At 36.0% G+C, this 57,671-nt stretch carries 61 protein-coding genes and 2 tRNA genes (1 of these 63 running past the window's edge); 33 read left to right on the top strand and 30 right to left on the bottom strand.

Features of this window, described 5'->3' with window-relative positions; all coding sequences use genetic code 11:
* The 9 genes in view from hisIE to HMPREF3031_RS02720 are tightly spaced (at most 12 nt apart) and all read right to left on the bottom strand, a layout consistent with a single transcriptional unit that may run on beyond the window.
* A protein-coding gene (gene hisIE, locus HMPREF3031_RS02760; RefSeq protein WP_002480423.1) for a bifunctional phosphoribosyl-AMP cyclohydrolase/phosphoribosyl-ATP diphosphatase HisIE crosses the window boundary here: on the bottom strand, window positions 1-289 show its start. The gene continues 341 nt to the left of window position 1, outside the view; 289 of the gene's 630 nt are visible here — the first part of the coding sequence; it begins with the start codon at window positions 287-289; its stop codon lies off the left edge, out of view.
* Window positions 280-1,044 carry an imidazole glycerol phosphate synthase subunit HisF gene (gene hisF / locus HMPREF3031_RS02755; RefSeq protein WP_002480424.1) on the bottom strand — a complete coding sequence of 255 codons (765 nt, stop codon included), beginning with the start codon at window positions 1,042-1,044 and terminating at the stop codon, window positions 280-282. The genes hisIE and hisF overlap by 10 nt, the downstream gene beginning before the upstream one ends.
* Window positions 1,041-1,745 carry a 1-(5-phosphoribosyl)-5-((5-phosphoribosylamino)methylideneamino)imidazole-4-carboxamide isomerase gene (gene hisA / locus HMPREF3031_RS02750; protein WP_002480425.1) on the bottom strand — a complete coding sequence of 235 codons (705 nt, stop codon included), beginning with the start codon at window positions 1,743-1,745 and terminating at the stop codon, window positions 1,041-1,043. Before hisA ends, hisF begins: the two co-directional genes overlap by 4 nt.
* On the bottom strand, window positions 1,738-2,319 hold the full coding sequence (hisH, locus tag HMPREF3031_RS02745; protein WP_002480426.1) for an imidazole glycerol phosphate synthase subunit HisH: 582 nt from the start codon (window positions 2,317-2,319) through the stop codon (window positions 1,738-1,740). The genes hisA and hisH overlap by 8 nt, the downstream gene beginning before the upstream one ends.
* A complete protein-coding gene (gene hisB / locus HMPREF3031_RS02740) occupies window positions 2,316-2,897 on the bottom strand; it encodes an imidazoleglycerol-phosphate dehydratase HisB (protein ID WP_002480427.1) in 582 nt (193 codons plus the stop codon). The genes hisH and hisB overlap by 4 nt, the downstream gene beginning before the upstream one ends.
* Entirely contained in the window at window positions 2,884-3,879 is a 996-nt protein-coding gene (locus tag HMPREF3031_RS02735) for a pyridoxal phosphate-dependent aminotransferase (RefSeq protein WP_002480428.1), read from the bottom strand. The genes hisB and HMPREF3031_RS02735 overlap by 14 nt, the downstream gene beginning before the upstream one ends.
* Window positions 3,880-5,133, bottom strand: coding sequence for a histidinol dehydrogenase (gene hisD / locus HMPREF3031_RS02730; RefSeq protein ID WP_023015828.1), 1,254 nt, complete (start codon window positions 5,131-5,133; stop codon window positions 3,880-3,882).
* Window positions 5,126-5,740, bottom strand: coding sequence for an ATP phosphoribosyltransferase (gene hisG, locus HMPREF3031_RS02725; protein WP_002480430.1), 615 nt, complete (start codon window positions 5,738-5,740; stop codon window positions 5,126-5,128). The genes hisD and hisG overlap by 8 nt, the downstream gene beginning before the upstream one ends.
* Before the next feature lie 12 nt (window positions 5,741-5,752).
* A complete protein-coding gene (locus tag HMPREF3031_RS02720; protein ID WP_002480431.1) occupies window positions 5,753-6,583 on the bottom strand; it encodes an ATP phosphoribosyltransferase regulatory subunit in 831 nt (276 codons plus the stop codon).
* 235 nt (window positions 6,584-6,818) lie between these two features.
* Here HMPREF3031_RS02720 and HMPREF3031_RS02715 point away from each other — a divergent pair, with 235 nt between their 5' ends.
* From HMPREF3031_RS02715 to HMPREF3031_RS02660, 13 genes are all read left to right on the top strand, one after another.
* The gene (locus HMPREF3031_RS02715) at window positions 6,819-7,103 is read left to right on the top strand and encodes a lactococcin 972 family bacteriocin (RefSeq protein WP_023015830.1); all 285 of its coding nucleotides are present in this window, start codon (window positions 6,819-6,821) and stop codon (window positions 7,101-7,103) included.
* A 430-nt stretch (window positions 7,104-7,533) separates the two neighbouring features.
* The gene (locus HMPREF3031_RS02710) at window positions 7,534-8,121 is read left to right on the top strand and encodes an MptD family putative ECF transporter S component (RefSeq protein ID WP_002480433.1); all 588 of its coding nucleotides are present in this window, start codon (window positions 7,534-7,536) and stop codon (window positions 8,119-8,121) included.
* Complete coding sequence (locus HMPREF3031_RS02705; RefSeq protein ID WP_070724584.1) at window positions 8,118-8,813, top strand: energy-coupling factor transporter transmembrane component T; 696 nt, start codon at window positions 8,118-8,120, stop codon at window positions 8,811-8,813. Before HMPREF3031_RS02710 ends, HMPREF3031_RS02705 begins: the two co-directional genes overlap by 4 nt.
* A gap of 13 nt (window positions 8,814-8,826) precedes the next feature.
* Window positions 8,827-10,287, top strand: coding sequence for an ABC transporter ATP-binding protein (locus HMPREF3031_RS02700; protein ID WP_002480435.1), 1,461 nt, complete (start codon window positions 8,827-8,829; stop codon window positions 10,285-10,287).
* A gap of 167 nt (window positions 10,288-10,454) precedes the next feature.
* The gene (locus HMPREF3031_RS12945) at window positions 10,455-10,592 is read left to right on the top strand and encodes a YSIRK-type signal peptide-containing protein (protein ID WP_002480436.1); all 138 of its coding nucleotides are present in this window, start codon (window positions 10,455-10,457) and stop codon (window positions 10,590-10,592) included.
* A 285-nt stretch (window positions 10,593-10,877) separates the two neighbouring features.
* A complete protein-coding gene (locus HMPREF3031_RS02695; protein WP_349017252.1) occupies window positions 10,878-12,896 on the top strand; it encodes an NEAT domain-containing protein in 2,019 nt (672 codons plus the stop codon).
* Window positions 12,897-12,973: 77 nt separating this feature from the next.
* A complete protein-coding gene (gene isdC / locus HMPREF3031_RS02690) occupies window positions 12,974-13,639 on the top strand; it encodes a heme uptake protein IsdC (protein WP_002480439.1) in 666 nt (221 codons plus the stop codon).
* Window position 13,640: 1 nt separating this feature from the next.
* The gene (locus HMPREF3031_RS02685) at window positions 13,641-15,098 is read left to right on the top strand and encodes an NEAT domain-containing protein (protein ID WP_002480440.1); all 1,458 of its coding nucleotides are present in this window, start codon (window positions 13,641-13,643) and stop codon (window positions 15,096-15,098) included.
* Complete coding sequence (isdE, locus tag HMPREF3031_RS02680; protein ID WP_002480441.1) at window positions 15,082-15,963, top strand: heme ABC transporter substrate-binding protein IsdE; 882 nt, start codon at window positions 15,082-15,084, stop codon at window positions 15,961-15,963. The genes HMPREF3031_RS02685 and isdE overlap by 17 nt, the downstream gene beginning before the upstream one ends.
* Window positions 15,964-15,971: 8 nt before the next feature.
* Window positions 15,972-16,946, top strand: coding sequence for a FecCD family ABC transporter permease (locus tag HMPREF3031_RS02675; RefSeq protein WP_002480442.1), 975 nt, complete (start codon window positions 15,972-15,974; stop codon window positions 16,944-16,946).
* Window positions 16,927-17,697, top strand: coding sequence for an ABC transporter ATP-binding protein (locus tag HMPREF3031_RS13410; RefSeq protein WP_002480443.1), 771 nt, complete (start codon window positions 16,927-16,929; stop codon window positions 17,695-17,697). The genes HMPREF3031_RS02675 and HMPREF3031_RS13410 overlap by 20 nt, the downstream gene beginning before the upstream one ends.
* Window positions 17,698-17,699: 2 nt before the next feature.
* A complete protein-coding gene (gene srtB / locus HMPREF3031_RS13405; RefSeq protein WP_037556319.1) occupies window positions 17,700-18,410 on the top strand; it encodes a class B sortase in 711 nt (236 codons plus the stop codon).
* Between the two features lie 15 nt (window positions 18,411-18,425).
* Window positions 18,426-18,761, top strand: coding sequence for an antibiotic biosynthesis monooxygenase (locus HMPREF3031_RS02660; protein ID WP_002480445.1), 336 nt, complete (start codon window positions 18,426-18,428; stop codon window positions 18,759-18,761).
* Window positions 18,762-18,878: 117 nt separating this feature from the next.
* Here HMPREF3031_RS02660 and HMPREF3031_RS02655 read toward each other — a convergent pair whose 3' ends face one another.
* Window positions 18,879-19,097, bottom strand: coding sequence for an IDEAL domain-containing protein (locus HMPREF3031_RS02655; protein WP_002480446.1), 219 nt, complete (start codon window positions 19,095-19,097; stop codon window positions 18,879-18,881).
* A 210-nt stretch (window positions 19,098-19,307) separates the two neighbouring features.
* Here HMPREF3031_RS02655 and HMPREF3031_RS02650 point away from each other — a divergent pair, with 210 nt between their 5' ends.
* The 3 genes from HMPREF3031_RS02650 to HMPREF3031_RS02640 all read left to right on the top strand — a co-directional run bounded on the left by HMPREF3031_RS02650 (window position 19,308) and on the right by HMPREF3031_RS02640 (window position 20,197).
* A complete protein-coding gene (locus HMPREF3031_RS02650; protein WP_002480447.1) occupies window positions 19,308-19,880 on the top strand; it encodes a competence protein ComK in 573 nt (190 codons plus the stop codon).
* Window positions 19,881-20,030: 150 nt separating this feature from the next.
* Window positions 20,031-20,105: transfer RNA gene (locus HMPREF3031_RS02645), tRNA-Asn, on the top strand.
* Window positions 20,106-20,108: 3 nt separating this feature from the next.
* Window positions 20,109-20,197, top strand: a tRNA-Ser gene (locus HMPREF3031_RS02640).
* Between the two features lie 127 nt (window positions 20,198-20,324).
* Here HMPREF3031_RS02640 and HMPREF3031_RS02635 read toward each other — a convergent pair.
* The gene (locus HMPREF3031_RS02635; protein ID WP_002480448.1) at window positions 20,325-21,311 is read right to left on the bottom strand and encodes a lipoate--protein ligase; all 987 of its coding nucleotides are present in this window, start codon (window positions 21,309-21,311) and stop codon (window positions 20,325-20,327) included.
* A gap of 203 nt (window positions 21,312-21,514) precedes the next feature.
* Between HMPREF3031_RS02635 and HMPREF3031_RS02630 the strand changes: the two genes are divergently transcribed.
* Entirely contained in the window at window positions 21,515-21,700 is a 186-nt protein-coding gene (locus HMPREF3031_RS02630) for a YkvS family protein (RefSeq protein ID WP_002480449.1), read from the top strand.
* A 6-nt stretch (window positions 21,701-21,706) separates the two neighbouring features.
* Window positions 21,707-22,309, top strand: coding sequence for a CPBP family glutamic-type intramembrane protease (locus HMPREF3031_RS02625; protein ID WP_002480450.1), 603 nt, complete (start codon window positions 21,707-21,709; stop codon window positions 22,307-22,309).
* 69 nt (window positions 22,310-22,378) lie between these two features.
* Here the strand turns inward: HMPREF3031_RS02625 and HMPREF3031_RS02620 are convergent, their stop codons facing one another.
* Together HMPREF3031_RS02620 and HMPREF3031_RS02615 are read right to left on the bottom strand one after the other, a co-directional pair.
* Entirely contained in the window at window positions 22,379-22,585 is a 207-nt protein-coding gene (locus HMPREF3031_RS02620) for a hypothetical protein (protein ID WP_002480451.1), read from the bottom strand.
* A gap of 20 nt (window positions 22,586-22,605) precedes the next feature.
* Entirely contained in the window at window positions 22,606-22,812 is a 207-nt protein-coding gene (locus tag HMPREF3031_RS02615) for a TM2 domain-containing protein (RefSeq protein ID WP_002480452.1), read from the bottom strand.
* 162 nt (window positions 22,813-22,974) lie between these two features.
* Between HMPREF3031_RS02615 and HMPREF3031_RS02610 the strand changes: the two genes are divergently transcribed.
* On the top strand, window positions 22,975-23,538 hold the full coding sequence (locus tag HMPREF3031_RS02610) for a GNAT family N-acetyltransferase (protein WP_002480453.1): 564 nt from the start codon (window positions 22,975-22,977) through the stop codon (window positions 23,536-23,538).
* 42 nt (window positions 23,539-23,580) lie between these two features.
* Here the strand turns inward: HMPREF3031_RS02610 and HMPREF3031_RS02605 are convergent, their stop codons facing one another.
* Window positions 23,581-24,519 carry a 1,4-dihydroxy-2-naphthoate polyprenyltransferase gene (locus HMPREF3031_RS02605; protein ID WP_002480454.1) on the bottom strand — a complete coding sequence of 313 codons (939 nt, stop codon included), beginning with the start codon at window positions 24,517-24,519 and terminating at the stop codon, window positions 23,581-23,583.
* Between the two features lie 240 nt (window positions 24,520-24,759).
* On the opposite strand from HMPREF3031_RS02605, the gene HMPREF3031_RS02600 reads away from it, so the two are divergent.
* From HMPREF3031_RS02600 to HMPREF3031_RS02580, 5 genes are all read left to right on the top strand, one after another.
* Complete coding sequence (locus HMPREF3031_RS02600; RefSeq protein ID WP_002480455.1) at window positions 24,760-26,112, top strand: isochorismate synthase; 1,353 nt, start codon at window positions 24,760-24,762, stop codon at window positions 26,110-26,112.
* Entirely contained in the window at window positions 26,105-27,784 is a 1,680-nt protein-coding gene (gene menD, locus HMPREF3031_RS02595) for a 2-succinyl-5-enolpyruvyl-6-hydroxy-3-cyclohexene-1-carboxylic-acid synthase (RefSeq protein ID WP_002480456.1), read from the top strand. Before HMPREF3031_RS02600 ends, menD begins: the two co-directional genes overlap by 8 nt.
* A complete protein-coding gene (gene menH, locus HMPREF3031_RS02590) occupies window positions 27,771-28,583 on the top strand; it encodes a 2-succinyl-6-hydroxy-2,4-cyclohexadiene-1-carboxylate synthase (protein WP_002480457.1) in 813 nt (270 codons plus the stop codon). Before menD ends, menH begins: the two co-directional genes overlap by 14 nt.
* The gene (gene menB / locus HMPREF3031_RS02585) at window positions 28,576-29,394 is read left to right on the top strand and encodes a 1,4-dihydroxy-2-naphthoyl-CoA synthase (protein ID WP_002480458.1); all 819 of its coding nucleotides are present in this window, start codon (window positions 28,576-28,578) and stop codon (window positions 29,392-29,394) included. Before menH ends, menB begins: the two co-directional genes overlap by 8 nt.
* A gap of 328 nt (window positions 29,395-29,722) precedes the next feature.
* Window positions 29,723-30,169 (top strand): MarR family winged helix-turn-helix transcriptional regulator, encoded by a 447-nt coding sequence (locus HMPREF3031_RS02580; RefSeq protein ID WP_002480459.1) that lies wholly within the window; start codon window positions 29,723-29,725, stop codon window positions 30,167-30,169.
* Between the two features lie 163 nt (window positions 30,170-30,332).
* On the opposite strand, the gene HMPREF3031_RS02575 is transcribed toward HMPREF3031_RS02580, so the two are convergent.
* Both HMPREF3031_RS02575 and HMPREF3031_RS02570 read right to left on the bottom strand, forming a co-directional pair.
* Entirely contained in the window at window positions 30,333-31,496 is a 1,164-nt protein-coding gene (locus HMPREF3031_RS02575; protein WP_002480460.1) for an aminotransferase class I/II-fold pyridoxal phosphate-dependent enzyme, read from the bottom strand.
* A 156-nt stretch (window positions 31,497-31,652) separates the two neighbouring features.
* The gene (locus HMPREF3031_RS02570; protein WP_002480461.1) at window positions 31,653-32,663 is read right to left on the bottom strand and encodes an acyltransferase family protein; all 1,011 of its coding nucleotides are present in this window, start codon (window positions 32,661-32,663) and stop codon (window positions 31,653-31,655) included.
* 149 nt (window positions 32,664-32,812) lie between these two features.
* On the opposite strand from HMPREF3031_RS02570, the gene HMPREF3031_RS02565 reads away from it, so the two are divergent.
* A complete protein-coding gene (locus HMPREF3031_RS02565; RefSeq protein ID WP_002480462.1) occupies window positions 32,813-33,232 on the top strand; it encodes a MarR family transcriptional regulator in 420 nt (139 codons plus the stop codon).
* Between the two features lie 109 nt (window positions 33,233-33,341).
* Here HMPREF3031_RS02565 and HMPREF3031_RS02560 read toward each other — a convergent pair whose 3' ends face one another.
* From HMPREF3031_RS02560 to HMPREF3031_RS02540, 5 genes are all read right to left on the bottom strand, one after another.
* Window positions 33,342-37,187, bottom strand: a complete 3,846-nt coding sequence (locus HMPREF3031_RS02560; protein WP_070724580.1) for a glucosaminidase domain-containing protein — start codon at window positions 37,185-37,187, stop codon at window positions 33,342-33,344.
* Between the two features lie 444 nt (window positions 37,188-37,631).
* Window positions 37,632-38,054 carry a GNAT family N-acetyltransferase gene (locus HMPREF3031_RS02555; RefSeq protein WP_002480464.1) on the bottom strand — a complete coding sequence of 141 codons (423 nt, stop codon included), beginning with the start codon at window positions 38,052-38,054 and terminating at the stop codon, window positions 37,632-37,634.
* 95 nt (window positions 38,055-38,149) lie between these two features.
* On the bottom strand, window positions 38,150-38,620 hold the full coding sequence (locus HMPREF3031_RS02550; protein ID WP_002480465.1) for a DUF2538 family protein: 471 nt from the start codon (window positions 38,618-38,620) through the stop codon (window positions 38,150-38,152).
* Between the two features lie 18 nt (window positions 38,621-38,638).
* Window positions 38,639-39,901, bottom strand: coding sequence for an LCP family protein (locus HMPREF3031_RS02545; protein WP_002480466.1), 1,263 nt, complete (start codon window positions 39,899-39,901; stop codon window positions 38,639-38,641).
* 208 nt (window positions 39,902-40,109) lie between these two features.
* On the bottom strand, window positions 40,110-41,027 hold the full coding sequence (locus tag HMPREF3031_RS02540; RefSeq protein WP_002480467.1) for a DMT family transporter: 918 nt from the start codon (window positions 41,025-41,027) through the stop codon (window positions 40,110-40,112).
* 128 nt (window positions 41,028-41,155) lie between these two features.
* Between HMPREF3031_RS02540 and HMPREF3031_RS02535 the strand changes: the two genes are divergently transcribed.
* The 8 genes from HMPREF3031_RS02535 to lacG all read left to right on the top strand — a co-directional run bounded on the left by HMPREF3031_RS02535 (window position 41,156) and on the right by lacG (window position 50,569).
* Window positions 41,156-41,629 carry an RrF2 family transcriptional regulator gene (locus HMPREF3031_RS02535; RefSeq protein WP_002480468.1) on the top strand — a complete coding sequence of 158 codons (474 nt, stop codon included), beginning with the start codon at window positions 41,156-41,158 and terminating at the stop codon, window positions 41,627-41,629.
* A 128-nt stretch (window positions 41,630-41,757) separates the two neighbouring features.
* Window positions 41,758-43,410: a phospho-sugar mutase gene (locus HMPREF3031_RS02530; RefSeq protein ID WP_002480469.1), complete on the top strand. Its 1,653-nt coding sequence runs from the start codon at window positions 41,758-41,760 to the stop codon at window positions 43,408-43,410.
* Between the two features lie 51 nt (window positions 43,411-43,461).
* Window positions 43,462-44,613: a serine hydrolase domain-containing protein gene (locus HMPREF3031_RS02525; RefSeq protein ID WP_002480470.1), complete on the top strand. Its 1,152-nt coding sequence runs from the start codon at window positions 43,462-43,464 to the stop codon at window positions 44,611-44,613.
* Window positions 44,614-44,703: 90 nt separating this feature from the next.
* Complete coding sequence (locus HMPREF3031_RS02520) at window positions 44,704-45,858, top strand: serine hydrolase domain-containing protein (protein WP_002480471.1); 1,155 nt, start codon at window positions 44,704-44,706, stop codon at window positions 45,856-45,858.
* A 189-nt stretch (window positions 45,859-46,047) separates the two neighbouring features.
* On the top strand, window positions 46,048-46,662 hold the full coding sequence (locus HMPREF3031_RS02515; protein WP_002480472.1) for a PepSY domain-containing protein: 615 nt from the start codon (window positions 46,048-46,050) through the stop codon (window positions 46,660-46,662).
* Between the two features lie 325 nt (window positions 46,663-46,987).
* Window positions 46,988-47,317, top strand: coding sequence for a PTS lactose/cellobiose transporter subunit IIA (locus tag HMPREF3031_RS02510; protein ID WP_002480473.1), 330 nt, complete (start codon window positions 46,988-46,990; stop codon window positions 47,315-47,317).
* A gap of 15 nt (window positions 47,318-47,332) precedes the next feature.
* Window positions 47,333-49,012 (top strand): PTS lactose transporter subunit IIBC, encoded by a 1,680-nt coding sequence (locus HMPREF3031_RS02505; protein WP_002480474.1) that lies wholly within the window; start codon window positions 47,333-47,335, stop codon window positions 49,010-49,012.
* Window positions 49,013-49,162: 150 nt separating this feature from the next.
* Window positions 49,163-50,569 carry a 6-phospho-beta-galactosidase gene (lacG, locus tag HMPREF3031_RS02500; protein WP_002480475.1) on the top strand — a complete coding sequence of 469 codons (1,407 nt, stop codon included), beginning with the start codon at window positions 49,163-49,165 and terminating at the stop codon, window positions 50,567-50,569.
* 76 nt (window positions 50,570-50,645) lie between these two features.
* Here the strand turns inward: lacG and arsC are convergent, their stop codons facing one another.
* The 9 genes from arsC to rihC all read right to left on the bottom strand — a co-directional run bounded on the left by arsC (window position 50,646) and on the right by rihC (window position 57,568).
* The gene (gene arsC / locus HMPREF3031_RS02495) at window positions 50,646-51,047 is read right to left on the bottom strand and encodes an arsenate reductase (thioredoxin) (RefSeq protein ID WP_002480476.1); all 402 of its coding nucleotides are present in this window, start codon (window positions 51,045-51,047) and stop codon (window positions 50,646-50,648) included.
* Window positions 51,048-51,062: 15 nt separating this feature from the next.
* Entirely contained in the window at window positions 51,063-52,352 is a 1,290-nt protein-coding gene (gene arsB, locus HMPREF3031_RS02490; RefSeq protein WP_002480477.1) for an arsenite efflux transporter membrane subunit ArsB, read from the bottom strand.
* Entirely contained in the window at window positions 52,349-52,669 is a 321-nt protein-coding gene (locus tag HMPREF3031_RS02485; RefSeq protein WP_002480478.1) for an ArsR/SmtB family transcription factor, read from the bottom strand. Before HMPREF3031_RS02485 ends, arsB begins: the two co-directional genes overlap by 4 nt.
* Window positions 52,670-52,780: 111 nt before the next feature.
* The gene (gene lacD / locus HMPREF3031_RS02480; protein WP_002480479.1) at window positions 52,781-53,716 is read right to left on the bottom strand and encodes a tagatose-bisphosphate aldolase; all 936 of its coding nucleotides are present in this window, start codon (window positions 53,714-53,716) and stop codon (window positions 52,781-52,783) included.
* On the bottom strand, window positions 53,713-54,660 hold the full coding sequence (locus HMPREF3031_RS02475) for a 1-phosphofructokinase family hexose kinase (RefSeq protein WP_002480480.1): 948 nt from the start codon (window positions 54,658-54,660) through the stop codon (window positions 53,713-53,715). The genes lacD and HMPREF3031_RS02475 overlap by 4 nt, the downstream gene beginning before the upstream one ends.
* Complete coding sequence (gene lacB, locus HMPREF3031_RS02470; RefSeq protein WP_002480481.1) at window positions 54,660-55,175, bottom strand: galactose-6-phosphate isomerase subunit LacB; 516 nt, start codon at window positions 55,173-55,175, stop codon at window positions 54,660-54,662. The genes HMPREF3031_RS02475 and lacB overlap by 1 nt, the downstream gene beginning before the upstream one ends.
* A gap of 17 nt (window positions 55,176-55,192) precedes the next feature.
* Window positions 55,193-55,624: an RpiB/LacA/LacB family sugar-phosphate isomerase gene (locus HMPREF3031_RS02465; RefSeq protein WP_002480482.1), complete on the bottom strand. Its 432-nt coding sequence runs from the start codon at window positions 55,622-55,624 to the stop codon at window positions 55,193-55,195.
* A 204-nt stretch (window positions 55,625-55,828) separates the two neighbouring features.
* Window positions 55,829-56,578 (bottom strand): DeoR/GlpR family DNA-binding transcription regulator, encoded by a 750-nt coding sequence (locus HMPREF3031_RS02460; protein ID WP_002480483.1) that lies wholly within the window; start codon window positions 56,576-56,578, stop codon window positions 55,829-55,831.
* An 81-nt stretch (window positions 56,579-56,659) separates the two neighbouring features.
* Complete coding sequence (gene rihC / locus HMPREF3031_RS02455; RefSeq protein WP_002480484.1) at window positions 56,660-57,568, bottom strand: ribonucleoside hydrolase RihC; 909 nt, start codon at window positions 57,566-57,568, stop codon at window positions 56,660-56,662.
* Window positions 57,569-57,671: the final 103 nt, after the last annotated feature.

Here is a 57,671-nt window from a genome sequence, read left to right as displayed (position 1 = left end):
AACTCGTTGAACCTGTATGACAAGTTGGACCATCTGGATTGACGAAGACTAATATTGTATCTTGATCACAATCTAATTTAAGATCAACGACATGTTGGTAGTTGTGAGAAGACTCGCCTTTTTTCCATAGGCGTTCTTTGCTTCGAGAATAAAACCAACACACTTTATCTTCTAAAGTCTTTTGATACGCTTCTTCATTCATATATCCCAGCATTAACACTTGTTTAGTTTGATAGTGTTGTAAGATTGCGGGTACTAATCCTTTTGAAAAGTCTGGTGTTATTGCCATCTGACTTCAACTCCTTCTTCTTTTAGAAATGCTTTCACAGCGCCGACGGTTGTTTCTTTATCATGGAAAATGCTGGCAGCGAGGCCGGCTGAAACATCAGTTTCCTTAAATAAATCCGCAAAGTGTTGCGCATTGCCGCCACCGCCTGAAGCGATAATCGGAATAGATACACGGTCATTGATTAATGATAATAAGCGGTGATCAAATCCTTGTTTGACACCATCGTAATCCATACTAGTCACAAGCAATTCACCAGCACCTAATGCTTCGACTTCTTGAACCCAGTCTAAAGTGCGTTTATCTGTGCGTTGCTTACCGCCATGTGTATAACAGAACCAATCTTGTTTATCTTCTTCCCATTTCGCATCAATTGCGACGCAAATACATTGCGTACCGAATTTCTGACTTGCCTCCGCAATTAATTCTGGATTTCTTAATGCGCTAGAGTTTAATGAAACTTTATCTGCACCATGTTTTAACAAGATAGAGATATCTTCAACAGAATTGATACCGCCGCCGATGGTTAATGGGATAAACAGTTTTGAAGCAGTCTCTTCGATAATATCTAACATCATTTGATGACCACTTTCAGTACGTGAAATATCTAAGAAAACAAGTTCGTCTGCTAGTTCTTGGTTATAGTACGCTGCCATTTCCACAGGGTCGCCGATATCACGCAATCCTTTAAACTTCACACCTTTGACGACACGACCGTCTTTGACATCAAGACAAGGGATGATACGCTTTTTTATCATTCTAATCCCTCCCAAAAGGCTTCAGTATTCGCAGCTTTGCCGACGATGGCCGCATGTACACCATCCGCTTCTAAACGCTTCAAATCATCAGAACTGCGGATTCCGCCAGATGCGACGACGGGTAGGGCAGTCGCTTGCGCAAGTTGTTTCGTTAATTCGAAGTTCGGTCCTTCTAATTTACCGTCTTTCGAAATATCTGTATAAATCAAGCCACCAAGCGGTAAGTGTTCAATGGTCTTAACGAATTCAAATAAGTTCAATCCTGTTTCTTCTAACCATCCGTTAACTTTGATTTCGTCAACATAAGCGTCTACAGATAGGTAAATACGATTTGGAAACTGTTCAGCAGCTGTTTTAAGCCATGCGGTATCTTGAATACCTTTCGTTCCGACAATTACATAAGCGACACCTTTATTGAAATAATCTTCAATCGTTTCAGTAGAACGGATACCGCCGCCAACTTCAATCGGCAAATCTGTTAAACCAACAAGTTGTTCAATATAATCCGCTTCAACAGGTTGTTTAGTTTTCGCAGCGATTAAATCGATAACATGGATACGTTTCACACATTTATAACGACTATAGAATTGAACGGCTTCTTCTGCAGTTCTCGCCATCGCTTCTTTCGTTTCATAGTCACCTTCAGTTAAACGCACACTTTGTGAATCGATTAAATCAATTGCTGGCCATACTTCAATCATGAATAAAACCGCCTTTCAATGCTTGGTCTAAAATAGCTAATCCGAAATCACCGCTTTTTTCTGGATGAAATTGGATACCGATTTTATTATCTTTTTGGACAATGGCGGTAATCGGCAGACCATATTCCGCTGTCGCAATAATCGGTGCAGGTGTTTGAACGTAATAAGAGTGAATAAAGTAAACGTCTTTATCTAAAAGAGGGTGTTTACTTTCTAAATTATTCCAACCTAAGTGCGGTACAGGGTATGGTGTATCAATCGGCACGACACGACCAGGAATCATACCTAAACCCTCTACATCGCCTTCATCACTGTGTTCAAACATCAGCTGCATACCTAAACAAATGCCGATCATCGGTTTCTTGTCTTGAAGCTCAATCAGTAACTTATCTAGGCCGGAAGCTTTGAGTGCTGTCATCGCATCTTTAAAATGACCGACACCTGGTAAGATAATATGCGAGCTTTCTTTAATTGTGTCAAAATCGCTTGTCAGTTGTGCATCGTAGCCTAAGTGATTGACCGCGCGTTCAACATTTTTGATATTTCCGACACCATAGTCTACAATCGCGATCATTCAATCACTCCTTTAGAGGAAGGCACACCTTGTGTATCGCTTTCTGAAAGTGCGATTTTTAAACTGCGCGCAAAGGCTTTAAAAATCGCTTCAATTTCATGATGCGTATTACCGCCGCGGATTAAATCAATGTGTGTTGTCAAACGGGCATTAATCACAAGCGCTCTAAAGAATTCTTCGACAAGTTCTGTATCGAACGTACCGACTTTCTCTTTAGAGAATTCGGCATTAAATGATAAGAAAGGACGTCCACTGATATCTGTAACGACACGTGCTAACGTTTCATCCATTGGAATATAGAAAGTACCGTATCGTGTGAAAGATGTTTTTTCACGAACAGCTTCTAATAATAATTGACCTAACACAATTCCGATATCTTCTGTTGTGTGATGATCATCAACATAGGTATCACCCTCAACTTTTAACTGAAGGGCAATACCGCTATGGAAGCTGAACAAAGTCAACATATGGTCTAAGAAGCCAACCCCTGTTGAAATCGATGTTTCTGATTGATTGGTAAAATCTAGCGTTGCTTCTATAGAGGTCTCTTTAGTTGCGCGTGTTTTATGATAAGTCATTTTGTTCACTCCATTCCTTGATGATTTGTGAGAGTTGATCGAGTTCTTGATCTGTCGCAATAGAATAACGGACAGCTTCATTTAATTCAGGTTCATCATAAATACGTGGTTTAAAACCATGTTCCATCACGTATTCACCTAAACTGCGTGCTTTTGGTCCATATGTGAAGACAAAGTTTGCTTTAGATGGAATCACTTTTAAATCATTGCTGTGATACGGTTTGAAAATATCATTGAGTTTACGACATAAGTAACGTTGTTCTGCGATCAGATTCATAACGCGTTTAGTATCTTTAAATAATGTTTCCGCTAGTGTTAAAGATAAAGTGCTCATCGGATATGGGTGTGCGAAACGATTTAATAATTGAATCGTTTTTGGTGTTGAAATCACGACACCGATACGTAAGCCAGCTAACGCGAAGGCTTTACTTAATGTTTTCATGACGATGATATGATCTTCTAACGCTACTTCAATCGGTTCGCCAAATTCAATATAAGCTTCATCAATGACAAAGTAACCGCCAAGTGCTTTCATTTTGTCGCTGATAGCTTTCAAAAAATTGAAAGGATATTGTTCGCCTGTTGGGTTATGTGGCACGCTCATGATAAAGAACGCAGGTTGAACGTCATCAATACGGTTTAAAATCGTTTCGAGTGAGAAGCGGAAATCTTGGTCGCATGAGACATATTCAATGTCACGCTCAGTTTGGCGCGCAAATTCGGTATACATAACAAAATCTGGGCTTAACGTAAGTACTGGGCCTTCTGGCAGAGCTAACATACATTTTTGAATCCATTCATCAGATCCGTTCGCAGCTAAAACTTGATTGGTATTTAAATTATAAAAATCCGCGTATGCTTTAAGAAAATCATTATATTGTGTTTCTGGGTAGACGCGAAAATCTGTATGATTAATGACTTCTGCAATTTCTGATTTAGAAAGTGCAGGAATCGGGCTTTCGTTTTTATCAATATAAATCAATTATGATTCCTCCTGTTCTACTCTGACTTTAACTGAGGCTTCATGTTGGTATAAGCCTTCTTCATGGGCGATTGTCATAGCGCCTTCTGCAAGGTTGTTGAAGGCATGTTGGTCATAACGGATTACAGAGTGACTTGTGAGGAAGTCATTGACTGTTAAACCGTTTGTGAAGCGGGATGTTTGGTTAGTAGGCAAGACGTGGCTTGGCCCTGCATTATAATCGCCTAAAGCTTCAGGTGCATAAGAACCTAAGAACATTGCGCCAGCATATTTGATTTTGTTGATGTAATAGTCAGGTTCTTTTGTTTGAATTGATAAATGTTCAGGTGCGACATAGTTTGCGATTTCTATATTATCTTCGATACTTTCAGTCAAAATAGGGTAGTGGAAGTCTCGTACACTTGGTTCGATAATCGCTTTTCTTGGGGCATTGTTGATAGCCTCTGGTAATAACGCTTCTACTTCTTCTAATAAAGATTGACTTGTAGATAATAAGAAAGTACGTGCACGCTCATCGTGTTCAGCTTGTGCTAAGATATCTTGAACAATAAATTCAGGACGAGATGTTTCATCTGCGATAATCATAATCTCACTTGGTCCAGCGATTTGATCAATACCGACATAGCCATAAAGTAATTGTTTCGCTAACGCAACAAACTGATTACCTGGTCCGACGATCTTATCAACTTTAGGTACAGTTTCCGTACCAAAGGCTAACGCCGCAATACTTTGTGCACCGCCGACTTGGAAAATACGATCGACACCCGCAATTTTACAAGCTGCTAGAATACTTGGTTTAATGCCTTCAGCTTGTGGAGGTGTCACTGCGATAATTTCTTTGACCCCTGCAACTTTAGCAAGTGTCGCAGTCATTAAAACAGTCGAAGGATAAGCGGCTTTACCGCCTGGAACATAAATACCGACACTTTCAAGCGGGTTATAAATTTCACTTGTGTATTCGCCGATAACATCTTCATGTTTGATACGTTCTTGGAATGCTTTGATATTTTCAAAGCTTTGTGTCAAAGCTTCACGTAATTCTGGTGAGATTTGAGTCAAGCTGGCTTCAATATCCGCTTGCGGTACTTCTAATTGTGAAAGTTCGACACCGTCAAATTGTTTATTATAGTCAAATAAGGCTTTGTCTTGATTCTTTTTGACGTTTTGAATGATTGTGTTGACTTGGTCGATTAATGATTGTTCGATATCTGAAACGTTTTGGAAACGCGCATAAAATTCAGTTTTATTAAGCATGTATAGAAACCCCCAGTTGTGTAATGAATTGATTAATAGCGTCTGATTTACTGAAGAAAGCATGTTTATTGGTAATTAATTTCGCATTTACATTACCAATTTGTTCACGTTCTTCTAATCCGTTAGATTTAAGTGTTGTCCCTGTTTGGACGATATCCACGATAGCATCAACCATATTGACGACAGCTGCGAGTTCCACTGATCCAGATAAAGGAATGATGCTGACATCTTGACCGAGTTGATTGAAATATTGGCGTGTAGTATTAACGTAAGTCGTCGCAACACGATTGATATCTGTCACACCAGGTTTGGCTGCTACAGAAAAGTGGCATTGACCGAATGGTAAATCGATATAGTTATTCACATTATGATTTGGCTTTTCACTTAAGATATCACTGCCGGTAATGCCTAAATCTGCGATACCTTCTTCAACATAAGTAGGGACATCTGTTCCTTTAACTAAAATGAATTTAATATCTTTTACGGTAATCTGCAGCTTACGTTCACGTTGATGTAAAGCTTCTGCCCATATAGGATTGTTGTTGCGTTCTAAAAATGCGATGAAGTCTTTGAGTAATCTCCCTTTGCTGAGGGCAATCGTTAACATAATTTGTTCCTCCTAATCTAATTGAATCCCAAAACCGAAACCATCGATTGTTCCACTGTAATGACCGCCTGACATTATCGGTTCAGACTGGCTATTTTCAAACAGCTGCATAAAGCTGCCGATATAGTAAGTTTTCGGTGGCATTGTTGTTACATCTAAGTGAATCGTTTGGATGCCTGCACGTTTTAATTCTTCTGACCATCGTAATAAAGATAAGTATGTCGGATGATCGTTAGGGATAATATTTCGAATATAATCCAGTTGCAAATGAGTCGGTTGTTTCAATAAACCTAAAAGTTTATGACCTTTAGGCAACTGCTGATTAAGTTCAGAAAGGTTACGTTCATTAATCAATTGTAAGATTTTTGGTGTGCGTTCTTCTTCACTTAACAACAACGATAACAGTTGATAGTGACCAATCACCGCAAAATCTACCTCGCGTTTCATTTCCTTTTGAATAAATCCCAACATTAACTGAAAGCTCGTCAACATTTCTTGGTAAGTCGGATGAAATACTTCAATACCTAAGTTTGTGCTGATATGTTCATTGTTTGCGATAGGGCCTGCATATACGGCTTGTTTTAAATTTAAAGCATACGTTCTGACATAATGTTGAAGTTGATCTGTCCAGTCATTACGAAGCGCAAAGAAATTTTGACCATTTTTCCAAATACTGCGCGTTCCCATACTTTCTAAATCATCTTGCGTCAACTGTTGCCAATTCAAACGTTCAATAAAATGCAGGTCTATCACTTCATATTGATGAGATTGGAAATATTTTAAAAAGCGGAGTTCCAAATCTTTTCGTTTAAGCACTTTATCTTGGTATTCGATGTATTCCATTTATAGTTCCTCACTTCCATCAACGCTTTCACTCTCTACCGAACTAAAGCGTATTGATTTAATGACGTAATCATAGCACGAAATCACAGTTAAATCAATAGAATATTCAGAATATGATAATTATTACGAAAAGACTTATTAATGTAAGAATATTCAGAAAATTTATTGACGCTAGCGGGTTTTTATTGTATATTATTTTTAATAGATAGAGAACGTTTTAAAAAACGGTGTTTTCATGAAAAAGTATGTTGCTAGAACAATAATTATTGCCACTTTATTACTAGGAATGGGAACAACTACAATTGCAAATGCTTACGAATGGGCAGAAGGTGGAAAATGGAGTCATGGAATAGGCTCAACATATGTTTGGTCATATTACACACATAATAGTTATGGTCATGATTCTACAGCAATCGGCAAATATCGTTCAGATAGTGGCTATACCACTGCTGGAAAACAAGCACGTGCATCTGCGAAAAAAGCTTGGTGGGGTAACCAAGCATATTATAGAGTGTATTAGAATATCATTTAAAAAGAGTGGGGCTGGGACATAAATCCAGCCCCTTTTATATTTTAGATGTGAATCTAATTTTGCAAAGCAAAAAAGTTAAAATATATAAATTAGCTAGTATACTAGGCTATGTGTACGAGGATAAATTTAAATCTAAACATAGTTTATATAGAGAGATTTTAATTGTAGTAGAAAATGAATAGTCTGATTGATAGGATAGAAAGTGTTGGTTTGATGTGGATTTCTAAATGGATTTGAATAATTTAAAGCTCAGATAAGCAGTTATTTCTATTTTATTGTTTTATATACCTTTTACTAAATGAAAGTAATTTTTGATTGAAATACGTAATTGAGAATCATTATCAATGGTGGTAAACTATGATTAAGTTATATTCACACGATAAATTTAACGACAGATTTTTAAGGAGGAGATACATGCATGCAACGTGAGAAATTAGAAGTTAAAGATTTAATTAACATCGGGCTCTTTACCGCAATATTCTTTGTGTTAATTACACCTGTAGGTATTGCTGGGATTGTGCCAGTGATTATGTTTTTCTTACCTGCATTATTTGCGGTTATTGGCAGTGTACCTATTATGTTGTTGGTAGCTAAAACACAAAAGTTCGGCGCTTTAAGTATTAGTGGGATTGTAGTGAGCTTAGTATTGTTTGTTATGGGTCACCCAGGGCTCGCATTAATTACTGGTATTCCATTACCGATTCTAGCTGATTTAATTATGAAGATCGGCAACTATCGTCATTGGATTACATTAAGTATCGGTTATATTGTCTTTTCATTTTGGTCACTCGGCAGTTTGCTTCCATTTTACTTCGCAAGACAATCCTTTTTCGATTATCTAGAACAAAAAAGAGGACACGAATATACAGCATTACTAGATAAACTATTCACGCTACAAACATTACCAATCATTATAGTGACTTGTATGGTCGGTGCGGTTATCGGTATTGTCATCGCAAGAATTCTATTTAAAAAACATTTTGTACGTGCAGGTATGGTCTCATGATCAAAATGCAAATTGATCCAAGAATAAAATTGTTAAGTATGGTATTGATATCCTTTATCGCTTTAACAGGAACTACTACGGGTCATGCGGTTTATCCACGACTTGTAATTATTCTGATACCTACATTTTGTCTGCTTTATCTACATTATTATAAAACTGGCTTATTATGCTTTTTTATTCTTTTTACTGGATGGTATATCGAAACATTTCAATTGAGAGATTACCATGCGGTTGTGTATAGTTTGATTTTTATAATAGCCAATTTGCTTACACGTTTTTTACCTGCTGCTTTAATGGGATTTGTCTTATTTAAAACAACGTCAGTTGAAATGTTCATTCGTGCATTAGAGAAATTGAAGTTTCCAAATGTGTTGACGATTCCTTTAGCAGTCATGTTTCGTTTTCTTCCTGTGGTCTATCAAGAATCGCAAAACATTAAACATGCGATGCGTATGCGGGGTATGACGACACTTCAAGCGTTTCTACATCCGATACGTTATACCGAAATGCGTATTGTACCGTTAATTAATCGAGTGGTCAAAATTTCAAATGAGTTGACAGCCGCTTCTTTAACAAGAGGACTGTCTGTAGAAGCTGCACGTACGTCACTCATTGTATTTAAAATGACCGCAATCGACAAAACTATCGCAGGATTACTCATTTTACTGGTTATCCTTTATTACGTTATATAAGAGGGAGGCTCAAATGATTCAATTTAACAATGTAACTTTCAGTTACAGTGCTTCAGATAAAAATGCATTAGAAGATTTTAATTTAACTATTCGTCCTGGCGAAGTGATCTGTTTAACCGGATTATCAGGATGCGGAAAATCAACAGTACTAAGATTAATCAACGGGCTAATTCCTCAGTTTTTCTCAGGTGAAATCACAGGAGATATTGTCATCGCAGGACAAAACATGAAGGACTATGCTTTCAAAGATTTAAGTCGCCAAATCGGCAGTATCTTTCAAAATCCTAGATCACAATTCTTCTGTACACATGTATTAAATGAACTTGCCTTTGAATTAGAAAATTACTATACAGACCCAGAAGAAATTCAATCACGAATTATTAGAGCAGTAGATCAATATCAAATTAATGATTTACTAGAAAGTAAAGTCTTTGAATTGTCGGGTGGTCAACAACAAATGATTGCCTGTATCAGTATTGAAATCGCAGGACAAGCGCTTATTGTCATGGATGAACCTTCTTCAAATTTAGATTTCAAAGCCGTTCAAAAATTAGCACGTATGATTCAATCTTGGAAGCAACAAGGGAAGACGATTGTTATTGCGGAACATCGTCTGCATTATTTATTAGATTTGGCAGATCGTTTTATCTTAATTGAATCAGGTCAGATTACTAAAGCGTGGAATCAAGATGATTTTCGTCAATTAGAACTAAAACAATTAAAAGCACATGGTTTACGAGCGACAGATTTAACACGACTACGACCAAAACGATCAGAACCTTCATCACACGATGTGATACCTATACAAAACTGGCAATATCGCTATCAGAAAAAAGAAACATTAGATTTAAATATTGAGCGATTTGATTTACATAAAGGTGCGATAACAGCGATAGTCGGCCACAATGGGGCAGGGAAATCTACATTCGCGAAAGCATTAATGGGTGCAGTTAAGTTAAATAAAGACGCAGTGATTATGAACGACACACATAAAATACGTCAAAAACAGTGGAAGCACGATGTATATCAAGTCTTTCAAAATGTAGAGTCTCAACTTTTCGGTGAAACTGTAGAAGAAGAAATCAGATTCAGTCATCGTAATATGCCAGATGCTGATTTAGTACATGCGTTAGATATAATTGATTTAAAACAACATCGTGATAAACATCCCTTATCACTTTCAAACGGAGAAATGCAGCGACTGGCGATTGCGAGTGCTAAAGAAAGCGGCAGACCTATTTTAGTATTTGATGAACCAACCAGTGGTTTAGATGGCAAACGTATGTCTGAATTTGCGACAGAATTACGACAATTAAAAGGCCAAGGGTATACAATTCTGGTCATTACACATGACTATGAATTGATTATAAACAGCACAGATTATGTTGCGGAATTTCATGAAGGGGAGGTCAAACACCACTATCCGCTTGATATGCGTAATGTCAAAGCGCTTCAAAACTTCTTCGAATTATAAATATTTAATAATAACGCAAATATAATAGTGTTATTTTAACTATTTTAAAAAACATAAATAATAGTAATGATATTGATTTAAGGGTGTGCTATACTCCCTTTATACATTGTTAATGAGAATGATTATCATTATTGGTGTAAAAATTAATGATTAGGAGCGTTATCAACGTGAGAAACAACAAAGAGAGAACAGTTATGAACCATGCCAACCAGAAAGCGTACCAATATTCAATTCGTAAATTTACTGTCGGAGCAGCTTCGATAGCTGTAGGTGCAGTGATCTTCTTAGGAGGAGGACAAGCATAAGCAGCTGAACAAGAAGCGCCCGTATCAAACGCAGCAGCACCGACTACTGTAACGGATAGCGGCACTTCGACGACACCAAACGCGACACCTGTTTCAGCGTCAAAAACAGTTGAGTCAAAAGAGAAAGAAGCAGTTAAACCACAAGCAGCATCTACAGCACAATCTCAAACAGACTCAAAACCGACACCTGAGAAAGTTGAAACAACACCAGCACCAAAACAAGAAGCACCACAAACAGAAAAAGCAACAGCAGCACCAACAAATCAAGTCTCAGTACAAGAAGCAATTAAACAACCATCTTTACAAGATCCTCACGCAAACGAAGAGCGTTACCCAGTAGAGTTTAAAGTTGTTAAACCCAATACTGATGAAGAAGCATTCTTCCATGTATCGAATATTAAGCAACCTGCTTATTTTATGAAAGGTGATAAAGCATCAACTGTTGAATTAACATTGGACATTCCAACTATTTGGGATAGATTCGATGTTTATCAAGAGAACCATAAATTAAATACACAAGTCACTGCCTACGATAAGAAAGCAGAAACAGCTAAATTACAATTCGCAGTTCCAAACAATACGCAAAGTGTCATTGTGAAGTCATCAACGAAATCATCATCAAGATTGGTTAATAGTCAAGAGTTTGAAGATGTTGAACTTAAATTCAACCAACCTATCAACGCAAGTGATTCTAAGCCATTAACACAAGATGAGTATAAGAAAAAGAAAGAAACAGAAGCATTCGATAATGCGATTACGTTAGAAGATAAGATATATCAACTTAAGAAGTTGATGGCGAAAGATAAAGTGCCTTCAGAAAATGATAAAGAAATGCTTGCTGACTATGAAGAACAATTACAAGAACAGTTAGCAGCTGCGAAAAAAGAATTTAAAAATGCGCCAATGTCAGAATTCAAAATTACAAACCCAGAACAACATAACTTTGAAGTGTTGCATAGTAAGAAAAATGAGCCCTCACATATGGACTTTGAAGTAGTCAAACCTATGCAAGTCTTCCAACAAAACGGTAAACACTATGTGGCGATGACAATTAAGTCAGAAAGCATGTGGGATGACTTTATGGTAGATACTAAGGAAGGTTACGAGCGTGTGAAAACGATCGCACGTGATACGAAGAAGAATGAAAGAACAGTCGTCTTCCCATATCAAGTTGGTATTGATCACTATGATGTGATTGTGAAGGTCAGCTTACCTAAAATTAACTACGAAGGTGCTTACCACGTCAGAATTAAAGACCTTGACCAAAATAAACCGCCGACTGCACAATCAAACCAACAACAAACAGATGCAGCAACACCGAAAGTGACGCCTAAGCCACAAGTAGAAAAGCCAGCTCCAAAACCACAAGTTGAACAACAATCTGACCACACTACACCTAAAGTAGAAACTCTAAGTGCTGTGCCTGTTACAAAAGAAATCGGCTTTATGGTTAAAAAAGACGGTGAAGATCAAAAATCAGTCATGGATGATTATATGGACCACCCAGCAAAAGTGGTTAAGGAAAATGGTAAAACATTTGTACAGTTTACAATTAAAAATCCAGATTGGTGGCAATCATTTGAACTCTTTGATGGTGCACAACAGCTCAAACAACATGAGGTTTCAAAAACAGCAGATCAAAAAGTTATTAACTTTGAAGTGAAACCAGGTACAAAGATGTTAACAAGTAAGGTGCATATTGTAGTCCCAGGTATCAATTACAACAATAAATATACGACACAAATTGCGTTTGACGAAGCAGTTGCCGATTTGAAAGCACCTGAGTCAAAACCACAAGTTAAACCTATGCCTAAGCCACAAGAAAAAGCTGAAGATCAAGCAACTGATAAAGTTGTAGATAAAACAGCTGAAAAAGAAAAAGTACAACCACAAGTTATCACACCTGAAAAAGATACTAAGCAAGTCGATGAATCGACTGAAAAAGCATCGGATGAGTCTAATGTAAAACCAGAAATAAAAGTAGAACCGATGTCAGTTCAAAAAACAGAACCAAAAGTATCTGAAGTTGTGACAGAAGTACAAAACGCGACAGCAACTCAACCATCTATGAAAGCTATAGCATCTAAATCTGTACAGCCGCTTGGTTCAGTTAAAGCTAAAGCAATGAAGTCTGAAACTGTAAAATCAGTTAAAGGAAACAAATCAACACCTGCTAAGGCAAAAGCATTGCCGAAAACTGGTACAGAAGAATCAGCGACAACGTTCGGTATTTCATCTGTATTTTTAGGCGGTATCGCACTGTTTTGGAATAGACACGTGAAATCAAAGAAAAATAGTCTGTAATGTATTCCTGAGAATCAAGAAAATGAGGTTGTGGGTCTCTCACAACCTCTCATCATATAGAAAGAAGGATGATTCATATGACAACAACAATCAAGAAAGTTATCGCAATGAGTGCGGTATTAATTGTGTTAACTTGGGCCATTTTTTCCATTGTAGCTTCAGCTGCTGAAAAAGATCTGAATTACGATATTTTAAAACATAAGACACAAGACGTATCGATGGCAAATGATTATTTCAATAAACCCGCTAAGTTAATTGATAAAAACGGTAAACAATATGTACAATTCACAGTCAACCACAGCCATTGGATTGTTAACTTTACATTTAACGGTCAAAAAGAAAATATTGTGCATGAAGATAAAGCAAAAGATGAACGTACTTCAGAATTTTTAATCGATAAAACATCAGGCGAAATTCCAGGCACAATTAAAGTGTATATCGATGAAGAAGTAAACGGTAAACCTTTTAAATATGACCATAACTACAACATCACATATTTATTAAAAGGTGATAAGCAAGGTGACAGTGCCGCAGCTGCATCCCATGCGGATGATTCAAAAGGTGACACTTCAAAAGGAGAAAATGCCGAAGCAACAGGAAAAGCAACATCATCAGATGCGACACCGACAAATCCACAAACAGCTGCCGGTGAATCTAAATGGCTTTATATCACTTTAATGGGTGCTTCAGCTGTATTACTTCTATCTTTTGTCGTCTATAAACGTAAAAAAGGACAACATTAAAATGAATGTACCTCACAAATGTTTAGTTGCTGCACTATGTGGCAGCTTACTTTGTTCATTTACCGTTGATAACTCAAAAGCTGAAGTCAATCATCAAACATTATCACAACAAACAGTTAAAGAGATACCTTTTAAAGTCTATAAAGAAAACAGTCAGGATGTGTCAGTTATGAATGATTATATGGCACATCCAGCAACTGTCAAAACTAAAAACAACAAAGTTTATTTACAGTTTAAATTGCTGCATCCAGAGTGGTGGAAAGCTTTTGAATTATATGAAGGTGATAAACAATGTGATGTACGTACAGTCAGTGAAACAAAAGAAGCACGTATTGTAGAAGTTGAAGTCACATCAGAGACGCAAACATTTACTTCAAAAGTACATATTATCGTCCCTGATATTCATTACGATCATCACTATACAACTAAAATTAATTTAGAAGCACAATTGCCAAAAGATGTGACACCTAAAGTACAACCGACACCAAAGCCAAGTCCTGAATCGAAGCCAAAAACTGACGTTCAACCAAAACCAGATACACAACCAACAGAAAAACACACACCCAAAAAAGTATTTCCTAAGAAATCCAATACCCACGTATCAGAAATACAGAATTTGAATTTCAAAGTATTAAAACATCAAACAAATGAACGATCAGTGATGGATCAATATATGGTACATCCAGCTAAAGTGACCTATCACAATCAGCAAGCTACTGTTCAAATGACATTAAAAAATGCTGCGTGGTGGAAGTCTTTCGAAATCTTTAATGGTGAAACGCGTATTCCAGTAAAAGTGGTAAGTGAAGATTCACAACAAGATCAACGTGTCATTGAATTTAACATGCCAAAAGATCAGAAAATATTGACCTCAAAAGTACATATTATTGTTCCGCATTTAAATTATGATCATCACTATACAACTGAAATGGTGTTTAATGAAACAGCTCAAGAGACAGACACACCAAGCCAACAAGAAGAAAAAGGTGGCACATCTATCAAACAAGATGAGGATACAGAAATATCAACAAATGAAACGACAGAAACGGTTGAAACTAAAGAAAATACTGTAGTAGAAACTCCGTCAGAACATGCATCTGAGACACATAATCATAAACAAACACCAACCAATTCAGCATTTAATCAGGCACAATCGATGAATGACACACCATTTATTACGTCATCAAGACCTCCACAACCAAGTGCTGTTAAAACAACACAAACTGCAAAAACAATGGAAGAACCGCCATTGCCTGAAATATTTCCTAAATTCAATCGGCATGCGGATGATGGTGAACCTATTAAATTTACAAAGACACATTCAGATGTTGGAAAGTATTTAAAGAGAATGAATCAAATTTATTTAGGTGCGGTGATTATTTTGGCGAGTGCTTTGTTAGTAGTCTCTACACTTTACGTTAGAAAGGGTGAAGGTAAAGGTCATGAGAAAAAACATTAAACGATGGTGTGTTGTACTTTTAGGTTTAATTGTTCTACTGACTGGTTGCCAAGCACAAGAAGATAAAAATAACCAAACATCTTCTGAAAAATACCGCATTGTACCGACAACAGTAGCTTTGACACAAACGTTAGATGCTTTGAATTTAGATATTGCAGGTAAACCAGATTCATATAAAACACTGCCTAAAAGATATGACAATGTACCGAAAGTCGGGCAACCGATGACACCAGATATGGAGAAGGTACAAGCTGTTCACCCGACACATATTTTAGGCGTTTCTACTATTGAAGATGAGACAAAACCTAAGTTCAAAATGATTAAAGCTAAAGCTATCTTTTATGACTATGACAGTCTAAAAGGCATGAAAACTTCTATTTCACAGATGGGTAAAGAATTTAATCGTGAAACAGAATCATCAAAGCTAAATCAAAAATTAACTCATACAGAAGAACAAATCAGACAAAAAGCAGCGCAACAAAAGCACCCTAAAGTACTTATTTTAATGGGTGTGCCAGGCAGTTATTTAGTTGCTACGAATCGCTCTTATATCGGCAATTTAGTTGAAATTGCGGGCGGTGAAAATGTGATTAAAGAAGATTCGAAACAATATCTAGCTTCTAATACAGAGTATCTGTATGACGTTGATCCAGATATTATTCTGCGTCTGCCACATGGAATGCCTGAAGAAGTTAAAAAGATGTTTGATAAAGAATTCAAAGAAAATGATATTTGGAAACATTTTAAAGCAGTCAAGACAGGTCGTGTCTATGATTTAGAAGAACAACCTTTCGGCATTACAGCTAATATCGATGCAGACCAAGCCATGCAAGATTTATATGATATCTTCTACAACAAGAAATGAGGTGCAGTATGAAATATAAATTCAGTGTCGTCTTTATGTGTACCTTAATTCTCTTTGTTGTAGTTGTCTTGTTTGCGTTGCTTAACGGTAAATTAGGCATAAGTTCAGCTCAGCTTTGGAATAAAATCGCAACAGGTCATGATAATCAAATCGATGCGATTATAGATTTACGTTTACCACGTATCATTGTCGCGATTTGTGCAGGTGCTGCGTTATCCGTAGCGGGTGCTTATTTACAAGCAGTGCTGAAAAACCCGCTTGCAGACGCCAGTATTATCGGTGTCAGTTCAGGTGCCTTGGTGGCTAAAGCACTTGTGATGACTTTGATGCCGACTTTATTCTTTTATATGCCAATTATCAGCTTTATAGGCGGATTATTGCCATTTACTTTATTGTTTTATTTACAACATCGTTATCCGCTGAATCCGATGCGCATGCTGCTTGTCGGTGTGTCGATGTATGCGATGTTGAATGGTATGTTGGAATATTTAACCGCTAACCCAGCTGTGAGATTATCTGCTGGTTTATCTTTAAAAGTATGGAAAGACGCAGCACAAATTTCAGTGACAACGTGTATAGGACTTATCTTAGCTATAACTGTTATCTTTCAAGCGAATATGTTGGGATTTGATGATCGACAAGCACACAACTTAGGCTTTCCAATTCAACGTTATCGTATGTGGATAGGGTTGATTGCGGTCTTTTTAGCGAGCAGTGCAGTAGCTGTAGCGGGTGCTATGGCCTTTGTCGGTTTGATTGTACCGCATATTGCACGTCGATTAGTCGGCAGTGACTATAAGAAAGTTGTGATTTGTTGTGTGTTATTCGGTACGATAGCCGTGCTATTAGCGGATACACTTGGCAGGTTGATTTCCCGTCAATTTGAAGTGCCAGCGCATATTATTACGGTCATTATCGGCGGACCTTATCTTATCTATTTAATTTGTAAAGGAGTGTACCGAAATGAATATCAACAACGTTGAGTTTAAATATGGTCAAAAACAACTCTTTAATGACTTGAATCTGACAATTAAACGTCATGCGGTAACTTCTATTATCGGACCGAATGGATCAGGTAAGAGTACCTTACTTCAAATGCTTGCAGGTTATCTTCAACCTCAGGCTGGTTGTGTGTACATAGAAGGCAATGATTTGAATACATTAGGTAAGAAACAACTTGCGCAAATGTTATCAGCAGTCCATCAAAACAATACAGCACCTGAAGATTTCACCGTTAAAACATTACTGCGCTATGGACGATATAGTCATCATCGTTGGTTGAAGAAGGATGTAAGAGGAGAATCGGTCATTGAACGTGTACTTGAACAATTCAATTTAACTAAGTATGCAGATCGTCCGATTGGCGCTTTGTCCGGTGGCGAAAAACAACGTGTTTTTATCGCAATGGCCTTAGTCCAAGAACCACAATATTTATTATTAGATGAACCTACCACATTTTTAGATTTACATTATCAATATCAAGTCCTTGAGATGATTCGACAGTTAAACGACATGCATCGTTTAACTATCATCATGGTGCTTCATGATATAAATCAAGCTTTAACTTATAGTGATGAACTGATTTGTGTCGCAAATGGTGAAATTGCAGCACAAGGCAAGCCGCAAGCTATCGTGACACCAGAATTATTAAAAACAATTTACCAAATCGACGCAAAGATTATTCATGATAAAGATTGCGGCATATTAATTGGTAAATGTCACGGCGGGTGTTAATGATGAATAAACTAATACGTGTCATTCAATTTGGATTAGTGCTGGTTATTATTGCGGCTATCTATCTTATCTTCCAACATCGTTTAGATAATGAAGCGGAAGAAAAACAATACGAGGTCTTACAAACGGACTATAAAAAGAAAGGGGTCCGCCCACAATTTGAAGCATTAACAGAGGTCAATTCTGACATTCATGGGTGGATTCGTTTAGAAGGTACGAGTTTGAATTATCCCGTTTTACAATCCCGAGATAATGAAGATTACTTAGAACATAACTTTAAGAAACAAAAAACGAAAAAGGGCAGTATCTTTGTAGATTATCGTAATAACTTACAAGATTTATCTCAAAATACAGTGCTTTATGGTCATAGTGTTGGCGATAAAACTATGTTTGATGATTTACATCAATATTTGAATCAAACATTTTATGATGCACATCAAACGATAGAATTTGATACAAAGTATCATCAGTATGCGTTAAAAGTATTCAGCGCATATTCGACGGATACCCATGATAACTATATACAGACAAATTTCAACAATGTACATGAATACGAACAGTTTTTAAAAGAAACGAAAAATAAATCGAAAATCAAAACAGATATTTCAGTTCATCCACAAGACAAGATAATGACGTTATCTACGTGTGAAGATGCTTTTTCGCGTTCTGATAAACGTGTTGTTGTGGTTGGAAAATTAATTGAAAACAGATAAAGGAGTGTATGCGCTATGTTTATGGCAGAAAACAAATTGAAATTAGATAAAGGTTCAGCAGAAGGAATTGTAGAACGTTTTTACAAACGACAAGGTATTGAAACAATTGAAGGTTTTAAAGAAATGTTTGTCACAACGACAAATAATTTAAAAGAATATGATGAAGTGAAAATTTTAACAATTTGGGATGCAGAAGCATGTTTCAAAAATTGGTTGAGCTCAGATGTCTTCAAAGATGCCCATAAAAATGTACGTCATCAATCTCAAGATCAAGCGAGTCCAATCCAAGATAATGAAGTACTGACTTATACAATTGGCTATTACTATTTAAATGATCAAGAGGGGAAATAGAACGAAGTTTATTTCTCATTATGCTTAAAAATAAGCAAACAAAAAAAGGTCTATTCATTCGGTATTTGAAATGAATAGACCTTTTAGTATGAACAGGAACAGGAATCCCACGACGAGTTAGCCAATTAAAACATCCTCCAATTGATTGTATTCTTCAATGTAACGATTGAATGCTGCTTCATCTTTTTCGATTAAAGCTTGGTCAATCAGTTCTGTAAGTTTTTCTTTACGTACATTACGTAGAGCTTGATCAATTACGAGTTCTACCCCCAGGTCGTTTACATTCGCTACGAACGCCTTCAGTGTTCCATTTTTTACATTGATATTGTGATTCATTTTAATCACTGCCTTTCTTTTTTTAAGTTATTTACGAGTATACATTGCATTTAATCTAAAATCAATGAATATTCTGACTTTTTAAAAATTAAAAGTGTAATATTAACTCAAAAGTTTCTATTGACTTTTCTAGGTGCTAGTATACAATAATTACATGATTAGATGTCTAACGAATTCTAATCGTAATTAATTAAATAGGAGGACGTGCTTATGGACGAACATAGCATCTTCAAAAGCGATGATATGGCCATTATCCCAGTCATTGCTCAAGAGTATGGAGCACTCCATACAAAATTGCTTACCTACAATAAAGATCCGAGGATTGTAGAAAGCTCCCCGCAAAAAACTTTAGACAACTCTTGTCGCTTTTATGGTTCAACCTTTCAATCACTTCGAACTGATACCGCTCGGATTACCAACATCAACAGTAAACCACCCATTTTACTTTCACCAGTTATTTCAATCTTTCTATTCTCTACCCATTCTGAACGCTCTGAAGACAATATTTGGATTAACATTGAATTTGTACAAGATATCAAAGCGTTGAAGAACAATACCACTAAAATCACTTTTTCTGACGGACAATCTTTAATCACAACCGCAACAGTCCGTACTATCTGGCATCAATATAAAAATGCAGCTTATTATGAACACATCATTAGAAAGCGTGTTAAGAAAATTAAATGGAATACAGAGCGCCCTATTGACTACTCTAAACCTGCTTTAGACGTGTATGAAACACTTTGTACTTATTTAGTGATTAATAACACACCACGCAGCTAGCGTAATTTTAAACATTTTATGATATTATCTCAAACTGCGGGATGTTTATAGGGAATGAGTGTAAATGTTCCGCAACTTTTTCGTTATTTTCTCTTGAATTATTTTAAGGGATTGTTATAATAGTATTTGTGCTTGAAGAAATTACATTATTCCACAGTAGCTCAGTGGTAGAGCTATCGGCTGTTAACCGATCGGTCGTAGGTTCGAGTCCTACCTGTGGAGCCATATGGAAACGTACTCAAGTTGGCCGAAGAGGCGCCCCTGCTAAGGGTGTAGGTCGCGAGAGCGGCGCGAGGGTTCGAATCCCTCCGTTTCCGTTACTGTAAGAATCCCATTAAATCAATGTCTAAGACGTTGACTTAATGGGATTTTTCTTTTTGTCAAAGTTGAATGAGAAAAGGTGAGAAACTGAGTTCTCACCTTAATCATGTAAAGCTTATTTAATTATGACATTAATCGAATTAATTCTTCTCTTGGAATATCTCCGAAATAATGATACGTATCGAATTCAGATAAAGCCGCTTCAATACTCTCGAAATTATGCAAGCTGCCGACTAATGCATGTTCTAAATCTGACACATCGCCGACACCGAAGAAGTCACCGAAAATTTTCGCATGTTCAATACGTCCGCGCTTAACATCCAATTTAATTTGAACGAAACCTTTTTCGAATTTCTCTTCACGTTCAAAGTTATATTTAGGGTTTTTACCATAGTTCCAATTCCATGAACGATATTTTTCATTACTTAATGCTTCAATGTTCTTCCAATCATCTTCAGTTAACACGTATTCTTCAACTTCATGTTCACCAAAGATATGTTTTAGGATAATTTCTTTGAAAGTTTCAATGTCAATCGGCTCTTCTAAGAATTCAGAGATGTTTGCGACACGTTTACGTACTGATTTAATCCCTTTAGATTGAATCTTCGCAGGGTTTACACGTAAAGCGTTCGCAACTTCGTTTAAGTCACTATCTAACATTAAAGTACCATGGCTGAACATACGCTCTTTCACTTTAACCATCGCATTTCCTGAAATTTTAGCTGCACCGATTTGGATATCGTTACGTCCAGTCATTTCAGCATCTACGCCCATTGCTTGTAAAGCTTGAACAATCGGTTCTGTGAACTTTTTGAAGTTATGGAAACTGTTTCCGTCGTCATCAGTGATAAAGCTGAAGTTTAAGTTTCCGAAATCATGATAAACGGCACCGCCGCCTGAAATTCGACGCACAACATCGATATTGTGTTCATCTACATAGTGTTGATCAACTTCTTCAATCGTATTTTGGTTTTTACCAATAATGATAGAAGGGCGGTTAATATAGAATAAAAAGTAATCGCTATCGTTAGGAAGGTGTTTTAACACATACTCTTCCATTGCTAAATTTAATGTGGGGTCTGTAATACCTTTGTTACTAACAAACTTCATACATTCTCTCTCCTTCTGTACTTACTTTGCTTGATACTTTATTTATGCCCTAATTTAGGATAAAATGCCAACTATACACTTTGCCAGAAAAAAGGCACCAGTCGGACTTCAATTACAATTATAACGTGTTTACAGGATATTTGTTTATTTGAAGAGAGAATTTTAGTACAATATAGAATAGTATAATTCAAGGAGGATCTGTAATGACTATTGCAGAAGTAGGAGATATTGTAGAATTTTATGACGGTTTAAGAGGCCGTGTCGAAAAAATTAATGATAACTCTGTTATTGTTGACTTAACTATTATGAAAAATTTTGAATCATTAGATTTACCTGAAAAAACGGTAATTAATCATAAACGCTATAAGATAGTTGATCAAGAAGGTTAAAATATAATGAAAACTAATACAAAAGCATTACTATGGTTTGTGATAAGCTTTGTAGTGTTCCACATCATCTTATTTATCATGTGGGGAGAACGACAAGAATATTGGTATCTGTATACAGGCATTATGTTGTTTGCGGGTATCAGTTATGTCTTTTATCAACGTGATTTAGAATCTAAACGATTGTTGACGTCTATCGGTATCGGTATTTTAACCGCAATCGCATTAATCATTGTACAGTTGATTATGTCTTTGATGTCACAAGATTTAACGTATACATCATTGATTAAAGATTTATCACGTTCTGGCGTTTACTTTAAATGGCAGATTTTAGTGACATTACTCTTTGTGATTCCTTGTCATGAACTTTATATGCGTACGGTACTGCAAAAACAATTGTTGAATCTTAAGTTACCGGCTTGGGCAGCGATTGTGATTACTGCACTCGCATCAAGTTCACTCTTTTTCTACTTCGATCAAATCTGGTTATGCATTTTTATTTTCATCGTACAAGCTATTCTATCAATCAGCTATTATTATACGCGTCGAATTATTACAACTTCTGTTGCACAAATTGTGGCAGTGGTGTTATTACTGATTTTTCATCCTTAATTCAAAAGGACAAAAAAGAACCTGTCAGCTTATCTCAAGCTTGGACAGGTTCTTTTTGCTATATCTTAATTAATACGTTGAACGCTCTAAAAGTTCGAAATAAGAAATCTTGGAAATATCTACTACATATTCTGATGGTTCTGTAACGTGTAATGCGCCTGCATTTGAATTCTCTTCAACGGCTTCTACTGAAATTTCATTGCCGTTGTCCATATAAAGGACAAGATATTTAGCAGGATTTTCATTTAAATACGTTAGAATCGTTGCTTTATTCATATAGTTTCAACTCCATTTAACTAAAATGTGATATTACCATGTTTGTCTGCTGGTCTGAATAGCATTGTATTGATTGCGCTGATAATCGCGATCACATGTGGAATGCCTGTCCAGAAGAACGCTAAATGTAAAAGGCCTGAGCCGTTTTTACCTGCGTAGAATCTGTGCACTCCGAAGTTGCCGAGGAACAGTGCAAGTACAATATAAACAATTTTATTTACTTTCATGCTGATTGCTCCTTTCTCCATTTAAGTGATACCTTTATTATGAATGATGAAATACAAACTTTCCAATAATACAAATGTTAAAATAATAAGTGAACAAACAATATAAATGATTGTTAAACTATATAGTGAATGATAAAAACTAAACACATAAAGGAGAAAACAATGATTAGACCTGCTAAACCAACTGATAAACGTGCTATCGCAGAATTAACATATATTATCTGGCAAGATATGGAGTTGCCGATTGTAAAACGATTTGATAAATCTCATGTCATTCAATGGCTGGAACAAAGTATTACAGAAATACCTTATCGTTGTTATTACGACAATGTACAAGTTTACGATGTTGAAGGGGAAGTCGCTGGCGTTATTATTACGTATCTTGGTAAAGATGAAATGAATTTAGAAGAAAATTGGTTGAAGTTAGATTTACCAAAAGAAGCGAAAGCAATAGGAACACCTTTACCTTTAAGAGAAGCAAAATCAGATGAGCTATATATCGAAACTGTGGCTGTTTTCCCAAAATATAGAGGAAGAGGAATTGCGACACAGTTAATGGAATCTGTCATCCATCACTCTAAAACATATAAGCTGAGCTTGAGCTGTGATTTAGTAAACACAGGTGCGTTCAGACTTTACGAACGTTTAGGGTTTCATAGTGAAGGTGTGATTGATTTATATGGCCATGATTATTATCACATGGTCATTGAACCTCAAGAAGGATAAAAAAAGAGACTGGAACGAAAAGTTCCAATCTCTTTATCATCATCAAATACCGCCTAATAACGCACTGATATAAATCCCTAATGCATACAGTAAACCAAATACTGTGTTGGTTTTACCTGTTGCTGCCATAGCTGGCATCATTTCAGCAGGTGTATCGTTCTTTTTGAAACGACGAATGGCTTTGATAGGGAACGGGAATGATAACAGTACGAGTAAGTAAAAGATTGAACCGCCAGGTACAAAGAAAACAGTATAAATGACCCATGCATAAGCGATGATGTACATGAGGGCCATGAAGCGGATAGAATTGGCTTTACCTAATAAAATCGGTAATGTTTTGCGTCCGCTTGCTTTGTCTTTGACACGGTCTCGGATGTTATTGGCCATATTAATTAAGCCAATTGTGATAATAATCGGTACACTGATCCATACAGCATAACCTTGTAAGTTATCTGTTTGAATAAAGAACGCGATTAAAATAATAATCAGTCCCATAAAGACGCCGGAGAACAACTCTCCAAAAGGTGTCCAAGAAATTGGGAAGGGACCGCCTGTATACAGATAACCGACTGCCATACACAAGATTCCGATTGGAATTAACCAATAAGAAGATTGTGAAGCGATAAATAAACCGATTAGCGCAGCAATCACATAAAAGGCGATGGCTAAGTTCATCACGAGTTTCGGGCTCATGCCGTTACGTACAATCGCGCCGCCGATGCCCACTGATGTATGATCATCAAGACCTTTCTTGAAATCATAATACTCGTTGAACATATTTGTGGCTGCTTGAATTAAAAGACAAGCAAGTAACATCGCTAAAAACAAACTGAACTTAAGATGGTCTTCACTACCTAATAAGAATAACTTTGCTGTCGCTGTACCGACTAATACAGGTACTACAGCTGCAGTTAAAGTGTGAGGACGCATCAACAGCCAATATTTTCGAACGGTTGAAAATTCCTGATATTGTTTTGACATGGTTTCTCCTTCTTAACACTTAAAAATACCAAATTTCAGATTGCGGATTTTAAGACACAAAGATTCTATTATAAATTATCTGCATTCTGATTAATAAATTTATTTTAAGCAATAGAAAGAGAAAGGTCAAATCATGTAAAAATAGTAAATAATAAATGTGCAAATCAAAGTACAGATAAAGATAAAAAATGATACAATGAGATAATGTGATTAAGTAGAATGATGAAAGAAGTGAGATAGATGACTGTAAGTGTCAAGGATGATCAAATTCTCGACGCAATATATGAAAGCCGTGAAAAATGGGTTTCAGTGGAGGTTAAAATCGACCAGCCGACGAACCCAATCATGCTTTTCCAAATGACAGAAGATAAAGCAGATGACCGCTTCTACTTCAGGGAGAATACAGGAGAAACGGCCTTTTTCGGATATAACGCGCTTTTAAAATTTAAAAATGACTATGAAAATAAACAAACCATTTTCCGTGAATGGGAAAATTATAAAAATGATATTGCACTTATCCATCCAGATTCAAATAAACATCACTTAAAAGTGTGTGGAGGTTTCCAATTTTCAAGTCATAAATCAGATGACGAGTGGCGTCAATTCGGCTTGAACCATTTCGTGTTGCCGAAAGTATTAATTACGATGACAGCTTCAGAAACATTCGTCACTTATACAGTATTAAGAGAAGAGTTTAATATAGAAGACCTACATGAACTTGTGCTACAAGTTGCAGAAACGAAAGTAGAACCGACACAACCTATTGGGGATGTAGTTCGCAGTGAAGATATCTATAAAGAAGAATGGTTAGAACTTGTACAAGAAGCCATAGATTCTATGAATGATGAAGAAAAAATCGTTTTAGCACGCAGACGTATGATTCGCTTTAATCGACCAATTGATATCGCATATGTGTTAGAAAATGCGATGCACAACGAATCCAACAGCTATATATTCGTAATGCAATCGGAAGGGTCTGTGTTCTTTTCACAAACGCCAGAACAGCTGATGGAAGTCGAAAACCAAGTGTTATCGACGAAAGCAGTTGCAGGGACAATTAAACGTACATCTGATGAAACTGAAGATCAAAAACACGTAGATGCTTTCTTGAAAGATGAGAAAAACTTGCAAGAGCATCATTTTGTGGTGCAAAGTATTCTAGATGATATTGAGCCGTACGTTACAGATGTAGAATATAATAAGCATCCTAAAATCCTAAAAAATGATCATTTGTATCATTTATACACAGAGATTTCAGGGGCGTTAGAAAATAATACCTATATTGGCTTACTAGACCGTCTGCATCCAACACCTGCGTTAGGCGGTTATCCTAAAGAAAAAGCCATGGACTTTATCGAACAAAAAGAGTTCGGAACAAGAGGTCTGTATGGTGCGCCAGTAGGGTATATTGATATGGAAGATAATTGTGAATTTATCGTCGCAATCCGTTCTATGCTGATTAAAAAGAAACAAGCAACTTTATTTGCAGGTTGCGGTATTATTAAGCAGTCTGATCCACAGAGTGAATTAGAAGAAACTACACTTAAATTTACTCCGATGATGAATGCTTTAGGAGTCGAAAATCATGGATAATCATCAAACTTTATTAACCAAACAAGTGTTTACGTTAGCTTCAGAAATCTATGCATACGGCATCAGAGAAGTTGTCATTAGTCCAGGGTCTCGTTCAACACCGCTTGCTTTAGCGTTTGAAGCACACCCAGGTATTAAGACATGGATTCACCCAGATGAGCGCAGTGCTTCATTCTTTGCGCTCGGATTGATTAAGGGCAGCAATCGACCTGTTGCTATTTTATGTACGTCAGGAACAGCAGCAACCAACTATACGTCAGCAGTGGCTGAAAGTGATATCAGCAACTTGCCGTTAGTAGTATTAACAAGCGATCGCCCACACGAATTGCGTGGCATTGGTGCGCCGCAAACGTTGAACCAGGTCAACATGTTCCAAAACTTTGTACGTTATCAGTTTGATATGCCATTAGCTGATGACACTACAGGTTCAACTGAAGATGTTATTCGTTTCCAAATGCAGATTGCAAGTCAATATTTTGAAGGCCCCAAACGTGGGCCTGTACATTTTAACTTGCCGTTTAGAGAACCGTTGACACCAGATTTCGAGATGACAGAGTGGTTAACGACTAGCGAAAAAGTCATACCTAAATATCAAAAGACAGCTACAGTTGAAGCTATTAAGCCAATCTTGAAGAAAAAACGTGGTTTCGTCATTGTCGGCGATATGCAGCATCAAGATGTGAGAGAGTTGTTACCATTTGCGACGGTCCATGACTTGCCTATTTTAGCAGGTCCGCTTTCAGGTCTGCGTCAATCAGGTCATCCGAATATTATTTCAACGTATGACTTACTATTTCGTGCAGGTTTAGATCCGAAAGATATTGATTTTGTGATTCGTGTCGGCAAACCAGTATTATCTAAGAAATTAAATCAATGGTTGAAAGCTACAGATGCTTATCAAATTGCGGTACAAAACAGTGCGCAGCCAGATGCTTTCCCTACACCGGCAGATATTACATTTGAAATGACACCAAACGACTTCTTCCGTGCACTTGGCGATATTCCGACAGCTTATCGTAAACGTTGGTTATCCCAATGGCAAGATATGGATAGTCGTGCAAAAATCGAAGTAAAAAATTATATCGATCATGCGACAGACGAAGCGGCGAATGTCGGTATCTTATTAGATAAACTTACTAAAGAAGATGCTTTATTTGTCAGCAATTCTATGCCAATTAGAGATGTGGATAATCTATTTGTAAATAGTGAAGCGGAAATCTATGCCAACCGCGGTGCTAATGGTATCGATGGTGTCGTTTCTACTGCAATCGGTATGGCAGTGCATAAGAAAGTGACATTGTTAATCGGTGATTTAGCTTTCTATCATGACATGAACGGTTTGTTGATGGCTAAATTGAATGATATTCATTTAAATATTGTGTTGTTGAATAATGATGGCGGCGGTATATTCTCTTATCTGCCACAAAAAGAATCAGCAGCGAAATACTTTGAACGTTTATTCGGTACACCGACGCATCTTGAGTTCAAACATGCGGCCATGTTGTATGATTTCAACTATGCCTTAATGGATTCTGTCGAAGACTTTAAATTCACGCCATTATCACAATTAGAATCATACATTTATGAAATTCGTACAGACCGTGAAGACAATCGTCAACAACACCAAATCCTATATCAGAAATTGAGTGATATTGCGAATGTTGAATTATAATTTTTATGACAGTCAAAAAACAGAAAATCATAACTTGCTTGTTTTGTTGCATGGATTTATCAGTGATGCGACATCATTTAGTTCACACATTGACAAACTGACTGAAGCAGCAGCTGTCGTAACGATAGAACTGCCTGGACATGGTCAAGATAACAGCGACAGAACTAAGCAATGGGATTTCGATTTTATTTGCGATGCGTTAGATAATGTACTCGTACAATTTAAAGCTTTTGATATCTATTTACATGGCTACTCTATGGGTGGCCGTGCAGCATTGTATTATGTTTTACATGGTCAATTAGACCTAGCAGGTTTGGTTTTAGAAAGTGCTTCACCAGGCATTGCAGATGAAACAGCGCAAAAAGAACGTCAGCAAGTTGATGAAGCAAGAGCTAAAGTATTAGAAATTGCGGGCATTGAAGTGTTTGTGAATGATTGGGAGAAATTACCATTGTTTGCGAGCCAAGCAGAGATGATGACAAAAGAACAACGCCAGAAACATCGTGCAATGCGCTTAGCACAAGATCCAAAAGGTTTGGCGAAAGCACTGCGTGACTATGGCACAGGTCATATGCCGAATTTATGGCCAGAACTTGCGCAACTTCAGCTGCCGGTCTCTCTGATTGTCGGCGAGTATGACGAAAAGTTTGTGGAACTTGCGCATAAGATGCATCAGCAACTTCCAAACAGTGAAGTTCATGTTGTGGAAGGTGCTGGCCATACGGTTCACGTGGAAGAACCAACACAATTTGATATACTAATATTAGGTTTTTTAAATAAGGAGGAGCAAAATGACTAGACAATGGGAAACAATTAAAGAATATGAAGAGATAAAATATGAGTTTTTCGATGGTATTGCTAAAATTACAATCAACCGTCCAGAAGTGCGTAATGCATTCACACCAAAAACGGTTCAAGAGATGATTGACGCATTCTCACGTGCACGCGATGATCAACGTATTTCTGTAATCATCTTAACAGGTGAAGGTGACATGGCATTCTGTTCAGGCGGCGACCAAAAAGTTCGCGGTCACGGCGGATATGTAGGCGACGACCAAATTCCTCGTTTAAACGTATTAGATTTACAACGTTTAATCCGTGTTATTCCTAAACCAGTCATCGCAATGGTTCGTGGATATGCAATCGGCGGCGGCAACGTATTACAAGTCGTATGTGACTTAACAATCGCTGCAGACAATGCAAGATTCGGTCAAACTGGGCCTAAAGTCGGTTCATTCGACGCAGGTTACGGTTCAGGTTATTTAGCTCGTATCGTAGGTCACAAGAAAGCGCGTGAAATCTGGTACTTATGCCGTCAATACGACGCACAACAAGCTTTAGATATGGGCTTAGTCAACACAGTTGTACCATTAGACCAAATTGAAGATGAAACAGTACAATGGTGTCAAGAAATCATGCAACATTCACCAACTGCTTTACGTTTCTTAAAAGCAGCAATGAATGCTGATACTGACGGTTTAGCAGGTCTTCAACAAATGGCTGGGGATGCAACTTTACTTTATTACACAACTGATGAAGCGAAAGAAGGTCGTGACGCATTTAAAGAAAAACGTCAACCTGACTTTGATCAATTCCCTAAATTCCCATAATAGATTAATCATTTAAATGAGGTTCTTATTAAGTCTCTCGTGTTCATACCTTTGGGTGTGAAGCGGGAGGCTTTTTATGTCGTTTTTTTACTTATTAGGTAAATAAAAAATGCACGTCCAGCGATTAAAATTATAAAGTGCACGTTAGGATTAATATATTTTTAAAGTCGGCATAACTCTTTATTTTATGTGTATTATTGTGTGTTTTATTTTGCGGAGTGAGTTAAACAAATTATATAAAGCAAGTACAAATTTACTTAATAAATAAAACTATTTCATTGATATTCATTATGATGTTGAATATATTTTAAGGTAGAGGTGAAATTATATGAGTAATAGCACAAAGAAGAATTTAGATCACGACTTATGTTTTCTTTTTTATATCACAACAAAAGAAGTGATCAACCGTTTTAACAAGTTTCTGAAACAATACAATATCAGCTTCCCAAATTATATGGTCTTATCTTATATTGAAGATGATGAAGAAGTGTTTGTGAAAACACTTTGCAATAAATTGTTTTTAGATTCAGGGACAATCAGTCCAATTGTAAAGCGCTTAGAAAAGAAGAACTTGGTCATTAGAAAAAGACTACCTGAAGATGAACGAAAAGTGATGTTAAGTTTAACTGAAGAGGGAAAAGAATTAAAAGCACAATTCAAAAACATTTCAACACAAGTAATTAATCAATTGAATTTAGATTCTGATGAAAAAGAAGATTACTATAACATGATGCGTGGTTTCGCACAAAAGAATCTAAGTCAACCAGAAGTTTAGTCAAGTCAACAAGAAATACTGAGAATAAAGAGGGAATGTTATGCTCATAAGAGAGGATAATTTTTTTAGGGATAATATTAAGATAACTCGCACATTAAAAAGAATAAAAAAGAAAGTGAGGTAGAACTAGCGAACTAGTCTATCTCACTTTCTTAATGATGATTTATTTTACATACTGATTTAAATAATTTTCAAGACGATCCATACCTTCTTTGATGGTATCTAAGTCATAAGCATATGAAATACGAATATGACCTTTACCTGCATCTGTAAAAGCAGAACCAGGTACCATCGCAATATGACCTTTTTCTAAGGCATCGACACAGAAATTAAAGTCATCTTCAATACCGAATGGTGCAAGGCTCGGGAAAATATAGAATGCACCTTCAGGTTCGGCATCAATTTTAAAGCCCATATCAAGTAAACGTTGTTTTAAATAAGCTAAACGTTCTTTGTATGCTTTATTCATCGCTTTTGGCGCATCGATGCCATCTGTTAACGCAGCGATACAAGCGATTTGAGCGGGTACATTGGCACAAATCGTATTATAGGCATGCATGAATGTCAATTTCTTTATTAAGTACTCAGGGCCTAGTAAAAAGCCAATACGGATACCTGTAGCTGAATGAGATTTACTTAAACCGCTGATTAATAATAATTGATCACGTAAACCTTCAAATTCCGCAAGGGATGTGTGTTTACCTTTAAAGGTATTTTCAGCATAAATTTCGTCACTTAACACAAAAATTTCGTGTTGTTGTAACTCTTCAGCAATCGCTTCAGCTTCTGTTCTATTTAAAATAACTCCTGTTGGATTGGTAGGGTAGTTTAAAAGAATCGCTTTTGTTTTATCGTTTACATGTGAACGAATTGCTTCAGGCGTAATTTTAAAGTCTGTTTGTGTAGTATCTACATAAACAGGATGACCGCCTAATGTTTCAATCAATGGAATATAGCCTGCATAAATAGGACCAGGAATAATGATTTCATCTCCAGGTTCTAAGATGCTCCGTAAAGCTGTATCAATAGCTTCACTTGCACCATTCGTCACAATAATTTCTTCTTCTGTGTAATCCACATTATAACGAAGGTTGAAGTATTGACGGATGGCACTTCTTGTTTCCATTAAGCCTTTATTATGAGAATAACTCGTTTCATCATTTTCAATCGCTTTAATATACGCGTCTTTAACCACATCAGGCATAGGGAAGTCAGGTTGACCGATTGTTAAGTTGATACAATCCGGTATATTTTTAATTCGGCTTGAAAATTGTCTGATGCTTGGCGCACGTAAAAATTTAGAATTTGTATTTAAAGATAATTTCACTCTGTTAACACCTCAATTGATTACTGCACTATGTAAGTAAATGCTATCTTATCATATTGTAACACTGAAAACCGTCAAAAAGTCTGAATTGCTTTAATTTTAAGTCGATAATTGTCAAAAGAAAAGTGAGGCAATGTTGATTTGCCTCACAATGCTTTATAATTTAGATTTAAATTTTGATGGTGACTTGAGGTTGATGACTGGATTGGTCCATTTTGCTACAAAGTTTGTGGATAACAGATAGACAATGAGTGCTGTTAAACCAATCAAGTATAGGTAAGTCCACAACGTAACTGGGTCCTGGAAAGGATAAAGTTTAAAGCCTCGAATCAATCCAATCGCAATACCGTGTAACAGATAAATGTACATAGTACGTTGGCCAATATACGTAAACCAATGTAATCCTGAAGGGATTAGGTTCAAGAATGAGAACATCGTGGCACAAATAATGATATAGAGCAATAGACGTTTCAATGGACTATAGACGTCAGGACCATCTAAAGAACTATATGGTGAGCTGCCGAGCAACCAATCAGAATTAATCGGATGAATCATATATACGATATAGAATCCAACTAAAATCAATAATGAAATTGGAATTAACTTCTTATTTCTCAGTAACATCGCTTGATGTTTATTCATTAAGAACCCTAGATAGAAAATAGGGAAGAACACAATCGTTCTTGAATAACTCATATAGCCGTCGATATCAGAAGAGAATCCTGCCAATAAAGACACTATTACAGCAATCGGTAATACGTAATAAGCTTTATAGTTCTTTACAATCACTAAGACAACATGAAAGATAAAGAGCGTAATTAAGAACCATAACGCAAAGACAGGATCAAATGGATCCAACTGCAAGTGACTGCTTTTACCTGTCAGATAATAATAGATTGAGAAGAAACTAAAGAACACAAAATAAGGTACTAATAGTTTTTTCGCAACTTTTTCTAAATGATCCGGCTTACCGATATTTTTCGCAAAGTAACCACTTATAAATAGGAAAGAGGGCATATGGAAACTGTATATTAATAAATACAGTGCACCCATGTGCTTATGTCCTTCTACATAAGGGTTTAATAAATGTCCGAATACCACTAAATAAATTAAAAAGGCACGGGCATTATCAAAATAATAATCTCTATGGGATAGTGATTTATGCATATGTAAACTCCTTTTGAGATTTTAGATAATCTTAACGTATTATACATACCAACTTAAATGCAAGATAAACAACTTTTGCAAGTTAATGTTGTGTATTTTCCGCAAAAAACTTATAATATGTATATTAAAACTAGCGGGGTATAACATCTATGTTTAAACAACTTGAACAACAAATAACACTGACACACAATGATTTGATTATCGTAAATAAACGTTTTGGGCAACGCGCTAATTTAACAACTGAACAAATTGAACTTTTACGAATTTTGAATGAGCATCATAGTTTATCACAATATGATTTAACAATGAAAATCGGAAAGGAACAATCTATTGTTTCAAGATGGATTAAAAAACTCGTCAATTTAGGTTATGTGATCAGTATTCAATCGAACCATGATTTACGTTGTAAAGTATTAAGTGTCACGCCGAAATCCGAAGAATTAATCAATCAAATTAATGACGCTCGCCGAGAATGGTTACAAAAACACTGTGAAGAGTTATCCGCTGAAGATGTGGAAACATTATATAACTTACTAGCAAAATTAAATAAAAAAACCTTTTACATTTAAAAAGAATGAGGTATACAGAACTTGTATACCGTATTTTAATGAATAAGGACCTGCAGCATTTTATTATTACGCTGCAGGTCCTTTTCAAATATCAAAATGATAATTGGGATTAAACGCGATAAATATCTGTATCGAAGTATTTACCAGTTTCACCGATTTTATCATACATTTGTTTCATTCTTGTCGCATTGTGGCTTGCCCAGTTGATATCAGTCGCATATTGATGCGTAGCTGGTTCGCTTGGGTTCCAACGCATGCGGTAAAGTGTGTTTTGACCTCTATCTAAGTAGTCGCTTGTGATGAACTTAGCTCCGCCGATAATCGCTTTTTCTACAGTATCCCAGCCGTAGTGTGCTGCTGTTTTGAAGCCGCCACGTACTGCATCTGTGTCAATTGCACCGATACCGAACATATTGTAGTATTTTTTAGGTTCGTTTGTCACAACTTTGTTGGCGTTGTTGACATAACCGCCATTAGCTAAAGCAGATGTACCGTTACCAGTTTCAAGTAAGGCATGTGAGATTAAATAGATTTCGTTAATGTCATATGTTTTAGCTGCTTGTGTGAAAGCTGCACCTTGTCCTTCTAAAATACCTTTACCTTCAAGTAATTTATTTACACTGCTTGCTGAAAGGGCTTGTGCTTTGTCTAAACGTAAGAATTGATATTTTTGTGTCGCATCTTCTGTGATAGTTCTAGGGTCCATCGCAGTTCTTACTTCATCTTCTGATGCATCATCCCATTGACCAGGCACGTGTTGAACTTTAGGTGACCAAGGTAAGTTCATTTGTTTTGCGACTGCTTGATCAAATGAGTAGTCAGAAACATTTGTACGTGTCAATGTATTACGAACATCTGCAGCTTTAACCCAAGCTGTTTGTCCGTTAGCTAAGACACCATGATACCAAGTCACACCATTAACTACTTGTCTTTCGAAAACTGTAATGATGTTACCGAATTGGTCTTTTAATGAACCTAATACTTGGCCATTTGGCGTTTTGTAGTAATAACCTTTATTGCTTGTCACGATATAGTCGTGGTTGTATTTCACAGCTGGTTGTTGTTTTTGTGCTGAAGTTGTCGCAGCTTTAGCTGTTGTTTTAGGTGTTAATGTTTTTTCAGCGACCCAACCAGTTTTACCATTTACAGTACCGTATACATAAGGTGTTTTGTTGACTAAAGTACGTTTAATTGCTTTGAATGTACCATTTTGTTTTGTTAATGGATCAATTAATTGTTTTGCTGTACCCCAAGGTGTTGTGTACAGACCATTTGATTTTGTATTAACGCTGTATTGTTGAGATGTAGGTGTTACAAGACCTTTATCCGCAACTCTTACATCTTTTGCGTTAACCCAACCAAGTGGCGTAGTTAAACCGATATTTTGTAATAGGTAGTATAATGTACCGTCTTGGTTACGTTCTCTAGTGATGTTGTAAGTGTAACCTAAGAATTTCGCAGCTTTAGCACCTTTTTTATCATAAACACTTGCACGTAAACCGTAGTTATCAGATACATATTGACCTAATTTGTTTACTGTAATTGTTTTGTTTAATGGTGCTTTAGTTGTTTGTGTTGCAGCTTTTGTTGTTGCTGGTTTTGAAACTGCTTTAGTTGTTGTAGCTGCTTTTGCAGTAGGTTGAACTTTTTGAGCAGTTGTTTTCGCTACAGATTTTACTGTATTAACAACTTTCTTCGCTGCAGGTTTAACCGCTGTTTTAGTAGTTTTAACTGCAGTAGTTGGTTTAGTTGCTGGTTTAACAACTTTTTTAGTTGTTGTAGCTGCAGGTTTAACTGCTGTTTTAGTAGTTGTTTTTGCAACAGGTTTAGCAGTAGGTTTAACTGCTGTTTTAGTTGTAGTTTTTGCGACAGGTTTTGTCGCTGGTTTCACAGCTTTTTTAGTCGTTGTTGTTTTAGAAGGTGTTGTAGTACTTACACCTTTTACTTGTGTTGTTGGTTTGTTGACTGTTGTTTTAGGTGCAGTGTAGTTAGATAATTTAGCGATATCTACCCAACCAGATTTACCGTTTACAGTACCGTATACAAATTGAGTAGGGCTGACTTCTGTTTGTTTAGAAGCTTTAAATGCTTGTGCACCTGTACCTGAAACAGTTGCGACAGCTTGTTTATCAGTACCCCAAGGTGTGCTGTATAATTTAGTGCCTGATTGAACACCATAAGTTTTAGTATTAGTTGTAACAGGATGGCCGACTTTGTATGTGATGTCGCCAGTTTGTACCCAACCATAATTTGTACCTTTATTATAATCACTGATTAAGTAGAATGATTTGTCACCTAATAACGCTTTTTTAGTTAAGCGGTATGTTTGGTTATTTAAGTTTGAGTTTTGAACACCAGCTTTATCATAAACTGTTTTATATAAACCGTTGTTAGTGTTGTTGAGACGACCTAGTGAATCTACTGGAATTAATTTTAATTGAGATGTATTTGTGCTAGGTTTTGTTGTCGGTTTAGTTGTTGGTTTAGTTGTTGGTTGAGTCGGTTGTGTTGTTGTATTTGATGCAGTACCCCAAGGTGCGACAACGCCTTCTTTGATTAAATATTTTTCATTGATTAAATCATATAACGCATCATAGTTATAGCCGCATGATTGTAAGTAACCATGTGGATCGACATGGTCTGTACCACCTAAGAAGTTTGAAACTGCGCGGTGAGTCCATACTGTACCACGACCATCATATTCAGCACTATCTGGTTTTAAACCATAATATTGTAAGTTTGTTGCTGCATAGTCAGCGATATTGTTCATTTGACGCGCAAATGAATCTTTATCATGTGTATGCACAAGTTCCATGTGAATGTAACGTTCGTTGGCTACTGGACCAGCACCCCATGCAAGGTAGTCTGTGTTCGCTGTTTCAACAATACGATTACCATCTACGAAACCATGAACAAAGGCATTTTGCCAGTTGTTTTTCATATAAGCAACTTCGTTATTCAATGTTGAATTTTCATTCGCTGTATCATGGATTACGATACCTTCAGGTTTACCATAACGATAATTATATTTAGGAATGTATGAAGAATAATCTTGCTCATACGTTGGTACTTTGTAATTTTGTTGACGAATGTAATCATTGATCGATGAATTCACTGTTGGTTTATATTTTGGTAGTGATGGTTTAGGTGCACTATAAGTTGTTTGTGCAGGTTGCGCAGAACGTGTTGCAGTTTGTGTAGTTTGTGCTGAACGCGTTGCTGTTTGCGTAGGTTGTTGTACTGAACGTGCTGCAGTTTGTGTTGGTTGTTGTACTGAACGGAAAGTCGTTACAGGTTCAGTTGAACGTGCTGCATATGTTGCTGCTTTAGGTTGTTCAACTTTTTGAGGTGTTGTTTGATTTACTGATGTTTGTGCTTCAGGTTGAGAAGCTTTGTTTTGTTCAGATACAACTTGTTTTTGAACAGCTTGTTGTGCTTCTTGAGTTTGTTGTTTATTTGCTTGTTCTTGTTGTTGAGCAGCTTGAGCTTGTTGTTCAGCTAATTTTTGTTGTTCTGTTACCTGCGCATTTTGAGCCTGTGCATTTGTTTGTTCTGTATCTTGTTGTGTAACATTAGCAGGTTGATCAGTTGTATTGTTTTGAGCATCTGCAGTTGGTTGTGCATTTGCTTCATTACTTGGTTCTGCTTGATTATTTAATTGATCAAGTTTAGAATCGTAACTCAAATTCTCATCATTTTCTTTTGGCTGTACTTGTGTAGGGTCTTTGTATTGTTGTGTACCAGCAATAGTTTTAGCTGTATCCTGAGTTGCTTGTTGATTTTGAGCCGTTTGATTACCTGTCGGCTGTTGATTCTGGTTTACATTGCTTGTAGTATTTGTAGGTTCTGAAGTTTCTGAATTACTTTGCGCATATGCTTGGTGCGTTGTAATAGCAGATCCTGCGATTGTTAATGCAATGATTGCTGGGGTTTTGTAATGAAACTTTTTAGACATAAAATGATACTCCTTTTAACAATATATTATTTTGAATATATTACAGTCTGTAGATAAACGTCTGGATTGGTAATTCTGAATTTCCTAGATGTTTGATTCTTAACGTCAGTGAAGTTCAAATCTGTGGGTGACGTTAGAAAATAGATGACTTGATGATGTTATTAACACATTGGTAGTTGTTGAAACGCATTATTAACATTTATCCAGGTCATATCATTTCTACACACAAAGCTACTAGCAGACTGAATGAATATGACACTATGTCAAAACTATGTAATATATCATTTTCATATATTATAATACGACTAAAGTAGGATAGAGAGGTTTTTAATCGATTTGTAATCAAACCTTAATGTGAGTGCTCAATTGTTTATAAAGTAAATAGTTACTAAAGGTTACATTAATATGGCTTTTAATCTATAAAAATTGTAAATTTCATAGAAATTATAACGCTTTCGACATTGTTATATGTTCAATATTTTCCTCTAGAAATACGTCGCCCTCGGCTTTATAACCTAGTGATTCATAAAAAGCTTGTGCTTGAATTTGACCATTTAAAACTGCTTTTGAAAATCCATCGTTTTTCGCAATTGTTTCAATATATTTCATTAAATCGCGACCAATCCCTTGTTTTCTGTAATCTTTCAAAACTGCAACACGTTCCATTTTTGCAACACCATTGTAATCTCTGTAACGTGCAGTCGCAATAGGGCGTTGGTTATCATCATATCCGATAATATGTATAGAGACATCTTCGAATTCATCCAATTCATTTTCTAAAGGTACATTTTGTTCATGCACAAAGACTTCGATTCTTACATCAAACACATCTTGCATTTCCTTTTTGCTTTTTGCGATTTTAAACATATTCATCATCCTCATATTTATTTTTTAGATACGATATAAGCGTACAAAAAAATCGTTACAGATGCATGCATTCATGCGCTGTAACGATTAATTAATTATTGGGCATATTTACGCACAATGGCTGTATATTGCCAGAATATACGCATTTGCGCAATATTCCAGTTATTCATACCCATTGTGAAACCTGATGGTTTAAAGATATTAACGTCAGTCACTTCAAGAGCTGCCGCAATTAAATATTGAATTGGAACACTGATGCTTTTCATGGTTTCAGTAATTCCATTTTGATCATAAACCCAAGAGAAGGGTAGTTCAGATTCGAATACGTCTACACGATCAAAGATTTCAGGTAGGGCAACGATATAACAAGCACCATCAATAAATGGATTTTCAACACTATCTTTATAGTAAAGCAGTAACGCTTCATAATTCTCTCTATGCGCATGGTTCACATAGAAGAATTCATTTCTGAAATGTGCCATATCTTTACTGTGGATGATTTGTTGCTCTAAAATACCGAACATTCCATTGATATTATTTAATTTCTCATAGGTTTTACGTGGCATACGTTATCGCTCCTCTTTCTAATAAAAGTCTTGACCAGAAGGCGCTTGTTGCTGCGCTGGGTTATTATTCATATTCGGATTTTGTTGATTACCTGGGTTCTGATTTTGATTAAAGCCGTTATTTGGATTTTGTTGGTTATTCCACTGTTCATTACCCGAATTATCGTATTGTTGATTATTATTTGATTGTTCATCTTGAGATTGGTCATCAGATTCTTCATCTTCAGTCGTATCTTTTTGATTTTCTCTTAATAAACTGTCATCAATTGGTGTTAATGGTATTAACTCACCATATTGTTTGATAACGCGTTCGTTTAAGAATTCATCTTTATCTTTGATTTTAGATAGACCTAAATCCGAACGTAGTAAGTTCGCATATTTCTTGATGCTTTTGATATCTGGATTGTAATAATAGATACCATTAAGTAATTCGTTATCTCCTTCGATTTGGGCTGTTTTAATATCTAAATCAGCTGGAAGGTAAGTCGTAAGTAATTTTTGGATATCTTTGTTTGAAAGGTTATGTTTTGAGTTTTTACCTACAATTTTAATTAAGTTATCAAGTTTGTTTACTTTATCTAATTTTTGCGCTTTTGTTGCTAGGATTTTAATTAAATCCATTTGACGTTGTCCTCGTTTTAAATCGGAATCATGATATCTTGTTCTAGCTACAGCTAATGCTTGATCGCCATTTAATTTATGATAGCCTTTTTTGACTTTAATACGACCATCATCGCCTGTATTCGGCTCATTTAAATTGTATGGCACATCATAATAAATACCGCCAAGTTCATCAACAGCTTGTACGAAAGCGTCCATATCAATACGTACATAGTAATCGACTGGTACATTTAATGTAGCTTCTACTGCATCCATTGAAGCATTCGGTCCACCAAATGCATGCGCATGTGTAATTTTATCAAAGTAACCGACTTTAGGAATATAACTGATAGTGTCTCGTGGAATACTTAACATTCTGACCTGTTTCTTATCAGGATTGAATGTTGAAAGAATCATTGCGTCTGTGCGTGACTTCTCAGTGGCTTGACCGCCTTCTCGTCTGCCTTTGTTATCATCTATTCCTAAAAAAAGTATAGAAATCGGCTCCTTTGCAGGATTGACTTTACCATCACGTAAATTCGATACTCTATTGGAATTATCGCTGAACGATGAATCGATTGCGCTTCTAGAAGTTTTATATAACATCACTGCGAAAATAATAGGAATAATGACCAGGACGAGTGAAAGAAGTATTAAAAAATACTTGAAAATTTTATTCATTAGTCTTGCTCCCTGTTTCAATTTTAAGATGTAGCAATCCTATAAATAGGCAGCTAATGCACCGCTCATGGATTGCCGATAATTTTGCTCATTATAACCATATATTTTAATACTAATATGGCTAAATTACAAACTTTGTATCCCACTTATTATTTCACAAAACAGCAGATTACTAAAAATAAATCAGAAAAACTTCTAATAAATTACATCACTCGTTTGACTGTGCTGAATGATGATTAACGATTATTAAAGCAATCACTACAAATAAACCGCCGATTACTAAGCTGAAAGTAAATTTCTCATGCAACCAAATAATAGAGAAAATTGTTGAAGAAACTGGGACTAAAAATAAGAAGCTGCTTGCGACTGTAGCTCCACCGATACGAAGACTTAAAAACCACAAGCCGAACGATCCGATAGATGCTGGGATAATAAGCCATATTAAATTAAACCAGCCAAAAAAGCTTAAGTCGAAAATATGGTAATGTTCATTGGAAACAGCAGAAATAATCAACATGATAAACCCGCCGATAAATAGTTGCCAACCTGTGAGGACCCATGGCCCTTTATCGAAAGCAACCATTTTAGTGATTACTGTATTGACAGCCCAACATAAAGATCCTAAGAGTGCATAAAATGCACCGATACCTAAAGTTGATTTATCTAACCCTAAACAGATTACTACACCTGTAATACCTAGAAATAACGCTAATACTTTTAATTTTGTCAATTTATCATTTAATAGAAAATGGGCTAAAAATGCTAACCATAAAGGGTTTGTAAATAAAATGATAGATGACATTGAAGATGACAATCCTTTAGCCATTGATAAATTTAAAAAGCCCATTGTACCAGCTGTTTGCAGTAAGCCGATAACAATGACAAGGATTGTTCCTTTAGTAATGTTTTGATTAGAAGCGGGCACGAGTGGGCGCCAACCGCGTAAAACAAGGGTAATTAACAACATAAGTAGACCTGCGATTAAAAAACGCCATCCGCCAATATAAAATGGAGGTGTACCATCAACGGATATTAAATATTTTCCTGTAGGAAACGAAGAACCCATAAAAATTGTTGTGAAAATTATACTGAAAAGAAACGTATGTTTAGAACTTAGCTTTTCCATGGTATATTTCCTCACTTTCATTTAAAAAAATCAGAAAAAATTATACAATAATTGTAAGTATAAATCTCTATTAGGGATATTGTTTATCTCTAATGTATAAATTAAAGCTTTAAGGATGGTGTGTCAATATGAAATTATCATCAGGATGGGAACAATCTATCTATGTTTTACTTATATTAAATGAATTACCTGACGGAAAAAGTATCAATTCACTTGCTTTAAGCGAGCGATTAAATACTTCACATTCATATTTAAAGAAAATTATTAAGTTACTCGTAAATGAAGGACTGATTATTTCAACGCCAGGTAAAAATGGTGGGTTTTCATTAGAAAAACCTCTAGAAGAAATTACATTTTATGATGTGTTCATGGCAATAGAAGGCAGAGGAAAAATATTCGCGAGCCAACACTTGTTACGTAATTTTTTAGGTGAAAATGAAGGTGAAAAAGCACAAAAATGTGCGGTAACTGAATCATTAACAATTATTGAGGAAACTTTAATAAATACTTTAACTAGTATTACACTTGAAAATGTATCAAAAGATATAAAAAACCATTATGATTTAACAGAACTTCAGTCTTGGGTCAGTGAGAATATTTAGTCCAGAGATGTATGTCAATCTGAAAAACATAAGTTATAATAAAACTATTGAAGTGAAGTAATATTATCTATTATTGAGGACTATTGACTTATAGTAGATTTAAATCATAGAGAGGAGCATAAGTAAGTATGAAATTGAATTGGGAAAATAAGATAGATGAAAGTTTAGTTTCAGCGTTTTATAAAGATCAAACTGAAAATATTAAAAATGAAGGATTTGAAGATACACTCGCTTTTGGTACAGCAGGTATCAGAGGGTTAATCGGTTTAGGACCTGGCCGTTTAAATGCCTTTACAGTGCGTAAAGTTGCGGTAGGTTTAGCTAAATATTTAAGCGAACATAAACCTGAATCATTAGTCGTGATTCATTTTGATACACGTTTCTTATCAGAAGAATTCGCACATGAAATCGCAGCAGTACTAGCACAATATGAAGTGAAAGCTGTAGTAGGCAAACATTATAATTCTACACCTGAATTATCATTTGCGGTACGTTATTTAGAAGCAGACGCTGGTGTTATGATTACAGCGAGTCATAATCCTAAAGAATATAATGGAATTAAAATTTATGGTGCAGACGGCGGTCAATTATTGCCTCAACCTTCTGAGATGTTAAGTAGTTATATTAATCAAATTGAAGATCCATTAGACATTGAAGGCGGAGATTTTGAAGAAGGACTAAACAATGGCTTCATTACATACTTATCAGAGGATGTTACAGAAGCTTATAAAGCAGAAGTAATTAAATTAGTTGATTCAATTCCAACGCAGACTGAAAAAATTGCGTTAACAAGTTTACATGGTACAAGTCTACCAATTTTATCCGAAATCTTTGAAAAATTAAATTACAGCAATTATGTCATCGAAAAAGAACAGTCACAACCTGACGGCAGCTTCCCGACAGTTGCTTATGCGAACCCAGAAGAAGAACAAGCCTTTACGTATAGTTTACGTTTAGCTGATCAAGAAGATGCCCAATTGATTTTAGCAACGGATCCTGATGCTGACCGCTTCGGCATAATCGAACGCTACAAAGATGGTACACACCGTTACTTCAACGGTAATGAAATCGGCTTAATCTTATTAAAATTGCGTCATGACCAATTAAAAGCAGAAGGTACAAACCAACCGTTATACATGGTGAAATCTATCGTCAGCAGTGCAGCAAGTGATCGCTTAGCACAAGCATTAGATTTAGAAAGTAATACAGTTTTAACAGGATTCAAATTTATTTCTGAAATTCTTCAAAACAAACAAGATACTGATGAACAATTGGTATTAGGTTATGAAGAAAGCCATGGTTATCTAGCAGCACCATTCTCAAGAGACAAAGATGCGATTCAAATGATTCCATTAGTGGTTAAATACAAAAATGAATTAGCCCAACAAGGTAAAACGTTTAAAGGTGTCTTAGATGAAGTTTATGCTTTGACAGGTATCTTCAAAGACAAAACGATTTCACCTAAATTTGAAGGTGCTTCAGGCAGACAAAAAATAAATGATTTACTTGAAAGTTTCAGAAAAGAACAACCAGATACATTACTTGGGCTAAAAGTGAAACAAATTGAAGATTATCAAACGAAGACCATTACAGACTTAGTCAATCATCAAACAGTGGAAACAACATTACCACAAAGCAACTTAATCCGCTTCATTTTAGATGAAGGCTTTATCGCGTTAAGACCTTCAGGTACAGAACCTAAAATCAAAGTGTACTTCTCATTAAATGTTGAAGATTTAGAAGCTGTTGTTACACAATTTGAACAAACGTATTTGGATTAATAAAAATGAATTAAACAAACAAGAAAGACATATCGATAAAAGAGGAAATGAATGAATAGAAGAATAAAGAACGGCCTTATCTTTGTCGTTGTAGTTACGTTGTTAGTCGGTGTATTTTCGGTTTATTTAAATTGGAAACATCATCAAAGCTATAGTCAGCATCAACCGCCGAAAATAAGTGGAAACGCACAGTCAAAAGAAAAAGCAAATTACTATACTGTAATGAAAGATAATGCAGTAGACCCTAAAATTGATGCATATTTAAAAGGTAAAGGTTTTAACGGTACAATTACGATTTTTCATAAGGGTCAGTTAATTATGGACAAAGCGTATGGCTATCAAAATTTTGAAGAGAATAAGAAAAATACACCAAACTCTATGTATTTGATCGGTTCTTCTCAAAAGTTCACAACAGGCTTATTATTGAAACAATTAGAAAGTGAAGGCAAAATAAATATTAATGACCGATTGGATAAATATTTGCCGTGGTTTAAAACAGAGCAACCCCTTTATTTGAAGGATTTAATGCTGCATCGAAGCGGTTTAAAGAAATTTACTGGCAGCAATACAGCACACAGTAATGAAGATGTTGCGAAAGAGTTACAGCGTGCAGGCATTCAGCCGGGTAAATATCATAAACATCAATATAATGATGGGAACTACATTATATTGTCTGATGTTATCCAAAAAGTGACACACAAGTCATTTGATCAATACTTTGATGAAAAATTAAAAAATCCGAACCAATTATATAGAACAGCTTTCTATAATGAAACACAATATAAACCGTTTATGGCACAAGGTTACAATGCTGAAAAACAACCGATGACTTTAAAATTTATGGACCATTACTACGGTGCAGGTAATTTGTTTATGTCAACGAGAGATATGGCAAAGCTGATCGCAAACTTGCAAGAAAATAAAATCTTATCTCCAAAAGATACGGAAGGGTTATTATACGAATTACACACACCAACTTACAATGAACCTTATCGTTATGGCTTTTATAGTTATGATAATGGTAATCGTGTTAATGGTATGTTTTTCGGTCATCAAATGACCAGCTATTTTAACAAAGATTATATCGTGGTAATGGGAACGAACTATCAATATCCGAAATACGTTAATGAACACTATATGAAAGATATTTTTGTGAAACAATTACATCAGCCAGATCCAACTAAAAAAAGCAGAGTCATTTGATTTAAACCGTTTTTTAATATCAAAACAAAAACGATATCAAATCAACTAACGTATCATTTCAAGACGTGACATCAAGTGAAGAGGACAACAATGAAGAGAAAACTAATAAAGATAATGATATTTATACTAATGGTCGCACTTATAGCCGGTGTGATAACCTATTATTTAAATTGGAAACATTTTCAACAATACGGACATCATCATAACCTTTTGAAAACTAAAGATAATCATCCATCAGTTCAAGTTGGAAGTTATAAAACTGTAATGAATGAAAAGAATGTGCGCTATACAGCCATTGATGAATATTTGAAAAAACAAAAGTTCAATGGTGATATTGCGATATATTACCAAGGTAAACTCGTGATGGATAAAGGATATGGTTATCAAGACTTTATCAATCGTAAAAAGACGAATCCTAATTCAATGTATTTGATTGGGTCAGCGCAAAAGTTTATGACAGGTATGATGCTTAAAAAGTTAGAAACAGAAGGTAAACTCAACATCAACGATGAAGTGACAAAATATCTACCTTGGTTTCAAACCAATGAACCTTTGATTCTGCGTGATTTTATGCTGCATCAAAGCGGTATACAAATGTTTCGCCCGAAAACGAATATCCATAGTATAGATGGAGCAGTTCATATGTTGCAGGAACAAGGGTTGCAGCCGGATATGTTTAGAAAGCATCAATATAATGATGCGAATTATATTGTGTTAGCGCGGGTGATTGAAGCGGTCACTAAGATGTCATATGCAGATTATTTCAATCAAAACTTTGTGCAACCATATGAATTGAACCAAACAGCCTTTTACAATAACACTGCTTATAAACCTTATATGGCTAAAGGCTATAATGAATTAAAAATACCAGAGTTTCCTGCATACATGGATCAATATTATGGGGCAGGTAATTTGTATATGGCACCTAGAGACATGGGGAAATTTGTCTTAGCATTACAAAATCAGAAGATGTTTAATGCTCATACTACAAATCAACTCTTACATGAAGTGAACACCAAAGAGTTTCCACATGCATATCGTTATGGCTTTTACAGTTTTGGTCAGAGTGCGCGCGCGAATGGTATCTTTTATGGGCAACAATTTACTTGCTACTTCAATAAGGATTATATATTAGTGATGGGCACTAACTATCAAAAACCAGTTGGTAAGAATGAAACATTAATGAAAAAGATTTTTATGGATTATCTGAAACAACCAGATCCTACTAAAAAAGCAAAACAGTAGAATAAAAAAGTGAAGTAATAGACTGTTTCATCTACAGTGATATGTAGAGCGAGACAGTCTATTTTGTTTGGAAACAATTTCTCAAATAAAGAGAAAACAATATATTTAAATGTATAATAACACAAAATATTGGGAATAATTTAAATAATTCATGGCGTAACGGGTATATAAATACAAGGAGGAATCGATATGCAGAAAAAAATGCTTTCTTTATTAGTCGCTTCCGGAATAGTCCTTGCTGCATGTGGGCAAGGCGGATCAAGCGATGAAAACAAAAATGATTCAGAACAAAAAGCCAATACAGAACAAAAACAAAAAGGTGATACTTCTGGTACAAGCGAAACTGGTAAAAACAGTAACGTTATTAAACTAGGAGATATTAAAACTCAACCTGAAGATGCAGTAAAAACTGCTAAGAAAGAATATGATGGTGAATTAAAAGAAATCTCATTTGAAAAAGAACAAGGCAAATGGGCATATAAAATCGATTTACAAAAACAAGGTGAAGAAGGAGAAGTTATCATCAACAGTAAAGATGGTAAAGTCATGAATAAATCAACTGAAAAAGAAGATGATTATGACAAAGCAAAATCATTCAAATATGAAGACTTCAAACCTTATGATGAAATCGTCAAAAAAGCGAAAGACAACTTCAATGGTGATATCCATGAATGGTCATTATCAAGAGATAGTGACGAAGGTAAATTCGTTTACGATGTAGACTTGCAAAAAGGCAACTCTAAACAAGAGTTCAGCTTGGATGCAAAAACAGCTAAAATTTTAAAAAATGAAAAAGATGACTAATCTTTAAATACGAAATGGACTACTTAGGTTAATGCCTAGGTAGTCTTTTTTTACGTCAAAATGAAAGGGAATTCATTCAAATCTTTAAAGCGCTGTCAATTTTATGTAGATTATGTAACTTATTTTTCATAAATCGCTTGAAACAACTATAATTTTTAAAATTTGAATTGACTAGTACGAGTTAAAAAGTTACATTATTATTGTGAACAAAAACGAACAATAACGAACATAAAAAGCTGCGATAATTTTTTATATGTTCATGTTGTATCGTTGGCGTTGATAATTGTAAATTACACATTTTAATTCAACCTAAGGGGGAAACACCATGAGCAACAAAGAAGAAAACATGATGATTGGTTTCACAATCGTTGCGATTGCAGGTGATGCACGTCGAGAAGTAATGGCAGCTTTAGCCGCTGCTAAAGAAAACGATTTTGAACAAGCACGTCAACACATTGTTGAAGCCAACAACTTTATCACAGAAGCACATAAGGAACAAACGCAAATGTTAGCGAAAGAAGCAGCAGGAGAAGCATCTGATATTAGTTTTATCATGGTTCACGGTCAAGACCATTTGATGACTACAATGGCTTTGAGAGACGCAGCAAACTACATGATTGACTTATATGAACAACTCCGTGATTTAAAACACTAATAAGCAGGTGACAGCATGAATAAAATTATTAAAATGATTGAAAAAATGAAACCTTTCTTTGAAAAGATTGCATCTAACCCGTATTTAACTGCAATCCGTGATGGTTTCGTAGCTTTAATGCCAGTCGTTTTATTCTCATCTTTATTTATCTTGGTAGCTTATGTACCAAACGTATGGGGATTCCACTGGCCTAAAAATATTGAAGACATCATCATGAAAGTTTATAACTTCACGATGGGTATGTTAGCCGTCTTCATGGCAGGTACTGTAACTAAATCACTTACCGACAACAGAAACTTGAAATTACCTAAAACGAACCAAATCAACGTAATTTCAACTTTCGTAGCTGCTGAAGCTTCGTTATTAATCTTAGCAGTTAAACCAATCAAAGATGGTATCAGCATTGAATTATTAGGTACTAAAGGATTAATCGCAGCATTCTTAGTCGCATTCATCGTGCCGAACATCTATAAATTCTGTATTGGTAGAAACATCACAATCAAAATGCCTCCGCAAGTTCCAGGTAACATCGCGCAAGCATTTAAAGACATGATCCCATTCGCACTTTCAGTAACATTCTTCTGGATCGTTGATATTGTCGTTCGTGCATTATCACACGGTAACACAGCAGAATTGGTAACTACATTGTTATCTCCATTATTCAGAGCAGCAAACGGTTACTTAGGATTCGCGATTATCTTTGGTTTCATGGCATTCTTCTGGTTTATCGGGGTTCACGGTCCTTCAGTAGTTGGTCCGGCAGTAATCGCGATTATGTACAACAACCAAGTAGAAAACTTACGTTTATTCAGAGCGGGTGAACATGCGCATTACGCATTAACTCAATCAACACAAGACTTCGTAGCATTAATTGGTGGTACAGGTGCAACTTTATTAGTACCTTATATCTTCATTTTCCTATGTAAGTCCCCTGAATTAAAAGCGGTGGGTAAAGCTTCGGTTATCCCGACTACATTCGCCGTTAACGAACCATTATTATTTGGTGCACCGATCATCTTGAACCCAGTGTTCATGGTTCCTTTCATTATCACACCAATTTTAAACTCTTGGATTTTAAAATTCTTCGTAGATAATCTTGGAATGAACGGATTTATGCACTTCTTACCATGGCCAACACCAGGTCCAATCGGTATCTATATGGCGTCTAACTTCTCAGTATTATCATTATTATTAATCGCCATTATCTTAGTATTAGACTTTACAATTTGGTTCCCGTTCATCAAAGCTTATGACAAATTAAAACTTGATGAAGAACATGAAATTGAATTACAAAAAGCTGCAGCTGCTACAGCTGGCGGCGGAACTGCTGCACCAATTGAAGTTGAAGAAAACACTCCAGACTTCAATTCTCGTGAACATACAAACGTATTAGTTGTATGTGCCGGCGGTGGTACAAGCGGTATCTTAGCAAACAGCTTAAACAAATATGCGAAAGAAAATGACATTCCGTTAGAAGCAACAGCTCGTGCTTACGGTCAAGATATGGACTTAATCAAAGATATGGACATCGTAATCTTAGCACCACAAATGGATGCGATGAAAGATGAAATGAGAAAATATACTGATCAATACGGTGCTGTATTAGTACCAACAACTGGTAAACAATACATTGGCTTAACTCGTGATGGAGAAGGCGCAATGAAATTGATTTTCGAAAAAATCAACGAAAAATAAGCAATAATTTAATGTAAGACACACACATAGCCCCTTGTCGCATTTACACACGACATCTTAAGTATCTACACAAGCGGCAAGGGGCTCCATTTGTGTGTGATGTAACTAGTAATATTGAAGATATTAATTAACTAAAAAGGAGACAATTTAATGAGTAAATTACCTAAAGACTTTGTATTAGGTGCTGCAACTGCTGCATATCAAGTTGAAGGTTCAAGTACTGTAGATGGTAAAGGTCGTGTATTATGGGATGGTTTCTTAGAAAAACAAGGACGTTTTTCTCCAGACCCAGCAAGTGATTTTTACAATCGTTATGAAGAAGATATCAAATTAGCATCAGAATATGGTATCAAAGCAATCCGTATTTCAATTGCTTGGTCACGTATTATTCCTGATGGTACAGGTGAAGTAAACGAAAAAGGTTTGACATATTATCGCAAAGTATTCGAAACTTGCCATAAATATGGAATCGAACCTTTTGTTACACTTCACCACTTTGATACTCCAGAAACTTTATTTGAAAAAGGTGACTGGTTAAACAAAGATCAAATCGATGCATTCGAACGTTATGCTGAACTTGTATTTGACGAATATCATGATGTTGTTAAATACTGGATCACAATCAACGAACCAATCGCGTATGTTCAAGGACAATATATTACAGGTGCTTTCCCTCCTGGTGAACAGTACAACACTTTAAAATGTTTACAAGCACAACATAACCAAATCGCTGCACATAGCCGCATTGTAAACTTATTTAAATCAAAAGGTTATGAAGGTGAAATTGGTTTAGTTCACGCATTAACACAATTCTACAGCATCGATGATCAACCATTAAACCAAATCGCTGCTTACAAACATGATATCTTTATGAATGGTTTCATGTTAGACGGAACATTCCTAGGTTACTATACTCCAGCTAAATTAACTGTAGTAAGAGAAATCTTAGGTGAAGAATTCGAACAATTAGATATTCGCGAAGAAGAACTAGAAGAAATCCGTAAAGCTGCACCACAACTTGACTTCTTAGGTATTAACTATTACCAAAGTAACTGGATCAAATACCATAATGAAGAAAGCTATATTCACCATAATGGTACAGGCGATAAAGGAACTTCTGTCTTCCGTGTTAAAGGTATCGGAGAAGTTGTTAAAAATGAAGCAATCCCTACAAATGACTGGGATTGGTACATTTATCCAGAAGGTCTATATGACATGATGGAACGTATTAAAAACGACTATCCTAACTACAAAAAAATCTATGTTACTGAAAACGGCCTAGGCTACAAAGATGTACTTGAAGATAACGGTGAAGTACATGATGACGAACGTATTGACTATGTAAGACAACATATTGAAGCAATCGAACGTGCATACGCAGACGGTATCAACGTTAAAGGTTACTTCATCTGGTCACTACAAGATATGTTCAGCTGGTCAAACGGCTACAATAAACGTTATGGTTTATTCTATATCGATTTCGAAACTCAAAAACGTTATGTTAAAGACAGTGCGAAATGGTATAAACAATTATCAGACGACATTTATGGAAAGTAAATAAGTAAGGCAAAACCCCTCAGAATTTTCTGAGGGGTTTTGTTATATAAGTTGGTATAGAATATATGTTTGAAAGTTATTGCTTCGTATCTTTAAACTGCAGAATACGTTGACCAATTTGGTCTCTGACCTGTTGGAAAACAGACCAATCTTTGCCGGCAGGATCTTCAAAGCCCCAATGTACTTTTTTAACATGATTAGGGACGACAGGGCAATGTGCCTCCGCATGATCGCATAACGTCACAACGAGTTTGGCTTTGTTTAATAAATCAATATCGATTTTATCAGAGGTTTGATCGCTGATATCAATGTTAACTTCTTGCATCGCTTTAACCGCAAGAGGATTCACACCATGTGCTTCAATCCCTCCAGACATAACAGTCCAGTCGTCTCCAAGTATCACTTTTCCGAAACCTTCTGCCATTTGGCTGCGACATGCATTGCCTGTACAAATAAAGTAAATAATAGGTTTATCCATATGTGTTCCTCTTTTCTAATTAAGTAGTAGTGAGAGATATAGACCGATAAGTGTGATGAATAGGACAGGTAATGTCACAATCACACCTGTTTTTAAGTAAACACCCCATGAGATTTTGACGCCTTTTTGAGCTAAAACATGTAACCAAAGTAATGTTGCGAGCGAACCGATAGGGGTCATTTTCGGCCCTAAATCAGAACCGATCACATTCGCATAAATTAAACCTTCTTTGATGATACCTGAGGCATGTGCTTGATTAATCGCAATCGCATCAATCATGACAGTTGGCATATTGTTCATAATTGCGGATAAGACAGCTGATAAGAAGCCCATGCCTATAATACCACTCAATAAACCATGTTGTGAGAAGTTGTCTATGATGTTTCCTAACAACGCAGTAATGCCTACATTTTTAAGTCCGAAGACAACTAAATACATACCAAGTGAAAATAAGACAATGTTCCAAGGTGCGCCTTTAATAACTTGTTTTGTGTGTACAACTTTAGAGCCTTTTGCGAGTACTAAGAAAGCTAACGCAACTACGCCTGCGATGAATGATACAGGAATATTTAATGACTCGCTGATGACATAACCTATGAGTAATACTGAAAGCACAATCCAAGCTATTTTAAATAACTTATCATCTTTAATCGCATTACGGGGTGACTTGAGTGTTGTATCATCAAAATGTGTTGGGATGGGTTTCTTAAAATATAGATAAAGCACGATAATACTGGCTACAAGCGCAAAAAGGTTAGGGAGCATCATATGTTTCATATACTCAACAAAACCAATATTAAAGTAGTCAGCAGAGACAATATTGACTAGGTTACTAACGACCAACGGTAGGGAAGTCGCATCCGCAATAAAACCACTTGCGATAATGAACGGAAAAATTACACGTTGATTAAAGTTCAAATGTCGCACCATCGCAAGAACGATAGGCGTTAATATTAATGCTGCACCATCATTGGCAAAAAGTGCCGCAACCACAGCACCTAATAACATGATATAAACAAACATCTTAATCCCGTTACCTTGTGATGCTTTTACCATGTGTAAAGCTGCCCATTCAAAGAAACCAATCTCATCTAAGATTAAAGAAATAATGATTAATGCGATGAATGTGAGTGTCGCATTCCATACAATCTGTGTCACTTCACCGACATCGCTTAATGTGACAACACCAGTGATCAAGGCAAGCACAGCACCTACAAGCGCTGTAATACCAATATCCAGCCCTTTAGGCTGCCATATCACAAAAATTAAGGTAAGTATAAAAATTGTTATGGCTAGAAAAGTCAAAGTCGTTCTACTCCTTTATGAATGTTGTGACATGCACAACTAGGTTGAGATGTACCTATATCATGGAGTTGATCTAAGAGGGAAGTATAGGTTTCTGTATTCAAATGATAATAATGTTTATTACCATCTTGGCGTTTATTAACTAAATGATTATCCATTAAAGCTTTCATATGATGACTTAAGGTAGGTTGTGTCACTTGAAAGTAGGTCAATAAATCATTAGCACATAATTCCCCACAAGACAGTAAATTGAGTATTTCTAAGCGAATAGGGCTCGATATCGCTTTTAAGTATGTAGATAATGTTTGATAGTCCATTAAATCATCCTTTCTTTAATAGAGTATCAACTATATAGATAACTGTCTATATAGAAAACATAAAAAAACCTAGCAACCAAAAGTTGCTAGGCAAGATAGTGATTCGATTTATTATTTAACTGGGTTAGCAGTTTCATCTAATACTTTGTTTAAGCTTTCGATGTTAGCTTTACCTTCAGTACGGAACCATTCTACAACAGCATCTTCGCCTTCTGAGAAGTGGTCAGTAGCACCTCTCCATGTAGCACGGCCACATAATACACCATTGAATGTAGAACCAGATTCTTTAGCGAAGTATAAAGTTTTTTGGAATAAGTCTGCAGATACACCTGCGCTTAAGTAGATGTAAGGTAAGTTAGTTGAAGCAGCTTGTTCTTTGAATGCTTGAGCAGCTTCTTCTTTAGTGAATAATGCTTTTTCACCGAAACCTTCAACATAGTTCATGTTTACAGGAACTTCTACTTTTAATACGTCTACGTTGAAACGAGGTTCAGAGTATTTTTTCATTGCTTCGTTTACTTTGTATGCTTTTACTTTCGCATATTCTTCAGAACCGCTGTCTGCGTTGTTAGCGTCATAAGAAACGATTTCTAAGAATAATGGTAAACCTTCAGCTACACATTCAGCACCAACACGTTCAACGAAAGCTTCTTTTTGATCGTTGATTGCTTTGTCTTCGTCGATGTCAACATAAACTAATAATTTAACAGCATCTGCGCCAGCTTCTTTTAAACGTTTAACAGACCATACATTTAATAAGTCAGGTAAACGTCCTGGTTCTGAAGCATCGTAACCAGTTTTTTCATAAGCTAATAATAAACCAGCATTTTTAGCACGAACTTTAGTTGCTGGAAGACCATATTCAGGGTCTAATAAGATACTTGAAGCGTATGGTGTTAACTCTTCAGATACATGTACTTTGAATTGTTCTAAATCTTCTGTTTTAGCATCTTCACCTAATAAGCGTTTTAAAGCGCCACGTTGGTCGATGGCTAATGCAGCGATGTAGTTTTTGTCGTTTAATAAAGGTTTAATTGATTTTGTCATGATGAATGCTCCACCTTTTCAATAGTTATTTGATTACTGAATTTCTCAAAGTTATTTAAGTCAATGTGGCCAGTTCGTGCTTCTAATGCATTGGAAATACCAGCAGCCATAGCGTATGTTGCTGATTCTTGGATAGAAGCGTCTTTAGAGATGCCATAGCTGAAACCAGCTAAACTGCTATCTCCAGAACCTACTGGGTTAATCGCAACGACTTTAGGAATATCAACGTTATAGACTTGTGCTTCATGACGTAGTAATGCACCATTTTTACCTAAAGATAATAAGATATATGGAATATGCGCTAAGCTTTCGTCTAATAATTGATTGGCTAAGTCGATGTTGTCTGAATTAGTAATTGCTTTGATCTCTTCATCATTTGGTTTGATTAAGAGAGGAGGGCAATGTTTTGAATGATTAACAGTATAGTTTAATACTTGTCCTGAAGTATCTAAACAAACTGGTACATTCTGTTCATTTGCGACTTCTAACAATTTGACGTAATAGTCTTCAGGGAAGCCTTTAGGTAAGCTGCCTGAAATCGTAATTAAGTCAAAGTTAGAGATAATCGAATTGAAGTGTTCTAAGAAGCGGATTTGAATTTCTTCTGGTTGCAATGCACCGCTTTCTAGAATTTCAGTTTGACTATTTTCGCTTGTAACGGCGATACATAAACGAGTTGAAGCTGGAGAAACAGTGAAATCATGTTGGATTTTTGTTTCATCTAAGTTGTTAGTTAACCACTCGCCGAATTTACCGCCGATAATTCCTGTACATGTAACATCAATTCCTAGTTCACTCGCAACACGTGCTACGTTGATGCCTTTACCGCCAGCTGATTTGTAATCTTCGGTTGCACGTTGAACTGAATTGATTTCGAAGTGTTCTAATGGGTAATTGATATCAATTGCAGGATTTAATGTAACGGTTAATAGTTTGAATGTCATTAGTCGTGATATTCTCCGTTATTCCATTTAGTTAAGAAATCATCGAACATATCTGGAGTGTAATGAACATCTTCAGGTTTTAAAGTTTCATCCATTGCTTTGATGATCGCTTCTTTTTCTGGAGTTGGTTCATATTCTGTTTCTGCAAATGTATCAACGATGTTTTTGATTAAGTCAACACCTGTAACCATACCGCCAGCTGCGATGACATTACAGTTGTATTCGCTTCTTGCTAAACGTGCACTTGTTGCATCACGAACTAATGCAACACGAGTTCCAGGTACTTTAGTTGCACTTGCACTGATACCTACACCAGTACCACATAATGCAACACCAAAGTCTACTTCACCTGTAGCAACTAAATGACCGATACGTGTACCGTAGATAGGGTAGTGTGTACGTACATAGTCATAAGTACCGACATCAATAACTTCATGTCCGTTATTTTTTAAATAAGTAGCAACTTCTGCTTTAATATTTGTAACAATATGGTCACAACCAATAGCAATTTTCATAATTTAATATCCTCCTATTAACATAAAGAATTCAACATATCTACTCTGATTTGGTGTCGTCCAGCGTCGTAGCCTGCTTTTAAGAATGCTTTTACGCAGTTTAATGCGTTTAATTTACCTACAACTTCGCTACCTAATACGATAACGTTTGTATTATTGTGTCTATGAGTCATTTTTGCTGATTGCTCATCTGAAACCGTTGCTGCAATAATATTTTTTTGTTTGTTCGCAAAGTTGAAAGGTGCAATACCGTATTTGTCGATGACAATGGCTTTAGTACCTTCGTGTTCTTGGACATATTTAGTAACCTCAAGTGTAATTTCAGCAATGTTAGTTGCTTTACTGTTTACTGATAAGTCCTCGATTTCGTACTCAGCATCTGCTAAAGATTCTAAAATGAAATCTTTTAATTCTTTTGACTGTGAATCACTATGAATAACAATAGACATAATAAATCCTCCTGTTCGAAAATGTTTGATTTTGTTCTTATCTAGAATATACACTTCAAGGGGTAATTTGTCAATTTGATAGATTGTAAAAAATAAGTAAATCTATTGATAAAAGGGAATTTATAAGAAGATAAGAGGGGATATTTCAATAATTAGACAAAAAGAAAACGCACACGTTTCGTGTGCGTTAATGTTCGTATTAAATTATAAGATATCAGTATAGTTTTGATAATTCTCTCTGATTGTTTGCGAAATATCGTTATCAGTAATAATCGCATCTAAATGATCGATTTGATAGAAAACTGAAAAAGCACGTGTATTGAATTTTGAACTATCCGAAACAAGATATTTCTTCGAAGATTGGTTCAAAATAATTTCATTGGCTTTTCCTTCTTCTTCATTCGCAGTTGTCGCATCATTATCGCTGATACCATTGACGCCAATAAATGCTTTATCAATATGTAATGACTCCAGCATTGTATTTGCGAGACGTCCGATAAATGAACCTGTTTTCTTTCGATAACGGCCACCGATTAAAACAATATCCATATGTTCTAAGCCTTCATATTGTTCAAAAATATACAGTGAATTGGTAATGATATGTAAACGCATATCTTTTATGAAAGGGAAGATGGCTTCATTTGTTGTACCTGAGCCAATAAATACCGTATCTTCATTTTGAATTAGTCGGCTGGCTTTTTCAGCAATCATACGTTTTTTATCACTATTCAGCTGTTGTTTTTCTTCATTTGCAAGCTCGTTATAAAAGGTATGAGGTAAGACAGCTCCGCCGTGAACACGTACAAGTAAGGCTTTATGTTCAAGCTCTTTTAAATCACGTCGGATAGTCATTGCAGCCACGTCCATATCATTAGATAAATAACTGACGCTGACGCTTCCGTTTTCTTTTAAGATGGATAGTATTTTTTGATGTCGCGCTTCTTTTAAATTCATTATATTTCACAACCTGTATATTTTTTCGATTTCGTCATTATTATAGCATAATAATTTATTGGGAATGTACCATATTTGGTTTTATTTTGCATATGAGAGTGCCTCAAAGAACAGCTGTTTAAAGCGAGTTTTGTCTACTGCTAAAACAACGTTTACTGACTTTTCTTGAGCATTGTAATTCACAACAGTAGCACCGCGTGTGTAAGTGCCGTTTAATTCAATCGCAACTGCTGCATCTGCAGTTTTAAAGTGTTCTGGATGCAGTAGGTAAAGCATGGTATAAGCATCATATACAGCAATGCCTGTATCGAATTCATCGCCGTGGTAATGATTAAACATATGATACAACATATGGGTAGTTTGATTAATAGATTTCAACTCGTTGATTGCAGTACTTGATAAACTAGCACCTCTTGCTACATCAAGTCCAACCATTGTGATAGGGAGACCTGCTTTAAAGACAATATCTGCAGCTTCAGGATCACAGTAGATATTAAATTCAGCAGCAGGTGTAACATTACCGCGTCCAGCACTGCCACCCATTAAAACAATCGCTTTGATATTAGATTTAACTTCTGGATACGTTTTAAAAAGCAAAGCGATATTTGTTAGAGGACCAATTGGCACAAGTGTAATGGGTTCATCAGATTCTAGAATAGTTTCTCGCATAGCTTCTATAGCTCGATTAGAGGCAAGTAATTCTGGTGAGGGTTCTGGAAGTTCATAACCACCCATACCTGTTTCACCATGTACGTGAGAAGCATCAATCGGTGCATTGATTAAAGGTGCGACTGCACCACGATGTACTGGAACATCGCTTTCAAAGAATGCTTTGAGTTGTAGGGCGTTTCGTGTAGTTTTATCTATATTGACATTACCATGTACGGTAGTAATCATCTTCACATCAATCTCAGGATGATTCAGTGCAATACTAATAGCTGCTGCGTCATCAATACCTGGATCAGTATCTATGATAATAGGGGTTGTCATATCTCTTTCTTCCTCCTTTTAAAAATAAAATAAGCTACTTATATATTTTATAATCCTTCTGCAAAATAGGGCTCTCTGTCAAATAGGACTGGTGAGCAAAAAC

It is taken from the genome of Staphylococcus sp. HMSC072B07, from assembly GCF_001815505.1.
GTDB classification, from domain to species: domain Bacteria; phylum Bacillota; class Bacilli; order Staphylococcales; family Staphylococcaceae; genus Staphylococcus; species Staphylococcus simulans.
The sequence above is the reverse complement of the archived record's forward strand: the minus strand, read 5'-3'. Positions and strand labels throughout refer to the sequence as shown.

Bases quoted from the DNA above. Each gene is read 5' to 3' on its own strand.
- HMPREF3031_RS02520 (WP_002480471.1), top strand. From the start codon at position 44,704: ATGAAGAGAAAACTAATAAAGATAATGATATTTATACTAATGGTCGCA.
- hisA (WP_002480425.1), bottom strand. From the start codon at position 1,745: ATGATTGAAGTATGGCCAGCAATTGATTTAATCGATTCACAAAGTGTG.
- menH (WP_002480457.1), top strand. From the start codon at position 27,771: ATGTTGAATTATAATTTTTATGACAGTCAAAAAACAGAAAATCATAAC.
- HMPREF3031_RS02540 (WP_002480467.1), bottom strand. From the start codon at position 41,027: ATGGAAAAGCTAAGTTCTAAACATACGTTTCTTTTCAGTATAATTTTC.
- lacG (WP_002480475.1), top strand. From the start codon at position 49,163: ATGAGTAAATTACCTAAAGACTTTGTATTAGGTGCTGCAACTGCTGCA.
- HMPREF3031_RS02555 (WP_002480464.1), bottom strand. From the start codon at position 38,054: ATGTTTAAAATCGCAAAAAGCAAAAAGGAAATGCAAGATGTGTTTGAT.
- srtB (WP_037556319.1), top strand. From the start codon at position 17,700: ATGAATAAACTAATACGTGTCATTCAATTTGGATTAGTGCTGGTTATT.
- HMPREF3031_RS02630 (WP_002480449.1), top strand. From the start codon at position 21,515: ATGACTATTGCAGAAGTAGGAGATATTGTAGAATTTTATGACGGTTTA.
- HMPREF3031_RS02605 (WP_002480454.1), bottom strand. From the start codon at position 24,519: ATGTCAAAACAATATCAGGAATTTTCAACCGTTCGAAAATATTGGCTG.
- HMPREF3031_RS02675 (WP_002480442.1), top strand. From the start codon at position 15,972: ATGAAATATAAATTCAGTGTCGTCTTTATGTGTACCTTAATTCTCTTT.
- HMPREF3031_RS02535 (WP_002480468.1), top strand. From the start codon at position 41,156: ATGAAATTATCATCAGGATGGGAACAATCTATCTATGTTTTACTTATA.
- hisH (WP_002480426.1), bottom strand. From the start codon at position 2,319: ATGATCGCGATTGTAGACTATGGTGTCGGAAATATCAAAAATGTTGAA.
- HMPREF3031_RS02660 (WP_002480445.1), top strand. From the start codon at position 18,426: ATGTTTATGGCAGAAAACAAATTGAAATTAGATAAAGGTTCAGCAGAA.
- HMPREF3031_RS02635 (WP_002480448.1), bottom strand. From the start codon at position 21,311: ATGAAGTTTGTTAGTAACAAAGGTATTACAGACCCCACATTAAATTTA.
- HMPREF3031_RS02655 (WP_002480446.1), bottom strand. From the start codon at position 19,097: ATGAATCACAATATCAATGTAAAAAATGGAACACTGAAGGCGTTCGTA.
- HMPREF3031_RS02715 (WP_023015830.1), top strand. From the start codon at position 6,819: ATGAAAAAGTATGTTGCTAGAACAATAATTATTGCCACTTTATTACTA.
- hisG (WP_002480430.1), bottom strand. From the start codon at position 5,740: ATGTTAACGATTGCCCTCAGCAAAGGGAGATTACTCAAAGACTTCATC.
- HMPREF3031_RS02650 (WP_002480447.1), top strand. From the start codon at position 19,308: ATGGACGAACATAGCATCTTCAAAAGCGATGATATGGCCATTATCCCA.
- HMPREF3031_RS02580 (WP_002480459.1), top strand. From the start codon at position 29,723: ATGAGTAATAGCACAAAGAAGAATTTAGATCACGACTTATGTTTTCTT.
- HMPREF3031_RS02615 (WP_002480452.1), bottom strand. From the start codon at position 22,812: ATGAAAGTAAATAAAATTGTTTATATTGTACTTGCACTGTTCCTCGGC.
- HMPREF3031_RS02465 (WP_002480482.1), bottom strand. From the start codon at position 55,624: ATGTCTATTGTTATTCATAGTGATTCACAGTCAAAAGAATTAAAAGAT.
- lacD (WP_002480479.1), bottom strand. From the start codon at position 53,716: ATGACAAAATCAATTAAACCTTTATTAAACGACAAAAACTACATCGCT.
- hisF (WP_002480424.1), bottom strand. From the start codon at position 1,044: ATGATAAAAAAGCGTATCATCCCTTGTCTTGATGTCAAAGACGGTCGT.
- lacB (WP_002480481.1), bottom strand. From the start codon at position 55,175: ATGAAAATTGCTATTGGTTGTGACCATATTGTTACAAATATTAAAGCA.
- HMPREF3031_RS02620 (WP_002480451.1), bottom strand. From the start codon at position 22,585: ATGAATAAAGCAACGATTCTAACGTATTTAAATGAAAATCCTGCTAAA.
- HMPREF3031_RS02700 (WP_002480435.1), top strand. From the start codon at position 8,827: ATGATTCAATTTAACAATGTAACTTTCAGTTACAGTGCTTCAGATAAA.
- HMPREF3031_RS02565 (WP_002480462.1), top strand. From the start codon at position 32,813: ATGTTTAAACAACTTGAACAACAAATAACACTGACACACAATGATTTG.
- hisD (WP_023015828.1), bottom strand. From the start codon at position 5,133: ATGCTTAATAAAACTGAATTTTATGCGCGTTTCCAAAACGTTTCAGAT.
- HMPREF3031_RS02685 (WP_002480440.1), top strand. From the start codon at position 13,641: ATGAATGTACCTCACAAATGTTTAGTTGCTGCACTATGTGGCAGCTTA.
- HMPREF3031_RS02510 (WP_002480473.1), top strand. From the start codon at position 46,988: ATGAGCAACAAAGAAGAAAACATGATGATTGGTTTCACAATCGTTGCG.
- isdE (WP_002480441.1), top strand. From the start codon at position 15,082: ATGAGAAAAAACATTAAACGATGGTGTGTTGTACTTTTAGGTTTAATT.
- HMPREF3031_RS02560 (WP_070724580.1), bottom strand. From the start codon at position 37,187: ATGTCTAAAAAGTTTCATTACAAAACCCCAGCAATCATTGCATTAACA.
- HMPREF3031_RS02610 (WP_002480453.1), top strand. From the start codon at position 22,975: ATGATTAGACCTGCTAAACCAACTGATAAACGTGCTATCGCAGAATTA.
- HMPREF3031_RS02720 (WP_002480431.1), bottom strand. From the start codon at position 6,583: ATGGAATACATCGAATACCAAGATAAAGTGCTTAAACGAAAAGATTTG.
- HMPREF3031_RS02475 (WP_002480480.1), bottom strand. From the start codon at position 54,660: ATGACATTCAAACTATTAACCGTTACATTAAATCCTGCAATTGATATC.
- menB (WP_002480458.1), top strand. From the start codon at position 28,576: ATGACTAGACAATGGGAAACAATTAAAGAATATGAAGAGATAAAATAT.
- menD (WP_002480456.1), top strand. From the start codon at position 26,105: ATGGATAATCATCAAACTTTATTAACCAAACAAGTGTTTACGTTAGCT.
- HMPREF3031_RS02570 (WP_002480461.1), bottom strand. From the start codon at position 32,663: ATGCATAAATCACTATCCCATAGAGATTATTATTTTGATAATGCCCGT.
- HMPREF3031_RS02505 (WP_002480474.1), top strand. From the start codon at position 47,333: ATGAATAAAATTATTAAAATGATTGAAAAAATGAAACCTTTCTTTGAA.
- arsC (WP_002480476.1), bottom strand. From the start codon at position 51,047: ATGGATAAACCTATTATTTACTTTATTTGTACAGGCAATGCATGTCGC.
- HMPREF3031_RS02545 (WP_002480466.1), bottom strand. From the start codon at position 39,901: ATGAATAAAATTTTCAAGTATTTTTTAATACTTCTTTCACTCGTCCTG.
- hisB (WP_002480427.1), bottom strand. From the start codon at position 2,897: ATGACTTATCATAAAACACGCGCAACTAAAGAGACCTCTATAGAAGCA.
- HMPREF3031_RS02710 (WP_002480433.1), top strand. From the start codon at position 7,534: ATGCAACGTGAGAAATTAGAAGTTAAAGATTTAATTAACATCGGGCTC.
- isdC (WP_002480439.1), top strand. From the start codon at position 12,974: ATGACAACAACAATCAAGAAAGTTATCGCAATGAGTGCGGTATTAATT.
- HMPREF3031_RS02460 (WP_002480483.1), bottom strand. From the start codon at position 56,578: ATGAATTTAAAAGAAGCGCGACATCAAAAAATACTATCCATCTTAAAA.
- HMPREF3031_RS02530 (WP_002480469.1), top strand. From the start codon at position 41,758: ATGAAATTGAATTGGGAAAATAAGATAGATGAAAGTTTAGTTTCAGCG.
- HMPREF3031_RS02600 (WP_002480455.1), top strand. From the start codon at position 24,760: ATGACTGTAAGTGTCAAGGATGATCAAATTCTCGACGCAATATATGAA.
- HMPREF3031_RS02625 (WP_002480450.1), top strand. From the start codon at position 21,707: ATGAAAACTAATACAAAAGCATTACTATGGTTTGTGATAAGCTTTGTA.
- HMPREF3031_RS02705 (WP_070724584.1), top strand. From the start codon at position 8,118: ATGATCAAAATGCAAATTGATCCAAGAATAAAATTGTTAAGTATGGTA.
- HMPREF3031_RS02550 (WP_002480465.1), bottom strand. From the start codon at position 38,620: ATGCCACGTAAAACCTATGAGAAATTAAATAATATCAATGGAATGTTC.
- HMPREF3031_RS02515 (WP_002480472.1), top strand. From the start codon at position 46,048: ATGCAGAAAAAAATGCTTTCTTTATTAGTCGCTTCCGGAATAGTCCTT.
- HMPREF3031_RS02525 (WP_002480470.1), top strand. From the start codon at position 43,462: ATGAATAGAAGAATAAAGAACGGCCTTATCTTTGTCGTTGTAGTTACG.
- HMPREF3031_RS13410 (WP_002480443.1), top strand. From the start codon at position 16,927: ATGAATATCAACAACGTTGAGTTTAAATATGGTCAAAAACAACTCTTT.
- HMPREF3031_RS02485 (WP_002480478.1), bottom strand. From the start codon at position 52,669: ATGGACTATCAAACATTATCTACATACTTAAAAGCGATATCGAGCCCT.
- rihC (WP_002480484.1), bottom strand. From the start codon at position 57,568: ATGACAACCCCTATTATCATAGATACTGATCCAGGTATTGATGACGCA.